General features: G+C 63.8%; 54 protein-coding genes and 1 pseudogene (1 of these 55 running past the window's edge). 27 read left to right on the forward strand and 28 right to left on the reverse strand.

The features are described 5' to 3' along the window. The first annotated feature begins 173 nt into the window (after nt 1-173). The 3 genes from P3T23_RS10480 to pqqE are packed head-to-tail and all read left to right on the forward strand — an operon-like array spanning nt 174 to nt 2,835. The gene (locus tag P3T23_RS10480; RefSeq protein WP_429316083.1) at nt 174-887 is read left to right on the forward strand and encodes an SDR family oxidoreductase; all 714 of its coding nucleotides are present in this window, start codon (nt 174-176) and stop codon (nt 885-887) included. A gap of 5 nt (nt 888-892) precedes the next feature. Continuing rightward, a complete protein-coding gene (pqqC, locus tag P3T23_RS10485) occupies nt 893-1,633 on the forward strand; it encodes a pyrroloquinoline-quinone synthase PqqC (protein ID WP_429316084.1) in 741 nt (246 codons plus the stop codon). Beyond that, a complete protein-coding gene (pqqE, locus tag P3T23_RS10490) occupies nt 1,630-2,835 on the forward strand; it encodes a pyrroloquinoline quinone biosynthesis protein PqqE (RefSeq protein WP_429316085.1) in 1,206 nt (401 codons plus the stop codon). The genes pqqC and pqqE overlap by 4 nt, the downstream gene beginning before the upstream one ends. Before the next feature lie 15 nt (nt 2,836-2,850). On the opposite strand, the gene P3T23_RS10495 is transcribed toward pqqE, so the two are convergent. After that, a complete protein-coding gene (locus P3T23_RS10495) occupies nt 2,851-3,969 on the reverse strand; it encodes an alkene reductase (protein ID WP_429316086.1) in 1,119 nt (372 codons plus the stop codon). 276 nt (nt 3,970-4,245) lie between these two features. Then, entirely contained in the window at nt 4,246-5,187 is a 942-nt protein-coding gene (locus P3T23_RS10500) for a LysR family transcriptional regulator (protein WP_429316087.1), read from the reverse strand. A 108-nt stretch (nt 5,188-5,295) separates the two neighbouring features. Here P3T23_RS10500 and P3T23_RS10505 point away from each other — a divergent pair, with 108 nt between their 5' ends. Together P3T23_RS10505 and P3T23_RS10510 are read left to right on the forward strand one after the other, a co-directional pair. Further along, nucleotides 5,296-6,444 carry an alkene reductase gene (locus P3T23_RS10505; protein ID WP_429316088.1) on the forward strand — a complete coding sequence of 383 codons (1,149 nt, stop codon included), beginning with the start codon at nt 5,296-5,298 and terminating at the stop codon, nt 6,442-6,444. 56 nt (nt 6,445-6,500) lie between these two features. Continuing rightward, nucleotides 6,501-7,295: an SDR family NAD(P)-dependent oxidoreductase gene (locus tag P3T23_RS10510; protein ID WP_429316089.1), complete on the forward strand. Its 795-nt coding sequence runs from the start codon at nt 6,501-6,503 to the stop codon at nt 7,293-7,295. Nucleotides 7,296-7,305: 10 nt separating this feature from the next. On the opposite strand, the gene P3T23_RS10515 is transcribed toward P3T23_RS10510, so the two are convergent. From P3T23_RS10515 to P3T23_RS10530, 4 genes are read right to left on the reverse strand one after another with little or no spacing between them, the layout of a single operon-like run. Next, nucleotides 7,306-8,052, reverse strand: a complete 747-nt coding sequence (locus P3T23_RS10515) for an ABC transporter ATP-binding protein (RefSeq protein WP_429316090.1) — start codon at nt 8,050-8,052, stop codon at nt 7,306-7,308. Next, entirely contained in the window at nt 8,040-9,854 is a 1,815-nt protein-coding gene (locus P3T23_RS10520) for an ABC transporter permease subunit (protein ID WP_429316091.1), read from the reverse strand. The genes P3T23_RS10515 and P3T23_RS10520 overlap by 13 nt, the downstream gene beginning before the upstream one ends. A 3-nt stretch (nt 9,855-9,857) precedes the next feature. Continuing rightward, nucleotides 9,858-10,757, reverse strand: coding sequence for a branched-chain amino acid ABC transporter permease (locus tag P3T23_RS10525; protein WP_133666479.1), 900 nt, complete (start codon nt 10,755-10,757; stop codon nt 9,858-9,860). A 25-nt stretch (nt 10,758-10,782) separates the two neighbouring features. Then, nucleotides 10,783-11,976, reverse strand: coding sequence for a branched-chain amino acid ABC transporter substrate-binding protein (locus P3T23_RS10530; protein ID WP_429316092.1), 1,194 nt, complete (start codon nt 11,974-11,976; stop codon nt 10,783-10,785). Nucleotides 11,977-12,235: 259 nt separating this feature from the next. Between P3T23_RS10530 and P3T23_RS10535 the strand changes: the two genes are divergently transcribed. Both P3T23_RS10535 and P3T23_RS10540 read left to right on the forward strand, forming a co-directional pair. Beyond that, nucleotides 12,236-13,480, forward strand: coding sequence for a D-amino acid dehydrogenase (locus P3T23_RS10535; RefSeq protein WP_429316093.1), 1,245 nt, complete (start codon nt 12,236-12,238; stop codon nt 13,478-13,480). Continuing rightward, entirely contained in the window at nt 13,477-14,253 is a 777-nt protein-coding gene (locus tag P3T23_RS10540; protein WP_429316094.1) for a maleate cis-trans isomerase family protein, read from the forward strand. Before P3T23_RS10535 ends, P3T23_RS10540 begins: the two co-directional genes overlap by 4 nt. A gap of 137 nt (nt 14,254-14,390) precedes the next feature. Here the strand turns inward: P3T23_RS10540 and P3T23_RS10545 are convergent. From P3T23_RS10545 to P3T23_RS10555, 3 genes and pseudogenes are all read right to left on the reverse strand, one after another. Next, nucleotides 14,391-14,497 (reverse strand): annotated as a pseudogene (locus P3T23_RS10545) (sigma factor); the annotation flags it as partial. Nucleotides 14,498-14,560: 63 nt separating this feature from the next. Beyond that, nucleotides 14,561-15,379 carry a class I SAM-dependent methyltransferase gene (locus tag P3T23_RS10550; RefSeq protein WP_429316095.1) on the reverse strand — a complete coding sequence of 273 codons (819 nt, stop codon included), beginning with the start codon at nt 15,377-15,379 and terminating at the stop codon, nt 14,561-14,563. A 314-nt stretch (nt 15,380-15,693) separates the two neighbouring features. Further along, entirely contained in the window at nt 15,694-15,951 is a 258-nt protein-coding gene (locus tag P3T23_RS10555; protein WP_429316096.1) for a hypothetical protein, read from the reverse strand. 542 nt (nt 15,952-16,493) lie between these two features. Here P3T23_RS10555 and P3T23_RS10560 point away from each other — a divergent pair. From P3T23_RS10560 to P3T23_RS10570, 3 genes are all read left to right on the forward strand, one after another. Next, complete coding sequence (locus P3T23_RS10560) at nt 16,494-16,943, forward strand: ester cyclase (protein WP_429316097.1); 450 nt, start codon at nt 16,494-16,496, stop codon at nt 16,941-16,943. 304 nt (nt 16,944-17,247) lie between these two features. Next, nucleotides 17,248-17,703 carry a hypothetical protein gene (locus P3T23_RS10565; RefSeq protein ID WP_429316098.1) on the forward strand — a complete coding sequence of 152 codons (456 nt, stop codon included), beginning with the start codon at nt 17,248-17,250 and terminating at the stop codon, nt 17,701-17,703. 149 nt (nt 17,704-17,852) lie between these two features. After that, the gene (locus P3T23_RS10570) at nt 17,853-18,200 is read left to right on the forward strand and encodes a c-type cytochrome (RefSeq protein ID WP_429316099.1); all 348 of its coding nucleotides are present in this window, start codon (nt 17,853-17,855) and stop codon (nt 18,198-18,200) included. Nucleotides 18,201-18,374: 174 nt separating this feature from the next. Here the strand turns inward: P3T23_RS10570 and lipA are convergent, their stop codons facing one another. The 5 genes from lipA to P3T23_RS10595 form a co-directional block, all read right to left on the reverse strand. Continuing rightward, nucleotides 18,375-19,340, reverse strand: coding sequence for a lipoyl synthase (lipA, locus tag P3T23_RS10575; RefSeq protein WP_429316100.1), 966 nt, complete (start codon nt 19,338-19,340; stop codon nt 18,375-18,377). Between the two features lie 2 nt (nt 19,341-19,342). Continuing rightward, the gene (locus tag P3T23_RS10580; protein ID WP_429316101.1) at nt 19,343-20,455 is read right to left on the reverse strand and encodes an acetoin dehydrogenase dihydrolipoyllysine-residue acetyltransferase subunit; all 1,113 of its coding nucleotides are present in this window, start codon (nt 20,453-20,455) and stop codon (nt 19,343-19,345) included. A gap of 3 nt (nt 20,456-20,458) precedes the next feature. Beyond that, complete coding sequence (locus tag P3T23_RS10585) at nt 20,459-21,463, reverse strand: alpha-ketoacid dehydrogenase subunit beta (RefSeq protein WP_429316102.1); 1,005 nt, start codon at nt 21,461-21,463, stop codon at nt 20,459-20,461. Nucleotides 21,464-21,500: 37 nt separating this feature from the next. After that, nucleotides 21,501-22,484, reverse strand: coding sequence for a thiamine pyrophosphate-dependent dehydrogenase E1 component subunit alpha (locus P3T23_RS10590; protein WP_429316103.1), 984 nt, complete (start codon nt 22,482-22,484; stop codon nt 21,501-21,503). Nucleotides 22,485-22,564: 80 nt separating this feature from the next. Continuing rightward, complete coding sequence (locus P3T23_RS10595; protein WP_429316104.1) at nt 22,565-23,623, reverse strand: ATP-NAD kinase family protein; 1,059 nt, start codon at nt 23,621-23,623, stop codon at nt 22,565-22,567. Nucleotides 23,624-24,052: 429 nt separating this feature from the next. Here P3T23_RS10595 and P3T23_RS10600 point away from each other — a divergent pair, with 429 nt between their 5' ends. Next, nucleotides 24,053-25,981 (forward strand): sigma-54-dependent Fis family transcriptional regulator, encoded by a 1,929-nt coding sequence (locus tag P3T23_RS10600; protein ID WP_429316105.1) that lies wholly within the window; start codon nt 24,053-24,055, stop codon nt 25,979-25,981. Between the two features lie 146 nt (nt 25,982-26,127). Here P3T23_RS10600 and pcaF read toward each other — a convergent pair whose 3' ends face one another. The 8 genes from pcaF to P3T23_RS10640 form a co-directional block, all read right to left on the reverse strand. Continuing rightward, complete coding sequence (gene pcaF / locus P3T23_RS10605; protein ID WP_429316106.1) at nt 26,128-27,330, reverse strand: 3-oxoadipyl-CoA thiolase; 1,203 nt, start codon at nt 27,328-27,330, stop codon at nt 26,128-26,130. 405 nt (nt 27,331-27,735) lie between these two features. Then, complete coding sequence (denD, locus tag P3T23_RS10610) at nt 27,736-28,722, reverse strand: D-erythronate dehydrogenase (RefSeq protein ID WP_429316107.1); 987 nt, start codon at nt 28,720-28,722, stop codon at nt 27,736-27,738. 19 nt (nt 28,723-28,741) lie between these two features. Next, a complete protein-coding gene (gene otnI, locus P3T23_RS10615; RefSeq protein WP_429316108.1) occupies nt 28,742-29,530 on the reverse strand; it encodes a 2-oxo-tetronate isomerase in 789 nt (262 codons plus the stop codon). A 97-nt stretch (nt 29,531-29,627) separates the two neighbouring features. Beyond that, entirely contained in the window at nt 29,628-30,959 is a 1,332-nt protein-coding gene (locus P3T23_RS10620; protein WP_429316109.1) for an MFS transporter, read from the reverse strand. 129 nt (nt 30,960-31,088) lie between these two features. Continuing rightward, on the reverse strand, nt 31,089-31,742 hold the full coding sequence (locus tag P3T23_RS10625) for an aldolase (RefSeq protein ID WP_429316110.1): 654 nt from the start codon (nt 31,740-31,742) through the stop codon (nt 31,089-31,091). Further along, nucleotides 31,742-33,061 carry a 3-oxo-tetronate kinase gene (otnK, locus tag P3T23_RS10630; protein WP_429316111.1) on the reverse strand — a complete coding sequence of 440 codons (1,320 nt, stop codon included), beginning with the start codon at nt 33,059-33,061 and terminating at the stop codon, nt 31,742-31,744. The genes P3T23_RS10625 and otnK overlap by 1 nt, the downstream gene beginning before the upstream one ends. 19 nt (nt 33,062-33,080) lie before the next feature. Further along, nucleotides 33,081-33,989 carry an L-threonate dehydrogenase gene (gene ltnD, locus P3T23_RS10635; RefSeq protein ID WP_429316236.1) on the reverse strand — a complete coding sequence of 303 codons (909 nt, stop codon included), beginning with the start codon at nt 33,987-33,989 and terminating at the stop codon, nt 33,081-33,083. Nucleotides 33,990-34,055: 66 nt separating this feature from the next. Continuing rightward, the gene (locus tag P3T23_RS10640; protein WP_429316112.1) at nt 34,056-34,760 is read right to left on the reverse strand and encodes a FadR/GntR family transcriptional regulator; all 705 of its coding nucleotides are present in this window, start codon (nt 34,758-34,760) and stop codon (nt 34,056-34,058) included. A gap of 254 nt (nt 34,761-35,014) precedes the next feature. On the opposite strand from P3T23_RS10640, the gene P3T23_RS10645 reads away from it, so the two are divergent. Continuing rightward, entirely contained in the window at nt 35,015-35,845 is an 831-nt protein-coding gene (locus P3T23_RS10645; RefSeq protein WP_429316237.1) for an IclR family transcriptional regulator, read from the forward strand. Between the two features lie 99 nt (nt 35,846-35,944). On the opposite strand, the gene P3T23_RS10650 is transcribed toward P3T23_RS10645, so the two are convergent. Continuing rightward, nucleotides 35,945-37,135 carry a M20 aminoacylase family protein gene (locus P3T23_RS10650; RefSeq protein WP_429316113.1) on the reverse strand — a complete coding sequence of 397 codons (1,191 nt, stop codon included), beginning with the start codon at nt 37,133-37,135 and terminating at the stop codon, nt 35,945-35,947. A 130-nt stretch (nt 37,136-37,265) separates the two neighbouring features. Between P3T23_RS10650 and P3T23_RS10655 the strand changes: the two genes are divergently transcribed. Then, entirely contained in the window at nt 37,266-38,180 is a 915-nt protein-coding gene (locus tag P3T23_RS10655; protein ID WP_429316114.1) for a LysR family transcriptional regulator, read from the forward strand. A gap of 77 nt (nt 38,181-38,257) precedes the next feature. On the opposite strand, the gene P3T23_RS10660 is transcribed toward P3T23_RS10655, so the two are convergent. Continuing rightward, a complete protein-coding gene (locus tag P3T23_RS10660) occupies nt 38,258-39,046 on the reverse strand; it encodes an alpha/beta fold hydrolase (RefSeq protein ID WP_429316115.1) in 789 nt (262 codons plus the stop codon). Nucleotides 39,047-39,195: 149 nt separating this feature from the next. Here P3T23_RS10660 and P3T23_RS10665 point away from each other — a divergent pair, with 149 nt between their 5' ends. Next, on the forward strand, nt 39,196-40,680 hold the full coding sequence (locus P3T23_RS10665) for an HD domain-containing phosphohydrolase (protein WP_429316116.1): 1,485 nt from the start codon (nt 39,196-39,198) through the stop codon (nt 40,678-40,680). Nucleotide 40,681: 1 nt separating this feature from the next. On the opposite strand, the gene phnN is transcribed toward P3T23_RS10665, so the two are convergent. The 3 genes from phnN to phnF are packed head-to-tail and all read right to left on the reverse strand — an operon-like array spanning nt 40,682 to nt 42,743. Continuing rightward, the gene (gene phnN, locus P3T23_RS10670) at nt 40,682-41,239 is read right to left on the reverse strand and encodes a phosphonate metabolism protein/1,5-bisphosphokinase (PRPP-forming) PhnN (RefSeq protein ID WP_429316117.1); all 558 of its coding nucleotides are present in this window, start codon (nt 41,237-41,239) and stop codon (nt 40,682-40,684) included. Further along, nucleotides 41,236-41,988 (reverse strand): DUF1045 domain-containing protein, encoded by a 753-nt coding sequence (locus tag P3T23_RS10675; RefSeq protein WP_429316118.1) that lies wholly within the window; start codon nt 41,986-41,988, stop codon nt 41,236-41,238. The genes phnN and P3T23_RS10675 overlap by 4 nt, the downstream gene beginning before the upstream one ends. After that, complete coding sequence (gene phnF / locus P3T23_RS10680) at nt 41,985-42,743, reverse strand: phosphonate metabolism transcriptional regulator PhnF (protein WP_429316119.1); 759 nt, start codon at nt 42,741-42,743, stop codon at nt 41,985-41,987. The genes P3T23_RS10675 and phnF overlap by 4 nt, the downstream gene beginning before the upstream one ends. Before the next feature lie 176 nt (nt 42,744-42,919). Between phnF and phnG the strand changes: the two genes are divergently transcribed. The 9 genes from phnG (at nt 42,920) to P3T23_RS10725 (ending at nt 51,505) form a co-directional block, all read left to right on the forward strand. Continuing rightward, complete coding sequence (phnG, locus tag P3T23_RS10685; RefSeq protein ID WP_429316120.1) at nt 42,920-43,402, forward strand: phosphonate C-P lyase system protein PhnG; 483 nt, start codon at nt 42,920-42,922, stop codon at nt 43,400-43,402. Beyond that, a complete protein-coding gene (gene phnH / locus P3T23_RS10690; protein ID WP_429316121.1) occupies nt 43,402-44,043 on the forward strand; it encodes a phosphonate C-P lyase system protein PhnH in 642 nt (213 codons plus the stop codon). Before phnG ends, phnH begins: the two co-directional genes overlap by 1 nt. Then, nucleotides 44,043-45,173, forward strand: a complete 1,131-nt coding sequence (locus P3T23_RS10695) for a carbon-phosphorus lyase complex subunit PhnI (RefSeq protein WP_429316122.1) — start codon at nt 44,043-44,045, stop codon at nt 45,171-45,173. Before phnH ends, P3T23_RS10695 begins: the two co-directional genes overlap by 1 nt. After that, a complete protein-coding gene (locus P3T23_RS10700) occupies nt 45,170-46,078 on the forward strand; it encodes an alpha-D-ribose 1-methylphosphonate 5-phosphate C-P-lyase PhnJ (protein ID WP_429316123.1) in 909 nt (302 codons plus the stop codon). Before P3T23_RS10695 ends, P3T23_RS10700 begins: the two co-directional genes overlap by 4 nt. Next, on the forward strand, nt 46,075-46,845 hold the full coding sequence (gene phnK, locus P3T23_RS10705) for a phosphonate C-P lyase system protein PhnK (protein WP_429316124.1): 771 nt from the start codon (nt 46,075-46,077) through the stop codon (nt 46,843-46,845). The genes P3T23_RS10700 and phnK overlap by 4 nt, the downstream gene beginning before the upstream one ends. Nucleotides 46,846-46,853: 8 nt before the next feature. Continuing rightward, complete coding sequence (phnL, locus tag P3T23_RS10710) at nt 46,854-47,645, forward strand: phosphonate C-P lyase system protein PhnL (RefSeq protein ID WP_429316125.1); 792 nt, start codon at nt 46,854-46,856, stop codon at nt 47,643-47,645. 3 nt (nt 47,646-47,648) lie between these two features. Beyond that, a complete protein-coding gene (locus P3T23_RS10715) occupies nt 47,649-48,806 on the forward strand; it encodes an alpha-D-ribose 1-methylphosphonate 5-triphosphate diphosphatase (RefSeq protein WP_429316238.1) in 1,158 nt (385 codons plus the stop codon). Between the two features lie 503 nt (nt 48,807-49,309). Further along, complete coding sequence (locus P3T23_RS10720; RefSeq protein WP_429316126.1) at nt 49,310-50,092, forward strand: ABC transporter substrate-binding protein; 783 nt, start codon at nt 49,310-49,312, stop codon at nt 50,090-50,092. A 291-nt stretch (nt 50,093-50,383) separates the two neighbouring features. After that, nucleotides 50,384-51,505 carry a M14 family metallopeptidase gene (locus tag P3T23_RS10725; RefSeq protein ID WP_429316127.1) on the forward strand — a complete coding sequence of 374 codons (1,122 nt, stop codon included), beginning with the start codon at nt 50,384-50,386 and terminating at the stop codon, nt 51,503-51,505. A gap of 94 nt (nt 51,506-51,599) precedes the next feature. Here P3T23_RS10725 and P3T23_RS10730 read toward each other — a convergent pair whose 3' ends face one another. Beyond that, nucleotides 51,600-52,457, reverse strand: a complete 858-nt coding sequence (locus P3T23_RS10730; RefSeq protein WP_429316128.1) for a MetQ/NlpA family ABC transporter substrate-binding protein — start codon at nt 52,455-52,457, stop codon at nt 51,600-51,602. A 245-nt stretch (nt 52,458-52,702) separates the two neighbouring features. On the opposite strand from P3T23_RS10730, the gene P3T23_RS10735 reads away from it, so the two are divergent. From P3T23_RS10735 to P3T23_RS10750, 4 genes are all read left to right on the forward strand, one after another. Next, nucleotides 52,703-53,866, forward strand: a complete 1,164-nt coding sequence (locus tag P3T23_RS10735; RefSeq protein WP_429316129.1) for a porin — start codon at nt 52,703-52,705, stop codon at nt 53,864-53,866. Between the two features lie 242 nt (nt 53,867-54,108). Further along, nucleotides 54,109-54,522, forward strand: coding sequence for a DUF6232 family protein (locus P3T23_RS10740; RefSeq protein ID WP_429316130.1), 414 nt, complete (start codon nt 54,109-54,111; stop codon nt 54,520-54,522). Between the two features lie 140 nt (nt 54,523-54,662). Further along, a complete protein-coding gene (locus P3T23_RS10745; RefSeq protein ID WP_429316131.1) occupies nt 54,663-55,028 on the forward strand; it encodes a hypothetical protein in 366 nt (121 codons plus the stop codon). A gap of 241 nt (nt 55,029-55,269) precedes the next feature. After that, on the forward strand, nt 55,270-56,267 hold the 5' portion of the coding sequence (locus P3T23_RS10750; protein ID WP_429316132.1) for a hypothetical protein. 73 nt of this gene lie beyond the right edge of the window; only the first 998 of its 1,071 coding nucleotides appear in the window; the start codon lies at nt 55,270-55,272; its stop codon lies off the right edge, out of view.

A 56,267-nucleotide genomic window follows, 5' to 3' on the forward strand; every position in this document is an offset into this window, starting at 1 on the left:
GCGAAACCCCCACGCTGGAATAACAGCTATTCCGGATCTTCAGATGCGTCGCCCGGCACGCACAAGTACGATTGGGCAGTGCGATAGCGTCGGCGTCGTTTCCGGGCTATGTCTCGCCGTCGGCCAAGCCCACAATGGTGTGATCAGAATCGGTCAATTACCAGGCAATGCATATGGATATGCTTACGTCAAAGAAGGTACTAGTCGTTGGTGGAAGTTCCGGGATTGGGTTGGCGGCCGCCAGGGCGTTGGCCAATATCGGGGCGAACGTCCTGATTGCGTCGCGCAACGCTCAAAGACTAAGCGAAGCCGCCGCACAGGTTGGTCATATGGCGCAGACGGCCGTGCTCGATACAACGAACGACGCTGAAGTCGAGGCGTTCCTTCACGACGCTGGGCAATTTGATCATGTAGTCATATCGGCAGCTCAGACGCCCGGCGGCCCGTCACGCAAACTCGAGTTGTCGGACGCCTACGCCGCGATGAACAGCAAGTTTTGGGGCGCGTATCGGGTAGCACGCGCCGTCAACATTGCCTCCGGCGGCTCACTCACTTTCGTGTCTGGCTTCCTCAGCGTGCGTCCGAGTCCGAACGCAGTCCTTCAGGGGGCCATTAATGCGGCTTTGGAGGCGCTCTCGCGAGGTCTCGCACTCGAGCTTGCGCCGGTGCGTGTGAACACAGTGTCGCCGGGTCTTGTGACAACACCCCTCTGGAACAAGCTGGGCACTGAGGCGCGTCAGAAGATGTATGACAGCGCCGAAGCCTCACTTCCCGCACGTCGCATCGGCCAGCCGGAAGATATCGCAAACGCCATCGTGTACCTCGTTACGACGCCATACGCGACGGGATCGACAGTTCTCGTTGACGGCGGCGGCGCTATTGCCTGATTTGCATGAACGCCACAGATACTTTCGGCACCGCACCGGTGCGCCTCACGGGCCCCGCGCAGCCAGCGTGGAGTCGCGAAGAATTCGAAGCGCAATTGCGCGCGAAAGGCACCTCGTATCACATTCATCATCCGTTCAACGTGAAGATGAACGTCGGTGGTTGCTCGCGCGAACAGATCCGCGGCTGGGTTGCGAACCGCTTCTACTATCAGCTCACGATACCGATCAAGGACGCCGCGATCCTGTCGAACTGTCCCGATCGCGCGACACGGCGCCTGTGGGTGCTACGAATCCTCGATCATGACGGCTATGGCGGCGAGGAAGGCGGCATCGAGACCTGGGCGCGCCTCGCCGACGCGGTTGGCCTCACGCGCGACGAACTTTGGTCGCTCGAACACGTGACGCCCGGCGTGCGCTTTGCAGTCGACGCGTATGTGAACTTCGCCCGCCGCGCACCATGGCAGGAAGCGGTGTGCTCGTCGCTGACTGAGATGTTTGCGCCGAAGATCCACAGCGACCGCCTCGCGACCTGGCCCGTGCACTACCCGTGGATCGACCCGGAAGGTCTCTCGTATTTCCGCTCGCGCATTACGCTCGCGCAACGGGACGTGCAGCATGGCCTCGCGGTGACGCTGAATTACTTCACGCGGCGCGAACAGCAGGAGCGTGCGCTCGAGATCCTGCAGTTCAAGCTCGACATTCTTTGGACCATGCTCGATTCAATCGAAAAGGCCTTTCCGCAATGAACGATCTTGCCCAGTCTGTCGCCAACGAAGCGCCTCAAGCTGCGCCCGCCGCGGTCGCATCGCCGCTCTGGCTGCTCGCAGAGCTCACGTACCGCTGCCCGCTGCATTGCGTATTCTGCTACAACCCGGTTGACTACACTGCGCACCGTCGCGAGCTCGACACCACGCAATGGCTCACCGCGTTGCGCGAAGCACGTGAGCTCGGCGCGGCACAACTCGGGTTTTCCGGTGGTGAGCCGCTTTTGCGCGACGATCTCGAGATTCTCGTGGCCGAAGCGCACAGGCTCGGTTTCTATACGAACCTGATCACGTCCGGGATTGGCCTCACCGACAGGCGCCTCGACGACCTGAAAGCTGCAGGACTCGATCATATCCAGCTGTCATTCCAGGACTCGACACAGCAACTGAACGACTTCCTGAGCAGCACGCGTACGTTCGACCTGAAACGGCGCGTCGCGGCATCGATCAAGGCACACGGTTTCCCGATGGTGCTCAACTGCGTGCTGCACCGCTTCAACTTGCCGCACGTCGACAAGATCATCGACATGGCCCTCGCGATGGACGCCGAGTATCTGGAGCTCGCAAACACACAGTACTACGGCTGGGCGCATACGAACCAGGCGCAACTGATGCCGACGCGCGAGCAGCTCGAAGAGGCGGAAGCTGTGGTGGAGCGTTATCGCCGGGAACATGGAGAACGCTGCAAGATCCTCTTTGTGGTGCCCGACTATTTCGAGCGCCGGCCGAAACGCTGCATGAACGGCTGGGGCGCGGTATTCCTCGGCATTGCGCCGGACGGTGCGGCGCTGCCCTGCCATAGCGCGCGCAGCCTGCCGGGGATGACCTTCCCAAATGTAACGCAGATGCCATTGCGCGAGATCTGGTACAACAGCGACGCGTTCAATCGCTTCCGCGGCTATGGATGGATGAGGGAGCCGTGCCGCAGTTGTGACGAGAAAGAGCGTGACCTCGGCGGCTGCCGCTGCCAGGCGTATTTGCTTACCGGCGACCCGGCGAATACCGACCCCGTCTGCGACATGTCGCCGTTGCACGAAACGGCGGTAATCAGCGTCGTGCGGCGCGCCGCGACGCATGTCGGAGCGCGCGAGCAACCAGTGCTGTTCCGCAACGACGCGAACTCGCTCAAGCTGGCGGCACGGGCAGCGGTAGCGTCGGAAGAGGCAAGCCATGACACCCCGTAATTTTGCCGTCTTGCATTACCCTGCGACCACTTCACCAATCAGCGACGGGTAGTCCGTATAGCCCCTGGCATCGCCACCGTAGAAGGTCGAACGATCGTAGCGAGCGAGCGGCGCGCCTGTGCGCAGACGCTCAGGCAGATCCGGATTCGAAACGAACAACCTGCCAAACGCGACAAGGTCCGCGTGACCATCGACGAGGATCTGCTCCGCGCTCTCCCGCGTAAACCCACCGGCCGCAACGATCGTACCTTTGAAGAGACGGCGTGCGTCCTTCGACGAGAAGTCTGACTCACTTGAATCAACGTCTTCGATTCCTCGAATACGCGGCTCAATCACGTGCAGGTATGCGAGGTTATAGTCGTTGAGTCGCTGCACCACGTAGCCGAACGTTGCATGTGGATTGCTATCGGACATCGTTCCATAGGTGCCACTCGGCGCGAGGCGAACCGCCACCCGACCCGGACCCCAAACGGCGGTCACCGCATCAAGCGTTTCAAAGAGCAGGCGGGCCCGGTTTTCGAGTGATCCGCCATAAGCGTCGGTGCGATGGTTCGTCCCGTCCTGCAGGAACTGATCGAAAATGTAGCCGTTGGCGGCATGAAGCTCGACGCCATCGAAGCCCGCTTCCTTCGCGAGGATCGCGCCGTAGCGGAACTGCTCGACGATGCCTCGAATTTCATGCAACTCGAGCACCCGGGGCACCTCGAGTTCCGCTTCAACGATGTTGCCGTTCTCATCGCGGATTGCCGCGTACTCGAGCGAGCGCAATGCAGAAGGAGCAACCGGCGTGATGCCACCTGTATTTGCCGAGTGTGCCTGGCGCCCTGCGTGCCACATCTGCAGGAAGATGCGCCCTCCCTTGGCGTGGACCGCGTCAACCACCCGCTTCCACCCTCTTGCCTGGGCCACGGTGTAGATACCCGGCGCATCAACGTATGCGATGCCAAGCGGCGAGACCGCAGTTGCGTCGGTGATCAGAAGACCACCGTCTGACGCCCGCTGCGTATAGTAGTCGATCATCAGATCGCCTGGCACGTTGCCGTCCTCGGTACGCATGCGTGTTAGCGGTGCCAGCACAACGCGGTGCTTGAGTTGAGAAGATCCAACCGTAGTCTGGGCGAAGAGCTTTTTCATTGCGATATCCTCGATGTGAGTGATGGAGTAGCGCAATGATGATCGCGGGCGACGCAGACCAGAAGACGCCGCAGAGCAATAGATCTCATTCCTTCGTGGAATACCGCTTGACTCAACCGGCTCATGTACTGCATGACGGAATTCGGCGAACGCCTTCTGCATCCCAGCTGCGCAAAAGATCCTTGCATCCTGTTCGGATCGCCAATCTCGTGTTCTTGAACAGCTTGAACCGGCCGGGTTTGGCGGAGGCTCCAACATCGGCTTCGCTGTCTTTTTTCAGCCTGCCGCAGTGTCGACGTTCAACCAGGCATCGAGGTCACCAGCTGCCGTGGAAAAGCGCTCTACCAGGAAGTCGAGAAGCGCCCGGACGCGCGGCGCCATGTACCGGCTACGCTGATACAAGGCATGCACGGGGACATCCGGAGACCGCCACTCCGGCATCAGGATAGTCAATCTCCCCGAGCGCAGATCGGACCCGATGTCCCATATCGATTTCATTGCGATGCCGTGACCTGCCACCGCCCACTCGCGAGCGAGCGCACCGTCGTTCGTCTCCCGAGAATTTGTCAGCGGCACGGTATAAGTCTCGACCTCGCCGCCGCGCGCGAACCGCCATTCGTTCGCAAGGCCGGAAGCCGTCCCCAGGACGATGCAATCGAAGCGATCCAGATCCTGCGGGCGCTCAGGCACTCCATGCGTCGCCACATACTCAGGCGACGCACACAGCACGCGTCGGTTGGGCGCGAGGCGTCGCGCGACAAACGAACTATCCGGGGGCACGCCAAACCGGATCGCAAGGTCAATGTCATCGTGCAACAGATTCAACAACGAATCCGATAACACCACCGCGAAACTGACCTCCGGATACTGCACGTTGAACTCATCGAGCCAACCCATGAGGACATGACGGCCAAAGTCCGATGTCGCCGAGATGCGGATCTTTCCGCGAACGATGCTGCGACCAGCCTGTAGCGCCGCATGAGCATCGTCGAGGGACTGAAGCGCCTGCTGACAATGGAGCAGATACATCCTGCCCTCCTCCGTCAGCCGCAACTGCCGCGTCGTGCGCTCGAAGAGCCGCGTATGCAGGGTCGTCTCAAGTTTGACAAGACGCGCACTCGCGGCCGCGGGCGAGAGTCCGAGCTTGCGCCCCGCCGCCGACAACCCACCAAGGTTTGCCGCTTCAACAAAAAGCCGGATGTCGCCGAGATTGTCCACGATACTTCCGCTTTTTTTGAAAATGATTCAAATGGTATCCCAATTCTCAAACAGCACCGGGCTCCGCACAATGCGTCACATCCTCAACGAAGTCCGGAGATCAGCATCATGTCGATTACCGCCTCGCCGCTTTTCACGCCTGCCGTCGTCGCCGGTCACACGCTCGCTCACCGTGTCGTTATGGCACCCATGACGCGCTCACGCAGCACCCAGCCCGGCGACGTGCCCAACGCGATAAACGCCCGCTACTATGCCCAGCGTGCCTCGGCCGCCCTGATCGTGACCGAGGCTACCCAGATCTCGCCGCAGGGCAAAGGTTATTCGTTCACGCCGGGCATCTACAGCCCCGATCAGGTCGCCGGATGGCGGCTGGTGACCGACGCGGTCCACTCGGCAGGCGGCCGGATCTTCCTGCAACTCTGGCATGTGGGCCGCATGTCCCACCCGGATTTCCACGACGGAGAGTTGCCGGTGGCACCCTCCGCCGTCCCCTTCGATGGACAGATCTGGAAGGTGGACCCCGCCACCGGCATAGGCGCCATGGTCGCCTCCCCGACGCCGCGTGCACTCAGCCGCGACGAGATCAAGGGCGTGGTGGCGGATTTCCGCCAGGCGGCTCGCCATGCAATCGATGCGGGCTTCGACGGGGTCGAGATCCACGGCGCCAATGGCTACCTCATCGACCAGTTCCTGCGCACCACGTCCAACGTGCGCACCGACGAATACGGTGGCTCGCGCGAGAATCGCCTGCGTTTTCTCAAGGAAGTCGTCAACGCCGTGGCGGACGAAGTGGGTGCGGAACGCACCGCCATTCGCCTCGCGCCGTTTCTGACTGCGCGTGGCATGGCGTGCCCTGACATCCTGCCGACCATCCTCGAAGTCGCCGGATTTTTGCAGGCACGCGGCATCGGCTATCTGCATCTGGTCGAAGCGGATTGGGACGATGCACCGCAATTCACTGAGGAATTCCGCCAGGCCATTCGCGCCAGGTTTGAGCGGCCCATCATCGTGGCCGGCAATTACGACAGGGCGCGCGCTGAGTGGGTTCTGTCCAGCGGCTACGCTGACCTGGTCGCCTTCGGCCGGCCATTCGTCGCCAACCCGGACTTTCCGCGCCGGCTCGCCAACGGTCTGCCGCTGGCCGGCTTCGACGGCAGCACGCTGTTCGGCGGTGGTGAGCGTGGTTACACCGACTATCCCGTTTCGCACGAAGCAGAGGCATCCGACAAGGCCCGTGACGCGGTCAGCCTTTCCTGAAGTCCGATGTCGTGCGCCACGCCAATGCCAGTTCATCCCGCAGCAAGGAGCAGAAAATGTTTGTTTATCGCGGTTCGACCGCCCTGATTACCGGAGCGTCCAAAGGGCTTGGAAAAGTCTTCGCAGAGACCCTTGCCGCACGCGGCATGAACCTCGTGTTAGTCGCCCGATCCGGCGACGCCTTGCAGGCCCTGGCCGCCGACCTGACTGCCAGGCACGGGGTGAAATCCATCGCGCTCAATGCGGACCTCGGCGAAACCAGCGCAGCCACCCAGATCGCTCGGGAACTCGAGCGCCGCGGCATTCAGGTAGATCTGCTGATCAACAATGCAGGGCTTGGCCTGACCGGCAGCTTCCTCTCGCACGACCTCAGGAAGGAGCAGTCCGAGATCCAGGTCAACGTTCAGGCGCTCGCCGCTCTCAGCCACCTGTTTGGCAGCGGCATGGCAAAACGTGGCAGGGGCGGCATCATCAACCTCGCGTCCAACGCGAGCTTTCAGCCGATCCCTTTCATGGCCACCTACGCCGCGACCAAGGCTTTCGTCCTTCACTTCAGCGAGGCGCTGCAATTTGAACTCGCCGGAACCGGTGTTCACGTGATGGCTGCTTGCCCAGGGCCTACGGCAACGAGCTTCTTTGATGGCGTATCGACTAATGTGTCGCCGAGGAGCATGGACCGCCCGGAATCGGTGGTGCAGAAAACGCTCGAGGCCTTTGACCGAAGGAAAGCCGTGGTCTACCCGGGGCGGGCAGGCGTGAGAGCCGCTACCTGGTTGTCACGGTTGCTGCCGCGGGCGCTCGTGGTTCGCATCGCTGCAATGGCAAGCGGCAAGATGGGGCTCCACGGCTGAACGCATTGAGCTACGCGCCTGGCGGGTCAACCGCAGTCGACGCACTCCCTCCAAGATAAGCGGTACGGACACGGCTGTCCTGTGCCAGATCCCGCGACGCACCCGACAGCGCCACGCTGCCGCTTTCCAGCACGTATGCCCGGTGCGCAATGCGAAGAGCCTGCCGGACATTCTGCTCGACAAGGAGCACTGAAGTGCCTTCGGTGCAGATGTCGGCAATCATGCCAAAGATCACGCGGACCAGTTTCGGTGCGAGCCCCATCGACGGTTCATCCAGCAACACGAGTCTCGGCTTGAGCATCAACGCGCGCGCAATCGCAAGCATCTGCTGTTCGCCGCCGCTGAGTGTTCCGGCCAATTGTCCGCGTCGCTCGCCAAGCCGCGGGAAGGTCTCGTAGAGGACGGCGACCCGACGCTCGAGCGCGGCGGCGTCACGTCGCAGCAGATAGCCGCCAAGCCGCAGGTTCTCTTCGACCGTCAACACGCCAAACATCCGTCGGCCCTCTGGCACGTGCCCAATGCCGAGGGCGACGATCTGATGGGCCTGCAGCCCGGTCAGCGGCCGTCCGGAAAGCGCGATCTGCCCGGCGCGCGGCCGGAGCAGACCCGAGATGGTTCTGAGCGTCGTGGTCTTGCCTGCGCCATTGGCGCCGAGCAGCGCAACGATCTCACCCGGACCGACGTCGAGAGAGATGCCGTGCAGCACTTCGATGTTGCCGTAACTCACGCGCAGATCACGGACTTCTAGGAGCTCCACAGCGACTTCTCCCCATCGGTGGCATCGTCGGCGGCGTCGTCTTCTTCGGCCGTGCCCAGATAAGCGTCGATGACGCGCGGATCGCTCTGGATCTGCGCCGGCGGCCCTTCCGCGATCATGACGCCATGATCCATCACGATGATCCGGTCCGACACGCCCATCACCAGCGTCATGTCGTGTTCGATCAGCAGCACCGTGACGCCCAGCGCGCGGATGCGCCGGATCAGGTCCATCAGGGCGTGCTTCTCAGTCGGATTCATCCCGGCGGCAGGTTCGTCCAGCAGCAGGAGGCGCGGATTGCTGGCCAGTGCGCGGGCGATTTCCAGCCGACGCTGATCGCCGTAGGGCAGGTCGGCCGCGTATTCGCTTGCGCGCGCGGCAAGGCCGACCATGTCGAGCCAGCGCATGCCTTGCGCCTCATGTTCAGCCGCTTCCGCGCGGGCAGACGGCGTGCCCGCCAGTTCGGCGACAAGCGGCGTCCGCAGCCGGTGATCCATGCCCGTCAGCACGTTCTCGAACGCGCTCATGTGCCCAAAGAGGCGAATCCCCTGAAACGTGCGGGCGATGCCGCGATGCACATTCTTGTGCGGCGCGCCGCCGCCCATCGGTGCGCCGCACCAGAACATGCGTCCGGCGCTCGCGCGGGTGACGCCCGTCAGGCAGTTGAAAACCGTGGTCTTGCCCGCCCCGTTCGGGCCGATCAGCGCAAGAATCTCGCCGCTGCGCACAACAAAGCTGATTCCACCGATTGCCAGCACGCCACCAAAGCGGCACGCGAGGTCGCGCACCTCGAGCAGCGTTTCGCCCGCCCCGGCTGTGACGGGCGGCGCGGGGGGAAGCGGCACGCCTGACAGATCCGCCTGCGGCATGGCGCGTTTTGCACGGACCGGCCACAAGCCCTGCGGGCGCAGCAGCATCAGGATCACGAGCGCGACGGCAAATCCGAAGATGCGCCAGAGGTTCAGAAAGCGCAGCAATTCCGGCACGCCAGCGACGATGATCGCGCCGAGAATCACGCCGGGAATGCTGCCGCGTCCGCCGAGCACGACGACGATGAGAATCGTCACGGACTGCAGATAAGTAAAGCCGGTGGGATCGATGGTGCCAAAGCGCGCGGCGAACAGGCTCCCCGCTATCCCGCCGATCAGCGCGCCCATCACGTAGGCAAGCAGCTTGACGCGCAGCGTCGGGACGCCGACTGCCTCGGCGGCCGATTCGTCCTCGCGGATGCTCGTCCACGCGCGCCCAAGCCGCGACCGGCCCAGGCGGACCGCGAACAACAGGACCACGACAAGGAACGCCATGCCCAGTTCGTAGACCGCGCGCGGCGAGCTGATCTCAACGCCGAACAGACTCGGGCTGGCAATGCCGTAAATCCCGTTCGGGCCGCCCGTAATCTCGAGATTGGTCGCGACGATACGCGTGATCTCACCGAAGCCCAGCGTGACGATCGCCAGATAGTCGCTGCGCAGACGCAGGGTCGGATAGCCGATCACAACCCCCGATGCGCCGGCAAACGCGAGGCTGAACGGCAGCGTTTCCCAGAACGAGAAGCCCAGCAGCGTTTCGAGTAACGCCGTCGTATAGGCGCCGATCGCGAAGAATGCCGCGTAGCCGAGGTCTAGCAGCCCCGCGTAGCCGACGACGATATTCAGCCCGAGGCCGAGGATCGAGTAAGTGACGATGGTCAGGGCAACATCGATCACGTAGTTGCTGGAGAACGCGGGCAGCGCGACGGCCAGGGCGATCAGCCCGGCGGCGGCGATCGTGGGCCAGGCTGGCATCGAAGCCGGTGCGCGCATGGGCTACATCCTCTCGACGACGCGCTCGCCGAACAGGCCCGTCGGCTTGACCACCAGCACGGCGATCAGGACACCGAACACGAACACATCCGTCCACTGCGACGACACATAGCCGGCGCCGAACGCCTCCAGCAGCCCGATCAGGAAGCCGCCCGCCATGGCGCCCGGAATGTTGCCGATGCCGCCAAGCACCGCAGCGGTGAACGCGCGCAGGCCGAGCACGAAGCCCATGAAAAAGTTGATCTGCGTGTAAAAAAGTCCCTCCATCACGCCTGCTACGGCAGCGAGAACCGATCCGATGAAGAAGGTGAGATGGATCATCCGTTCGACATCGATGCCCATCAGGCGCGCCGCGTCCTGATCAATGGCGAGCGCGCGCATCGCGGTGCCGATGAAGGTGTGATTCACGAAAAAGTAGAGAGCCAGCATCAGCGCGAAGCTGGCGGCGACGATGCCGAGCTGGGAAAACGTGATTTGCACGTTGTGCAGATTCAGTCCCGCCTGGGTGAGCAGGTGCGGATAGGTCCTGAAGCCGGCGCCATAGATCAGCAACACGGCGTTTTCGAGCACCAGCGAAATGCCCAGCGCGGTAATGAGAATCGACAGCCGCGGCGCGCGCAGCAACGGCTGATAGGCAACACGCGCGATGACGACGCCGAGTCCGCCCGTTGCCGCCATCGACGCCCCGAAGGCAGCCAGCAGCGCGAGCGCGAGCGGCAGGTGCGCGCTCGCGAGCGTCGCGAGGCTGGTCCATCCGATGAATGCGCCGACCATGAACAGGTCGCCATGCGCAAAGTTGATGAGACGGATAATGCCGTAGACCATCGTGTACCCGAGGGCCACGAGCGCATAGAACGAGCCGATCGTCAGTCCTTCGACGACGAACTGGAAAAAGGTGCTCATGGCCGCAACGGGAGCGCCGCAGCGCTCACTTCATGGCCACCCATTTACCCGCCGCGTCCTGTCGCTGGTAAGCCGCGAACTGGTCGTTGCGCACGATGATCGTGATATAGACCGCGAGGCTGCGGTCGCCTTTCGGATTGAACCCGATGCTCCCCGTCACGCCCGGATAGTCCTTGATCTTGTGCAGCGCGGCGATGATCGCCGCCGGACTCGTCGACTTCGCGTCGGCGATTGCCTTCGCGGTGACCCCAACGGCATCGTATTCATACACCGAATAGGGCCCAGGCCCCTGGCCATAGGCCTTCGTGTAGTCGTCGACGAAGCCGTGGCCACCCGAAAGGAATTGCGCCAGCGGAGAGGTGGTGATGATCATGCCGTCGGCCGCGGGGCCCGCCGTTTTCATCAGCGTCGGGTCGTTGGTGCCGTCACCGCCCATGAGGGTCATCTTGAGGCCCAGTTGCCGCGCCTCCTTCACGAGCAGTCCAGCTTCGGAGAAATAGCCGGTGTAGTAGATCACGTCAGGGTTCAGCGACGCGACCTTGGTGAGCGTCGGCGAGTAGTCCATCTGGCCTGGCGTAATCGAGTCGGCATACACGACGTCCACGCCGTCTTTCTTCAGCGACTCGACCGTGTTCTGCGCCAGGCCCTTCGCATAAGTTGTGTTGTCGTCGATCACGGCGGCGCGCTTCGCATGCAGCGAGTTCTTGATGAAGCTTGCGGCGAACGGGCCCTGTTCGTCATCGCGCCCAATGGTGCGGAAGACATTGTCGTAGCCCATTTCCGTGAGCTTCGGGTTCGTCGATGCGTCCAGCACGTAGGGCATGCCAACCCGATGAAACGTCGTCAGTTCGGGAAGCGCAGCGCTGGAGCAGTACCCGCCAGCCACTGCGACCACGCCCGCGTCGATCAGCTTCTGTGCGGCCTGAACAGCAGTTTGCGCGTCGCAGGCGTCGTCCTCCGGCACGAGTTCGATCTGCTTGCCGAGCACGCCGCCTGCCGCGTTGATCTTCGCGGCGGCCAGTTTGGCGCCGTTGACGATATCGGTGCCGGCGTTGGCGTTGCTGCCCGAAAGAGGCACCGGTACGCCGATCTTGAGGGTCTGGCTGTGCGCCGCTTCGGGAGCGAGCGCGGCGAGCGCCGCCAGTCCGAGGATCGCGGCGCCGAAGGTTTGCCGCAAAACGCGGGCGGCGTCGGGCAAGCCATTGTTCTGAGCATTCATGTTCGTGGCTCCTGGCAGGGAATCCGACCGGACGGTCCCGCGGGACGGGTAAGCCGGCGGTCAGTTGGCGAAACGTAATGGATCGTTACGTGCGGTCCGGCGCGAGCCTGGTGCGCAGATGTCGCGCGGTGCCGGCGCAAAGATGCCTTCTCCATGATAGATGCCGAAGACCGCCTGACCGGTATAGGGTATGCGCGTATAAATCTCCCGGAAAAGCGGCAGCGGACTTATATTTCGTGAATGACAGCAGGGGGCGCGCATGAAGAGCATCGTGCTGGGTGCAGGCATCGCCGGCGTCACGACGGCGTACTACCTTGCGATGGACGGTCGCGCCGTCACCGTGCTCGATCGCCGCCCAGGCGTCGCGCTCGAAACCAGCTTTGCGAACGCCGGGCTCGTCGCGCCGGGGCATTCATATACCTGGGCTTCGCCGCGTGCGCCCAAAATCCTGCTGAAATCGCTGTTCGTCGAGGGACAGGCGCTTCGCCTGCGCCTCAACGCGGATCCGCACATGTGGGCGTGGTGTGTGCTGTTCCTGCGCAACTGCACGGCGACGCGCTCGCGCGAAAACACCGCGCGCAAGGTACGGTTGTGCCGTTACGCGCAGGATCAGCTACAGCAGCTGACCGCCAGAGAGCAACTGCAGTACGACCGGATCAGCCGCGGCCTCCTGTATCTCTATCGTGACGCGGCGTCGTTCGAGCGCGGCCGCTCGAACATGTCGATTCTCACCGAAAATGGCTTGTCGCTCGAAACGCTGGACGCCGCGCAGGTGGTCAAGCGCGAGCCGGCGCTCGAACACGCGCGCGACCGGCTTGCCGGCGCCATCTATTGCCCCACCGACGAGAGCGGCGATGCGCATCAGTTCACCCGCGAGTTGCAGAAGGTCTGCGAGCGACTTGGCGTACGCTTCATGTTCGACGCCCCGATCAGCCGCATCGAAGCGGCCGGCGACCGGATAACGGGTGTCCGCACGCCGGCAGGGCTGATCGACGGGGACGATTTCGTACTCGCGCTCGGCTCGTATTCGCCGATTCTCGCGCGCCCGCTCGGTTACCGGCTGGCGGTCTATCCCGTCAAGGGCTACTCGGCGACATTTCCGGCAGGAAGGGAGCACAGCCCCCCTCAGATTGGGGGCGTGGACGAAAACCATCTCGTTGCATGGGCACGCTTCGGTGCGCGGCTGCGCTTTACCGCGACGGCCGAATTTGCAGGCTACGACACCAACCACGAGCCCGCGGACTTCGCCCCGATGCTGCGCGCGGCGCGCGAGCTGTTTCCCGACGGCGCCGACTACACGAAGCCGAGCTACTGGGCCGGCCTGCGTCCGATGACGCCCGAGGGTACCCCGCTGATCGGGCCGACGCGCCACCGCAATCTGTTTCTGAACACGGGTCATGGCCACATGGGATGGACGATGTCTTGCGGCACCGCAAAACTGCTCGCCGACATCATGGCAGGGCGCACACCCGAGCTGGACCTGACAGGGATGACGATGAAATGAGCACCACCCCACTACAGCACGACGCCTACACGAAGCTCGATTTCGCGCTCGACGCAGGAATTGCGGGCCGGGCGGCGATCGGCCTCATCGTGCTGGCGACCGACCACACGATCGAACACGAATGGCGCCAGCTGCTCCAGCAGAACGGAGTCGCCTTCTACGAAAGCCGCCTGGAGAACTCGCCGGACATCACGCCGGCGCGACTGGCCGAAATCGAGTCGCGCATCGCCCCGGCGGCCGGGTTGCTCCTGCCTGGCGAGCGGCTCGACGTGGTAGCGTTCGGCTGCACGTCGGCGGCCATGGTGATCGGCGAAGAGCGCGTGTTTGCACGCGTCCGCGAGGCGCGTCCCGGCATTGCCTGCACGACCCCGATCACGGCTGCCGTCGCAGCGCTCGCCACGCTACAGGTGCGGCGTGTCGCGTTGCTAACCCCGTATATCCGCTCCATCAACGACTTCATGCGCGACTACATTGAAGCACGCGGGATTGCCGTGACCCGCATTGCATCGTTCGAGCACGCAGACGACAACGAGGTCTCCCGCATCGATGCCCCTTCGCTTTGCATGGCGATCGAACAGCTTGCGCGACACGCCGACGCGGATGCGGTGTTCGTCTCCTGCACGAGCCTGCGTGTCGGTAGTCTGATCCCGCAGCTGGAGGTGGTGACAGGCAAGCCCGTGATATCGAGCAACTTCGCGATGGCGTGGCACGCGTTACGGCTTGCCGGCGTGCGCGATAGCGAGCCACGGCTCGGGCGGCTGTTTGCGCTTTAGCCATGTTTGTCGCGCAAGTGCAAACACATCAAGCAGTGAAAGTGATCGTGTTTTGCGTCGGCCGCTGGCGTTCATCAAGTAATCTGCCAGGGATCTGTTCCCTTGCGTCGAGCGCAGCGATGCGACGCAGTGAACTAGACGTCCTGCACGATATCTTCGCTTCGGCAACAGACCCCAGCATTCGAGAGGCAATCTTCTGCAATCGGGGGCGGAGCCGGTTAAAGGCATGTGCGTCGTCGTCCATGAACAGACTTCCTCCTGCGTTAAAGGCACAAGCTCCAGGCCTCTCCGCGAGTAGACATAAACTTCAAGCCTCCATCGTCACGATGTGCGCCTGAATCTTTCCGTCGACGGGACCAGGCCCGAACTTCCCGGCCGTTGCAGCAGTGCAAACGTCTATGGCTCGCGATAGTTCATTGCGTCCACGGGCTTCGATCTCATTGCGCAAAGGCGTTCCCTGGCAGTAAGCGATCGCTGGGATGCGAGCAGACGCTGCGCGACTACGTGATGCGACGGTTTGGAACGCGGGTTCCGCACGGAAGCCGCCAAGCCGCAGGTCTTGCTCGATAACCTGCCGCTCATGGTACCCATGTGGCGTTCGCGCCAGGAAGGTAGGGGGCGATGACGGAAAGAGCCTCGCCAAGGCGCTCGTGACTACATGCGCGAACTCGTTCTCTTCAATCCGATCCCAAACGTCGAAGACGAACGTGCCACCTGACGCAAGGACGCGACGGGCCTCGGCGAACGCCCCTGGTTTGTCGGGAAAGAACATAACGCCAAACTGGCAGACGACGACATCAAACTCGCCATCTGCAAACGGCAATTGCATCGCATCTGCTTGACGCCACTCTACCGGTCGGAATGCGCCGACTGCCTGAGCGCGATCGAGCATCGGCTGATTCAGGTCCGTCGCCACGATGACAGTGCTGTTGGGCAACGCCTTCGCCAATTCCCGCGTCACCACTCCCGTGCCGGCCGCAACTTCGAGCACTTTCCTGGGGCGCCTGGACGCGACTCGGCTCGCGAGGTCGACGGCGTACGGTTCGAAAATCAACGGCACCAGGTATGTGTCATACAGATCTGGAATTGAGCCGGCGAAGACATTGTCATTGCTATGCGTGCCCATCAGATTAACCTCCAGCTGGGAGACCGCAGGAGCAGATCGCTGATAGGTGTGATGCTAACCCGAATGGGCATCCGGGTCTCGCGGCGTGTCAATCTCAACACGCCCGACAATCGAGCTTGCCGTTGAGTAGTCGCATCCGCGCGTCGATGGATCGAATGTTGAGGAGACGTCGGCAAGCTCCGCCGAGCAGCAACGCTTCGGGCATTAACGGGGACTAGCGTATCGAAAGTGCGCCCAAAGGTCCCCTCCGGGCTGCACTCCGCATCGGCGGCTGTCCAATTCTGCCTGCCAATGATTGGCCGTACTCGACCTCGTTAGAGTCGCTCAGAACCGGTTTCCTGCTGTCCGCTCTCATGACAGCTCGCCGACGATTCATCGACCCCGCACTGTTTGACAGGGTATTGGGGCACCAGGTCTCCCATCTGGTAAAGGGGCTCGGTTTCAACAGGTTCGATGATGGCAGCGAGGCCAGTCCCTGATCTGGCATCGCGTTGGAACAAGGCTAGAAGTTCGGGGCGCAGTCCGTCGCCGCGTTTGGCTGCGAGAGCGTGAAGCGAGAGAAATGGCAACATGGTTGAACTCCAGTCAATAAAAGACGGGCGAGCGCGATGCCGATGAACGAATTGGCGCATCGGGGCGCCCGCAGGATAAGTGTGGTTCGAACGCGCGGTGCGTCGTCCGCCGACCTCGGCTACTGCGGGATCGTATGATCAGGTTATGGCAACAGGTCGGCGTAAGCACCCCGTTTCTTGCTGTCTAATCGCTGTGAATGCAAAGTCACGTTTAGCACACCGTTACGCGGCTTTTTTATCGCCCATCGTTGCACCCGCGTGCCGCGCCGCGCACGTGGCGTCAATGGCCAAACTTCGAACGTCAATCATTGCCATTCTGCCGTTGGTGACCACCGCAGACCGATCTTGCTTTGCTGCAGCCGCCTTACGCGGTCGGCTACGTACATCACGCCATCGTGACTTTCGTCACCACGCGCCTCGTAGCGCTGATTCGATATGACAGCAAGAAATGGGGGGCTGCTGACGGCTTGCGTCGATATTGTTCAAACTGAGAGAGGCGATCGTGCATCTCTCTTTCAAGCACAGTCAATGAGGAATTCAACATGTCTAAGGAAGATGACAACAAGGCCATCGTAGGGCGCTGGTTCACCGATTTCTGGGGCAAAACCTGCAACCTCGACATCGTCGACGAACTTGCTGCTCCCGACATGCTTCTACGCTACTCGTTGCACGAGCCGCGTCGTGGCCGCGAGGACATCAAGGCATTCATGGCCGGCTTCCGCGAAGCATTCCCGGACCTCAACTTCTGGGGCGCTGCTGATCTGATCGCCGAAGGGGACTATGTAGTCGGCCGCTGGGAAGGGGGCGGCACGCATACCGGTCCAGCATTCAACGATTTTCTGATCGGAGCCCTTCCGGCTGAGACCGGCCGGAAAATGCACTTCACCGGCACGACAGTGCTCCGGCTCAAAGACGGCAAGATCGCTGAAGAAATCGGCCTGGACGACGGCGTGACCGCTCTGCAGCAACTCGGACTTATCAGGGTAGCGTAAGAAGGCGCGGCGCTAAAGCGTCTGCCCCAGCGGTTTGCCGAACTGGAGGGCGGCAAGCTGCGCGTAAAGCGGCGAGGTCTGCAGAAGATCGGCGTGACGACCCTGCGCGACGATGCGGCCTCGTTCCAGCACGACAATGCCGAAAGCGGCCGTCGGGTAAGCTGCCGCTTTTCAAAATACTTTCACAGTTTCCGTCTTGTTTTCGGAAGGGCATCGCTCCGCAGGTTCAGCACTTTCCAGACGGTGCACGTGTCTTCGGCACGTCGGAGCCGTCGCCCACTGCCGCACGCAGGAGAGAACTGCAATGAAACGCTCAGATCGACGTGCCGGATTGATCACGGCTGCCTTGGCCGCGTTGACGTTCGGAACGTATGGCCAAATCACTTTCGCCGCCACCGACGGCGAGTCCACTCACGAAACAAGGAAAGAGACCACGACGGGACGCACGGCGGCGACGCCCTGTGAAGAGCAGGCGAGCAGTGCGAATTCTCCGCTTACCCTGCTCATCCAGCCTCCGGTCGGCAGCACGGTGCGGCTCACTTATGTTCCGGCTGATGGATGGAAGCTCGACACCCCCGATGCGGCACCCAAGGCAACCCAGGGCCGGGTCACGCCCGTAGGGACGTCGCGACATGAAGAAAGCCACGGCAAAAACGAGCCAATGACCGTGTTCATTGATGGTCCAACCGGCTACACCTACATCTGGATACAGGACAAGGGCTGGAAGTTTGCCGGGCGCATCACGGACCGGATTCAATGAATGCCGCGCGGGATGCAGCCGGCGCCCGTGCAGCGCAGGCACTAGCGGAGGCGCCTTATCGCATGCGATGTCATGAGCAGCCCCTGCGGCTGGTGATCCGCCCGGGAGGAAAGCGGACGCCTGCGTGCCTTGCGTTTGTAACTGCCGCCATGCTGGTTGTTGTCCAGTCCGCCCGGGCGGATGGCGCCGTCGGGGGCGCGGCGCCCCCGCTCACCGACCCTGGCATCATCAGCGCCTGGCGGACATTGCGGGCCGCCGACTGCGCTCGTTGCCACGGCAAGGATTACGAAGGGTTGGCAGCCCCCTCCATCGTCGACTACGCGCGAACCGAGAGCCGGGAGACATTTGCCCGAATGGTCCTTGATGGAAATGTGGCCCGCGGGATGCCGGCATATCGGCTCAATCCGCCGATTGCCGATCACCTCGACGACATCCACCGATACTTTATGGGCCGAGCCGATGGGACAATCCAGGCAGACTCGCGCCCTCAGCGGTAGCGGTAATGCCGTACGTCCTAACCGGCGTTACCTCTCCCGGAAAATAGCGCGCACAAGCAACGGATTGCGGATCCGAAAAATGGCCCACTGCCCTCTGCATCGGCGGGATCTGAGCTTCGTTACCGCAACACCCGCGCTTCCTTCTCCTTGACGAAGAAAGCACGGGCGGTTTTATCAGGCAAGACCCAAGACCTGATCCGCGTGATACGACGATCGCACTAACGGCCCCGCTACCACCTCACGAAATCCCAGCTTCATCCCTTCCTCACGCAACCCATCGAACGTCTCTGGCGGCATGTAACGCCGCACAGGCATATGAAACCGCGACGGTGCCAGATACTGCCCGATCGTCAGCACATCGACATCGTGTGCACGCAAGTCCCGCATCGTCTGCAGCAGTTCGTCATCGGTTTCGCCGAGGCCGACCATCAAACCGGATTTCGTCAGCACCGACCCGTTGGCCCGCTTCACGCGCGCAAGCAGCTCAAGAGACCCGCGATAGTCCGCCCCCGCCCGTGCCGCCCGATACAGCGACGGCACCGTTTCGATGTTGTGATTGAAGACGTCCGGCCACGCCTCGGAAAGCGCCGCCATGGCCCGCTCGATGCGTCCACGAAAATCCGGCGTCAGCACCTCGACGCGGATACCCGGCGCACGCTCGCGCACCGCCTCGACGCACCGTGCAAAGTGCGCGGCGCCCCCATCGCGCAGATCGTCGCGGTCCACCGACGTAATCACGACGTACCGAAGCCGGAGCGCCGCGGCGACGTCCGCGAGCCGCGACGGCTCCTGTTCGTCGAGCGCCTCGGGGCGCCCATGCGCCACGTCACAGAATGCACAGCGACGCGTACAGATCCCTCCCATGATCATGAACGTCGCGGTGCGCTGCGCGAAACATTCGCCGATGTTCGGGCACATCGCCTCCTCGCAGACGGAATGCAGGCGATGCTCGCGCAACACCGCCGCCATGCTGGCGACGGTCTCGCTCATCATCGGCCTCGCATGCAGCCACGGCGGCTTCGGCAACGCGCCGTCGGAGGCGGGCACGATCTTCACCGGAATGCGGGCCAGCTTGTCGCGGCTGCGCAATCCGTGCTGACCGAGCGCCGTCACACTGTCACCCTGTCGCGCGGCGCTCATCGTCATTGCCCGAGGAAGTCGTTGAGCAGGCGGTTCACCTCCGATGCGGCCTCCATCTGCACCATGTGGCCCTTGCCTTCGATCACGTGTACACGAATGTCGCCCTTCAGGCCCTCGGCATGCCGGGCGGGAATGATCTGATCCTCCGAGCCCCAGATGACAAGCGTGCGCGGCGCGAGATCCTTCAGCTTCTCCCGGTAGACGCGCTGCTGCGAACCGCCCTCGAACGCCGACGCAGCGATCTTGCGCAACGCCTCGTCAACACCTTCCAGCCGCTTGTACTTGACGATGTCCTCCACCAGTTGCCGCGTCACGAGCGAGCCGTCCGCGAACAGCTTCGTCAGATGCGGTTTCAGCGTGTTGCGGCTGTTGCCGGCCACGAACCCGTCGATATATTCGCGATTGATCTCTTCTCCGAGCCCCGCACCCGCAATCAGCGCAAGCGAAGCGACACGTTGCGGCGCGCGATCCGCCACGGTCATCGCGACAAGCGAACCCATCGAATGCCCGACGAGATGCGCACGTTCGATGCCGCGATCGTCGAGAAACGCGATTACGTTCGCAGCCAGTTCATCGACGCTTCCCGTCTCGACCGCCTTGCCGGATTCCCCGTGCCCCGGCAGATCAAGCGCCCACACCTCACGATGGGCCGCCAGGTCGGCGTGATTGAAGAGCCAGTTGTTCAGATCGCCGCCGAAGCCGTGAATCAGCACCGCCGGTATGCCGCCCTCGCCGATCTTCAGATAACGCACCGTGCGCCCGCCGATCTGCACCTTCTCCGGTTGCGGGCCGGCGTCGCCGTCCGCAGCGGTCGGCGGCACAAAATCGCGCTGGAACGCCTCGACGGCCGCGTCGATGTCGCCATCGGCCGTTTCGGCATCCGCGACCACGCCAAGCAGCGCGCCGATCGGCAGCGTGTCGCCCTCCTTGGCGATCTGCCTGCGCAACGTGCCGTCGAATGCGCACTCGACGCCCGACGAGATCTTGTCGGTCTCCACGTCGAGCACTTCGTCGCCCTTGCCGACCTTGTCGCCAACCGCCTTCAACCAGCCGTTGACCTGTCCCTGCTCCATCGACAGGCCCCACTTGGGCATCGTAATCATGTGAATCGGCATTGCTCAGCTCCTTACTTTCAGTACGGCGGCGGCGATCTTGTCCGGGGACGGGATGTACATGTCTTCGAGTACGCCTGAGAACGGCACCGGCGTATGCGGCGCGGTAACGAGTTCGATCGGCGCCTTCAGCGAATGAAATGCACGCTCTGCGATGAGCGCCGAGATGTCGGTCGCCATCGAGCAGCGCCGGTTGGCTTCGTCGACGACTACCACGCGCCCGGTGCGTTCGGCGCTTTCGAGGATCGTGTCCTCATCGAGCGGCGACGTCGTGCGCAGATCGATCACGTCCACCTGAACGCCGTCTTTGGCCAGCTTCTCCGCCGCTTCGGTCGCGTAGTGAACCATGCGCCCGTACGTCACGATGGTTGCGTCGTCGCCTTCGCGCACGACATTGGCCTCGCCGAACGGAATCGCGTACGACTCTTCCGGCACATCGCCCTCACGGCTGTACAGCAGCTTGTGCTCGCAAAAGATGACGGGGTCGTTATCGCGGATGGCCTGGATCAAGAGCCCTTTGGCGTCGTAGGGCGTCGACGGGCAGACCACTTTCAGCCCGGGAATATGCGTGAACAGCGACGTGAGCATCTGCGAATGCTGCGCGGCGGCCCGCAGACCTGCGCCCTGCATCGTGCGGATCACGACCGGCGTCACCGCCTTGCCGCCGAACATATAGCGGAATTTCGCGGCCTGGTTGAAGATCTGGTCGAAGCACACGCCCATGAAATCGATGAACATCAGCTCGGCGACCGGGCGCATCCCGCAGGCCGCCGCGCCCACCGCCGTACCGATAAAACCGCCCTCCGACAGCGGCGTGTCGAGCACGCGTCCCGGATACTTGTGAAATAGACCTTTCGTGACGCCGAGCACGCCGCCCCATGCGTCCTGCTCGCCGGGCGAGCCCGCGCCGCCCGCGTTGTCTTCGCCCATCACGATGACGCTTTCATCGCGCGCCATCTCCTGGCTCAGGGCTTCGTTGATCGCCTGAGAGAATGTGATCTTCCGTGCCATGTCTGTCTCCTGAATCGAATGGGTTTGCGTTTGCGCGTTACGGATAGGACACGTAGACGTCCGACAGCAGATCCTCAGCGGTCGGCAGCGGAGCGGCCTTCGCTTCGCTCACGGCGTTGTCGATCAGCTGCTTCACTTTGGCGTCGACACCGCGCAGTTCATCCGGCGTGAGCATCTCAGCGCGCACCACGCGTTCCTCGAAGCGTTTCAGGCAGTCCTTCTCGTCACGCAGTTTCTGCACTTCGCCGGGCGCACGATAGGTCTGCGCATCACCTTCGAAGTGGCCGAAATAGCGCGAGAACTTCACTTCGACGAGCGTCGGGCCACCGCCGTTGCGCGCGCGTTCGATCGCTTCGCCCAGCGCCTCATGCACCGCAAAGAAATCGAAGCCGTCGACGATCACGCCAGGCATGCCGAATCCGCTTGCACGGTCGGCGATGTTGTCCGTCGCCACTGACCACGTCGACGAGGTCGCTTCCGCATAGCCGTTGTTCTCCGCGACGAAGATCACCGGCAGACGCCATACGGACGCGAGATTCATCGATTCGAAGATCACGCCCTGGTTCGATGCGCCATCACCGAAGAAGCACACGCCAACGCCGCCGGTTTTCTTCTGCTTCGCGGCAAGCGCCGCGCCGCAGACAAGCGGCCCGCCCGCGCCGACGATGCCGTTTGCCCCCAGCATGCCTTTCGACAGGTCGGCGATATGCATCGAGCCGCCCTTGCCGTGACATACGCCGGTCCTGCGGCCATAGATCTCGGCCATCATGCCGCGCACGTCCACGCCTTTGGCGATGCAATGCCCGTGACCGCGGTGCGTGGTCGCGACGTAGTCCACATCACTCAGATGCAGCATCGTGCCCACCGCTGACGCTTCTTCGCCGGCATACAGGTGCACGAAACCAGGAATCTCGCCGGTCGCGAATTCGACGTGCAGACGTTCCTCGAACTCGCGAATCGTGCGCATCATCCGATACGCCTCCAGCAGTTTTTCCTTGCCCAACTGACTCGAAACAGACATGGTGCGTCTCCTTTTAGCGATTTCGCTGCTTGCAGAAATAAGCGTCGAACGAAGCCAGCTGCTTCGGCCGACGCGGGTTACTACAATCTGTCGTGCGGCGCGAGTTCGCGCATCAACTGCCGTGACGCCGAAAAGCGCAGCACGCGTTCGACATCCACGGTCAATGGCCCCGCCCAGTCGAGCGAGATTTCGTAGCGGTCGCCCCGCTCCAGTTCGATTTCGCGTTCGCCGTCGAACGCAAGCGTGCCGTGCTCAGCATGAAGCGGCATCCAGTAACCGGTTTCGAAGCGTTCGCAGGTGCGCATCGTCACCTGATCGACCCGTCCGGGCGCGATGGGCGCGATGATCGGCACACCCGTCTCTCCAGGACGTGCAAACGTCAGGTGCAGGCCATGCGAAGCGGCGCGATCGACAGGCGCCCACGCGCCGCCAATCGACGAAAGCCCGATGCCGTCCGGTGCGGCGAACGTGAGAAAGAGCGTCTCGATGTCCGCCGGCTCCGATATGGCGCGCGCGCCGACGAAACGCTGCCGGCTCACGCACACGTCGACGAGTGCGATTTCTTCGCGGCCCCGATTGGGCCCCTCGACGCAGCGGACCACGAGCCGCTTGTTGCGCGTGAGCGCAACATCCGCCGGCACCGCGCCCGAAGCCACCAGCGCGCCAGCCAGTCCTGCAACGGTTGCTTCGCGCAGGTCTGGAAAGGCATTGTTGGTGCCGGTGGAAAGCGTGAGCAGCGGCACGTCGCCACAATGCGCCGCCACCGCCCGATGCGTGCCGTCGCCGCCCAGCACGGCAATCAGGTTCACGCCGCAGCGGACCATCTGCGCGACGCCGGCATGGGTGTCGGCCACGCTGTCGGTAAAGGGCAACTGGAGGAATTCCACTTCGGGCCAGCGCCGATGTGCGCCCACCGCTGAATGGGTTTCGAGCGCCCGCAACAGCAAGGCGGCGATGCCGGTCTTGTCGCGCAGCGTCAGCACCCGTTCGACGCAGGTCGCGCCGAGACCGGCCAGCAAACGCACAACCATGTTGGCTTTTTCCGCTGTCGGAAACACGGATGCGTGCGTGGTCAGTCGCCGGATATCGCGACCCGATGCGGGGTTTGCAATCACGCCGACAGTGACGGGGAATGCCACGGGCTTGTCTCCTGCCTGCGAAATCGCGGGCCTTGTTTATGGAAGCGCGCTCGGCGCTTCGTGATAACGGAGACACTGCAAAGCATGTGCCAAAACGCCCTGATGTCTGCTGCCAGCGATTAAAGCCCCGTATTTAAAGGACTTTCTGAGAGCGACCAACGGTCGGGACCTCGCAACAATCTGTCGCGCGATCTCGTATGCTGCATCGCATTCGCGTGCCTGGCGATGAAGCACCTTGCAACACCTCGCCCGGAGAGACAGCGCGGATCCCCACGGGGCGAGCCTTCCCGCACCGTTGAGACTGTCTCGCTCATCCCTGAGACAAACGTCTCACGTGTCTCGCGTGCTGCATTGCAATGTGATCGCCCCTGCGAGTTGTGCTACAAGGACGTACCTGATCTCCTATGTGTCGCTCGACTGGAGTCGACCATGCCTTACGTCCCGCAAACCCAGCACGTCGATCGTGTACGCGGCGCCATCGAAGGGCGCTTGCCCGCCCCCGCCGGATCGCCGCGGCTCGTGTCGTCGTGGCAGCGTTCGTTCGAAACCTACCGGCTCGACCCGGGCTCGGTGATCGGCCCGCGCGTGCTGACGACGTCCGAGCTGCGCGAAATCCAGGGCAAGGAAGAAGCCTTTTTACGGGCGTCGGGGCAATGCCTGTCGCGCCTGCACGACATGATCCGCGTCGCAGACTACTGCGTGATGTTGACCGACGCCCACGGCGTCACGATCGATTACCGGATCGATCGCGACCGGCGCAGTCACTTCAAGCACGCGGGGCTCTATATCGGCTCGTGCTGGTCGGAGCGCGAGGAAGGCACCTGCGGCGTGGCGAACGTGCTGACGGACCTCGCGCCGATCACCGTGCACAAGACCGATCATTTTCGCGCCGCGTTTACGACGCTCACGTGCAGCGCGGCGCCCATTTTCGCGCCGACAGGCGAACTGATCGGCGTACTCGATGCGTCCGCGGTGCAGTCGCCCGACAATCGCGACAGTCAGCGTCTGGTGTTTCAACTGGTGCGACAAAGCGCCGGTTTGATAGAGGACGGCTACTTTCTCAACCAGACCACGCAGCACTGGATCCTCTTCGGCCATGCGAGCCGCAACTTCGTCGAGGCGCAGCCGGAAATCCTGATCGCGTTCGATGAATGCGGCAACATCGTCGCGACCAACCGCAAGGCGAACGAATCCATCCCGGGCCTGGGCGGCCCGCGCCATATCGAAGAGATCTTCGATACGTCCGACATGCATCTGCACGACATCGCGCGCACCGACACGATCGTCGGACTCCGACTGCGCGCCAACGGCGCAACGCTGTATGCGCGCATCCGCGCGCCGATGCGGCGCCCGGCCCGCACAGCGTCGAGCGCCCCGCCACGCGAAACACAGGCCGACAGCCATCTCGGCGCGATCGGCCGCTTTCTGCGCAGCGCCGATCCACGGATCGCGCACAACGCGGAGGTGGCGTTGCGCATCGCCGGAAAACGGCTGCCTGTCCTGATCCTCGGCGAGACGGGCGTCGGCAAGGAAGTGTTTGCGCGGGCGATTCACGACGCCGGAGTGCGGCGGGCCCGTCCCTTCATCGCGGTGAATTGCGGCGCGATTCCCGAGCCACTGATCGAAAGCGAACTGTTCGGCTATGCGCCCGGCGCATTCACAGGCGCACGCAGCCGCGGCGCACGCGGCAAGATCGTGCAGGCGCACGGCGGCACCCTGTTTCTCGATGAGATCGGCGATATGCCGCTCAGTTTGCAGACACGTCTGTTGCGCGTGCTGGCCGAAGGAGAAGTGGTTCCCCTTGGCGGCGACGCGCCGGTGCGGGTCGACATCGACGTGATCTGCGCCACGCACCGCAGTCTCACGCAGATGGTGGACGACGGCACGTTTCGCGAAGACCTGTATTACCGCCTGAGCGGCGCGACGCTCTCCATGCCGCCGCTGCGCGAACGCGCGGACATCCGCGATGTGATCGACATCGTGTTCGATGAAGAAGCGCAGGGTGCGGGGCACGTGCTGACGCTCGACGCGCGTCTCGCGGAACGGCTCTGCGCATTTGCGTGGCCGGGGAATATCCGCCAGTTGCGCAACGTGCTGCGATACGCGTGCGCGGTCTGCGATTCGACGCGAGTCGAGTTGCGGCATGTGTCGCCGGATGTGGCAGCGCAACTGGTGCCGGATGCCGCTCCCGAGTTGCCGTTGAAATCAGGCGAAACCGATGAGCGGGCGCGCATTGTCGAAGCGCTCACGCAAAACCATTGGCGACCCAATGCGGCCGCGCAGGCGCTGGGCATTTCGCGGGCGACGTTGTATCGACGGATCGCAAAGCTGGAGATCGTCGGTCCGCACCGGTGCTGACTTCTCCGGTCACGGTGCATTGAGCGCCACTACACGCTCGGCGAGTTGTCGCTATCGACTGAAATGCGAAAAAAGCCGGCCGCTCAAAACGGCGAAAAAAACGCCGCAAAAGCGGCGTTTCCGAAGCGTAGGTTACCGGGCGAAAATCAGACCCGCTCAATAGCGATCGCAATCCCCTGCCCGACACCGATGCACATCGTGCACAACGCGAAGCGGCCCTTCGTGCGCTGCAACTGATACATCGCGGTCGTCACGAGACGCGCGCCGCTCATCCCAAGCGGATGGCCGAGTGCAATCGCGCCGCCGTTCGGGTTCACACGTGCATCGTCGTCCGCCACGCCGAGCATGCGCAGCACGGCCAGCCCCTGCGATGCGAAGGCTTCATTCAGTTCGATCACGTCGAACTGGTCGATCGTCATGTTCAGACGCGCGAGCAGCTTTTGCGTTGCCGGCGCCGGTCCGATGCCCATCACACGCGGTGCAACACCTGCCGTGGCGATACCCAGCACACGTGCGCGCGGCGTGAGGCCGAAGCGCTTGGCGGTGTCTTCATTGGCGAGCAGCAACGCGGCGGCGCCGTCGTTCACGCCCGAGGCATTGCCAGCCGTCACCGAGCCGTCCGGGCGCACGACGCCCTTCAGCTTGGCCAGCGTTTCGAGGCTCGTTTCACGCGGATGCTCGTCCTGCGAAACGATCATGGGATCGCCCTTTTTCTGCGCCACCGACACCGATACGATTTCCTGCGCGAGCGTGCCGTCGCGCTGTGCACGCGCGGCTTTCTGCTGGCTGCGCAGCGCGAAGGCGTCCTGATCCGCGCGGCTGACCTCGTAGTCTTGCGCGACGTTTTCGCCGGTTTCCGGCATCGAATCGACACCGTATTGCTGCTTCATCAACTTGTTGACGAAGCGCCAGCCGATCGTGGTGTCATAGATTGCGGCTTCGCGCGAGAATGCGCTCGTGGCCTTGCCCATCACGAACGGCGCGCGGCTCATGCTTTCGACGCCCCCTGCCAGCATCAGTGCCGCTTCGCCCGACTTGATCGCGCGCGCGGCAATACCGACTGCGTCCATGCCCGAACCGCACAGGCGGTTGACCGTCGAGCCGGGCACGCCCTGCGGCAGGCCAGCCAGCAGCAGCGACATGCGCGCGACGTTACGGTTGTCTTCACCGGCCTGATTCGCGCAGCCGTAGATCACATCGTCGATCGCGGACCAGTCAACATCCTTGTTGCGCTCCATCAGCGCCTTGAGCGGCACCGCGCCCAGGTCATCGGCGCGCACGGACGACAGCGAACCCGCATAGCGGCCGATCGGGGTGCGAATTGCGTCGCACAGGAAAGCTTCAGTCATGTGATGTCTCCAGTTTGTGGGCTGCGCCGCCTCGTCTTGCCGGCCGCCAGCCTGAGCGCGAAATCTGCCCGCCGGGGCATCCTTCACGACGAGCGGACGAACATTCCGTCAAGCCCCGCCGCCCTGCGGCAGTGGCTCCCACGCCGCTCATCGCGGGATCGGAACGGTTAAAATCGACAGGTCCAATTTGTTCTATGGACGAACAATAGGTCATATATCGAACAATTAGCCACGATGATAGGCGTGGCCCGGAAAGTGTGTCAAGCAGCGCGGCTATGGAAACAGGGTATACGCCCGGTGGAAAACGTGGGGCACAAATGCAGCGGACGCAAACGCTTCTTTTGCGTCCGCGTCCGCAGGCAGGCCGCGGGCCGCGGCCCGGGCGAGAGAGAGAGCGATGAATCGTCAGCGGGATTCGAAACGGGGCTTTTCGTCTTCGATATAGCTTCGAATGACGTCTGCAAACGTGCGGTCGCCGGAGAGACCCAGTTGCACCGCACGCGACGTATCCCACCGTCCCGGCCAGCTGCCGACAATCTTCTCGACACGCGGATCGGCCTTCCACTCTATCCGCTTGACCGCTTCGTCGCCCGCCACCTCGCGCAACGCGTCGATCATCTCGTCGACGCTGACGGAAATGCCGGGCAGATTGAGCGTGCGGTGATTGCCGAGCGTTTCGGCGGCAATCTCGCAGCCCGCAATCAGCGACTCGATTGCCTTGCGCGGCGACAGCAGCCACAGACGCGTGCTGCCCGCGACCGGGCACACCGCCGTTTCGCCATTCAGCGGCTCGCGAATGATTCCGCTCGCGAACGACGATGCCGCCGCATTCGGTTTGCCCGGCCGCACGCTAATGGTGGGCAACCGCAGCACGCGGCCATCCACGAAACCGCGCCGTGCGTAGTCGTTCAGCAGTAGTTCGGCAATCGCTTTCTGCGCGCCGTAGGAGGATTGCGGATTCAGCGCCGTGTCGTCCTGCACGACGTCAGGCAGATCGCCGCCATAAACTGCCACGGAACTCGTAAACACGACGCGCGGCCGGTGCCCACGCATCCGGCACACATCGAGCAGCAGCCGCGACGCATCGAGATTGATCCGCATGCCCAGATCGAAATCCGCCTCCGCCTGACCGCTGACGATCGCCGCGAGGTGGAAGATTGCCGCCGTTTCCGTATCGATCAGCCGCTCCAGCACGGCGCGATCCGCGATATCGCCTACTTCGGCGCGCACGCGGCTGTCGCTGAAACCCTCGGCGCGCACAACATCGAGCAGCACCAGTTCATCGATGGGCCGCAGCGCTCCGTCCACGTTCTTGAGTCCGCCGCGCGCAAGCAGTTCGCGCGCAAGGCGCTGGCCGAGAAACCCCGCGCCGCCGGTAATCAGTACTTTCATGGTGTCAGTGATCCTTCAGTCAGACGTTTCTTTTCAGCCACGGCTTGAGCCAGCCCAGCCCCGCCGATGTCGCGGCTCGAGGCCGGTATTCGCAGCCAATCCAGCCGTCGTAGCCGAGCGAGTCGATCAGTTCGAACAGGTATGGGTAATTCAGTTCGCCGATATCCGGTTCGTGCCGCTCGGGAACGCCCGCGATCTGGATGTGACCGATCCGCGGCATGTCGCGCTTCAGCTTCACGGCGAGATCGCCTTCGACGATCTGGCAGTGATAGCAGTCGAACTGCACCTGCAGGTTCGGCGCACCGACTTCCGCGCAGATCGCCTGTGCATCGTCCTGGCGATTCAGGAAAAAGCCCGGGATGTCGCGCGTATTGATCGGCTCGATCACGATCGTGATGCCGTCGGCCTGCGCAGCCTTCGCTGCATAAGCGAGATTTTGCAGATAGATCTCGCGGTGACGTTCGCGCGACTCATCTGGCGCGATCAGCCCGGCCATCACGTGCAGCTTGCGATTGCCGAGCACGCGCGCGTAGCCGAGCGCGGTGTCGACACTGCGGCGGAACTCGTCTTCGCGGCCCGGCAACGAGGCAATGCCGCGCTCGCCCGCTGCCCAGTCGCCCGGCGGCGCATTGAAGAGCGCCTGCGTCAGTTGATGTTCGTCGAGCCGCGCCTTCAGGTCCGCAGCGGGAAAGTCGTAAGGGAACAGGAACTCGACGGCCTTGAAACCGTCTCGCGCCGCGGCGGCGAAGCGGTCGAGGAACGCGTGTTCGTTGTACATCATTGTCAGGTTGGCGGCGAAGCGCGGCATCGAAGTGACTCCTTGATCTGTTGTGACGCCGGAAGCGCTGCGCTTCCGGCGTGCCTGTCATCGCGTGACCCGTGCGACAGGCGTGTCTAACGGTTGTCTAACGGTCGACGAGTTTTGCCGGCGTCATGAACACGGCGATGGCGCCGATCACGAGCATGCCGGCCAGCACGTACATGCCGGTCTGCGTGCTGTGCGTGAGATCCTTCAGGTAACCGATCATATACGGGCTGGCAAACCCGGCAAGGTTGCCGATCGAATTGATGATCGCGATCCCTGCGGCTGCCGTTGCGCCCGACATGAACGCCGTCGGCAGCGACCAGAAGAGCGGCGCGCAGGTCAGCACGCCAGCCGCGGCGAGCGACAGGAACACGATCGACACCACTGTATTGCTTGCGAACGACGCCGCGATCGTAAAGCCGATCGCACCGAACAACGCGGGCACGATCAGATGCCAGCGACGCTCGCGCCGCTTGTCCGCGCTATGCCCCATCACGTTCATCACCACGATCGCAACCAGGAAAGGAATCGCGCTCAAGAGACCGATATTGAACGCCCCTGTCACGCCAGTCGACTTGACGAGCGTCGGCATCCAGAAGGTCAGCCCGTACTGGCCCGTCACGAAAGTGAAGTAGATCAGCGACATCCACCACGTGCGCGGATCGCGAAACACTGCGCCAAGCGAATGCGACTTCGCGTGCTCCTGCGGCTGCGCGGCGATCTCGTCGGCCAGCAGCTTCTTTTCGGGGGCGGTCAGCCACCTGGCACCGGCGATGCCGTTGTCGAGATAGAGGATCGTCGCGATACCGATGGCGATCGCCGGAATGGCCTCGATCAGGAACATCCATTGCCAGCCGGCAAATCCGTGGCCGCCGTGGAAAGTCTGCATGATCCAGCCCGACAGCGGATTGCCGAAGATGCCCGATACCGGGATCGCCGACATGAAGACCGCGATGATCTTCGCGCGCCGGTGCGACGGAAACCAGTACGTCAGGTAGAGAATCACGCCCGGGTAGAAGCCGGCTTCGGCAAGCCCGAGCAGGAATCGCAACGCATAGAACTGCCCCGGCGTCTTCACGAAGACGAAGAGCGCCGACAGGATGCCCCACGTGATCATGATCCGCGCAATCCAGATGCGCGCGCCGAGCTTGTGCATCAGGATGTTGCTCGGCAATTCGAACAGGAAGTACCCGAGGAAGAAAATCCCGGCGCCGAGACCGAACACCGTTTCACTGAACGAGAGATCCTGCGACATCTGCAGCTTCGCGAAACCGACGTTGACACGGTCGAGATAGGCGACGACATAGCACAGCATCAGGAACGGGACGATGCGCCAGAACACCTTGCTGTAGGTGCCCTCGACGTCGGTGGCTCCGGGTTGTCCGGCGGCCTGCGTGGCGGGGCGGACAGAAGCCGCCTGATACGAAGTCATGAATCGTCTCCTTCAGATAGGTCGCCGTCGACGATCCGCCCGCTGGCGGTCATCCGGCTTTGCTTGCAAGCGGTCGATGCGGTGAGTGGCGCCACGGGTGTCACCCTGATGCCGCCGTCCACTGGCGGATTACCATCGCGCGCCAAATACCGTGCGCAGTTCTTCGAGCGACGCCTCGTCGAGCGGTTCGGGACGCGGGCTCGACATCAGCCACAGCCGCGCGGTTTCCTCGAGTTCCTCGAGTGCATACGACGCCTGCGATACCGACCGCTCCCATACCACCGGACCGAGCCGCTCCAGCAGGACGCCGCGAACCTTGTCTGCGAGCGCTGCGATCTGTTCGGCGACCTGCGGGTCGCCGGGACGGCGGTAGCGGATCAGCGGAACGTGGCCCACCTTCATCACGTAGTACGGCGTAATCGGCGGCAGCACGTCGGTTTCGCTCCAGACACCGGCGAGCGTCAGCGCAACCAGATGGGTCGAATGGGTATGCACGATGCCGCGCGTATCGGCATTGCGCGCATAGATACCGCGATGCAGCGCCAGGGTCTTCGACGGCCGCCCACCAGAGACGGCGTTACCGTCCAGGTCGACCCTCGCGATGTCGGCGGGATCGAGACGGCCGAGGCACGCGTCGGTGGGCGTAATCAGCCAGCCGTCGTCGAGGCGCGCGCTGATGTTGCCCGCGCTGCCCACTGTATAGCCCCGCGCATACAGGCTCGCGCCCACGCTGCAGATCTCCTCGCGGATCTTCGCGTCGCTGCTCGTGTGGATCGCCACCATCACGCGGCTCCGTCAAGATGACGCAGCGCCTTCACAAAGAAGTCGGTCGCGCCGAAGTTGCCCGATTTGAGCGCGAGCGCGAGTGGCTCTGCATCGATGGTCGCAGTAGCGGGCACACCCGGATCGATCTGCGCGCCGATGCGCAGCGTTCGCACGCCGAGCGCCTGCACGACTGCGCCCGATGTCTCGCCACCCGCGACGACGAACTTGCGCACGCCGAGTTCGCGCAGTCCGCTGGCAATCGATGCCAGCGTGCGTTCGACGAGGTGCCCGGCTTCTGCGACGCCGAGTTCACGCTGCACGGCCTTGACCTCGTCGGGTGTCGCCGTTGCATAGATCAGCACGGGCTGCGGCGTAGCCGCGCCGAAGTGCTCGCGCGCGAAGGCCAGCGCCTGCTCGACCACGGTCTCGCCGCGCGCCGCGGCAAGCGGATCGACGCGAAACGCTGGCCGCGTTTCGCGCCACGCGGCGACCTGGGCGTTCGTTGCCCTGGACGCGCTGCCGGCGAGGACCACCGAGCGCCCCGCTACGCTGGGCAAATGGCTCGCGTCCGCCGTTCCGGCTAGCAGTTGCGCGCGACGGAAGTTCGCTGGCAAGCCAAGCGCGATGCCCGATCCGCCGGTCACAAGCGGCAGATCGGCGCAGGCTTCGCCCAGCGTGTAGAGATCAGCGTCCGACAACGCATCGGTGATCGCCACGCGCACGCCGTCACGCTGCAACGCGGCCATCGACTCGCGCGTGGCTGGCACGCCCTTCGCCACCGCGTCATAGCGCACGAGGCCGACTTTCGAGGCCGTCTGCCGCTGCAGCACGCGCACCAGGTTCGCATCCGTCATCGGCGTGAGCGGATGGTTCTCCATGCCGGATTCGTTCAGCAGCGTATCGCCGACGAACAGGTGACCTCGATAGATCGTGCGTCCGTTTTCCGGGAAGGCCGGACAGGCGATCGTAAAGCCGCTCTCGCCTTTCGCTGCGCCATCGGACAGCGCATCGAGCAACGCATCCGTCACGGGCCCGATGTTGCCGGCGTCGGTCGAATCGAAGGTCGAGCAATACTTGAAAAAGAACTGACGGCACCCTTGCGCGTGCAACCAGTCGAGCGCGGCAAGCGATTGCGCGACAGCGTCCGCGGCCGGGATCGTGCGCGACTTCAGCGCAACCACCAGGGCATCCGCATCGAGGCTCTCGTGTGAATCGGGCACGCCAATGGTCTGCACGGTGCGCATGCCGCCGCGCACCAGCATGTTCGCGAGATCGGTGGCGCCGGTGAAATCGTCGGCGATGCAGCCGAGCAAAGGCTTCTGTGTGGAACCTGTCATAGCGGTCGGACTCCAGCGGTCAAAGCGCTGCCGGCACGTCGATGCCCGGGAAAATCTTGATGACCGCGGAGTCGTCTTCGCCTCCGTGTCCGGCGGTCGACGCCATCATGAACATCTGGTGCGCCGCCGCCGACAGCGGCAACGGAAATTTCGTCGCGCGTGCGGTATCGAGGACAAGCCCGAGATCCTTGACGAAGATATCGACGGCGGACAGCGGCGTGTAGTCGCCCTTCAGGATATGCGGCACGCGGTTCTCGAACATCCACGAATTGCCGGCGCTGTGCGTAATGACGTCGTACAGCGCGTCCGGGTCGACGCCTTCGCGCAGGCCGAGCGCCATCGCTTCGGCGGCCGCGGCGATATGCACACCCGCGAGCAGCTGGTTGATGATCTTCACCTTCGAGCCGACACCGTGTGCCGGGCCCAGCCGGTACACCTTGCCCGCGATCGCCGCCAGAACGGCTTCAGCACCTTCGTAAGCGGCGGCCGGACCGGACGTCATCATCGTCATTTCACCCGATGCCGCGCGCGCCGCGCCACCCGATACCGGTGCGTCCAGCATCTGCAGCCCTGCCGCTTCGACGCGCCGGCCGAGTTCGATCGCGAATTCGGGAGACACCGTCGCGCTGGCGATCACCACACCGCCTGGCTTCATCGCCGCGACCGCGCCTGTTTCGCCGAACAGCACGGCTTCGGTCTGCGCGGCATTGACGACGAGCGTGATGACCACATCGCACTGCGCGCCTAGTTCCGCCGGGTTCGCACACGCGATGCCGCCTTCCGCCGCGAACGCCTGCAGCACATCGCTGCGCACATCGCAGGCGTGAACGCGCAGACCCGCACGCAACAGCGAGCGCGCGACGCCCAGCCCCATCGCGCCCAAACCAACGACTCCGACATTTCTCGACATGCTCTTCCTCTGAAAAATTGCGCTTCTCACGAACCGTGACGGCGTGTCCGGCTCAACATCCGGCTCATCAGGTCAGCGTCCCATTCAACAGATCCCGGCTTCCGCCAGACGACGGGCCGCGTTGTACATGTGGGTTCGCGCGGCGTTGCGTGCCGCCATCGGATCGCCAGCACGGATCGCGGCCGTAATCGCCGCATGCTCTTCGCGCACCTGCCGCGAGAAGTCCTCGCGCAGCGCCTCGTTGCGACGTGTCACGACCGTCCCCGCTTCCAGGTACTGGTTCAGAAAGGTCAGCGTCTTGAGGAAATAAGGATTGCCGGTGGCCACCGCAATCGCGCGATGAAAAGCCACGTCTTCGGCCACGCCGTCCTCGCCCTCGGCGACGGCCTCGTCGATTCTGGCAAGCGCGGCATCGATGGCTGCCATGTCGCTGTCGCTGCGGCGCATCGCCGCCTCAGAGGCGACTTCGGCCTCGATGGCGCGGCGCAGTGCGAGGATCTGCAGCACCGAGCCCGCCTCGACGGCTTCCGCGTAATCGATGCGCAACGGACGGATCGCGCCGTGTGCGGCGATGTACACCCCGCTACCCTGGCGCGGCTCGACCACCCCTTCGTTCTTCAGACGGGAGATCGCTTCGCGGATCACCGTGCGGCTGACGCCGAACTGCTCGGCCAGCACGGCTTCAGTGGGCAGCTTGCCGCCGCGGGCGAAGGTGCCCTTGTCGATCTGCTTGAGGAGTTGCTGCGCGACGGTGTCACTGAGCGCCCGCGCTGGAATTTTCTCGAACATCACGGTCTCGATTGATCATGTTATGTGGTCATCATACAAATTTTGCTTGACCAAGGCATCCGCAGTAACCCTGGGCGCTCAATGCGATTGCAAAATATGGGAGGCCCCCAACGAACTTTTCTGCAAGGTTGGCGAAATGCGAGGCATAAGCTATCGTCACGGCTTTCCGTGCAGTGGTCATGGCCCGCGCACAACGCTTCCCCCAGAGGTCTATGAGCAAAGCTCCCCAGGCGCCCGCTTCACGGCCCGCTTCAATGCCCACAAGGCAGCCCGACCAGCAGCCCGATCCGCAGTCCGCGGCATTGCCGGACGCACCGGACAAGCCGGGCGATTCGTACGTGCAGTCGTTCGCACGCGGTCTCGGCGTGATCCGCGCGTTCAATGCAGAGCGCCCCGAACAGACGCTCACCGACGTCGCCACCGCCACCGGCCTGACGCGCGCGGGGGCACGCCGGATCCTGCTCACGCTGCAGACGCTCGGCTACGTCGAAGCCGAAGGGCGGCTGTTCCGGCTCACGCCGAAGATTCTCGATCTCGGCTTCGCCTACCTGACCTCGATGCCGTTCTGGAATCTCGCCGAGCCGGTGATGGAAGAACTGTCGGCGCAGGTTCACGAAAGCTGCTCGGCAGCGGTGCTCGACCGCACGGAGATCGTCTATGTGCTGCGGATGCCCACGCACAAGATCATGACGATCAACCTTTCGATTGGCAGCCGTCTGCCGGCGTATTGCACGTCGATGGGCCGCGTGCTGCTCGCCGCCCTCGACGACGACACGCTCGAAGCCACCCTGAATTCGTCGCCGCTTTACGCGCACACGCCGCGCACGGTCACCGACAAGGAAGAGTTGAAGAAGGTCATTGCGCAGGTGCGTCGCCAGGGTTGGGCGATCGTCGATCAGGAACTGGAGGCCGGTCTGATTTCGCTGTCGGCGCCGATCCGCAATCGCCAGGGCCGCATCATCGCGGCGATGAACATCAGCGGAAACGCACAGCGCAATTCAGCGAAGCAGATGGTGAAGGCGTTTCTCGAACCGCTGCAGCATGCCGCGCAAACGGTCTCGGAGATGGTCGCGCGACGCGGCTGAGCGCCGGCCGCGCGTAGCTGGCGGTTCTGCCTGGTCTTTTCCGGTTGAGCACGCGTTATCCGCGGATTCGGGCCGCCCCGGCGGCCCGCCGCACGCGCGCTACCGCTCCAGGTAGCGCTCGACGAGCCGCGTCCAGTACGCAGCGCCAATCGGCAGGTTGCGATCGTTGAAGTCGTAGTGCGGGTTGTGCACCATGCAGCCATCTTCGCCCGCACCGTTGCCGATGCGCAGGAACGTGCCCGGCCGCTGTTGCAGCATGAACGCGAAGTCTTCGCTGCCCATCAGGATGTCGGTCTGCGCGACGACCTTGTCTGCGCCCACCAGCTCGCGCGCCACTTCGATCGCGAACTCGGTCTCCGCGTCCGAATTGACCACCACCGGATAGCCCTCGATGTACTCGACGCTCGCCTTGCCGCCGTAGCTCGCGGCCTGTCCTTCCGCCAGTTCGGTAATGCGCTTTTTCAGCAACGCGCGCACTTCCGGGCTGAACGAACGCACGCTCAACTCCAGTTGCGCCGTGCTCGCGATCACATTGCTGGCTGTGCCCGCATGCATCGATCCCACAGTGACGACAGCCGGCTGCGACGGATCGACATTGCGCGCGACGATCGTCTGCAACGACATCACGATGCTCGACGCGATGACGATCGGATCGACCGTCAAGTGCGGCCGCGCGGCATGACCGCCGACGCCTTCGATCAGGATGATCGCCTTGTCGCCCGCCGACATGAATGGGCCCTTGCGAAACAGCATCACACCCGGCTCTTCGCCCGGATGGTTGTGCAGCCCAAACACTGCGTCGCACGGGAAGCGCTCGAAAAGACCGTCTTCGATCATCTTCTTCGCGCCGCTGTCGATGCCGCTTTCTTCTGCCGGCTGGAAATACAGATGCACGGTGCCCGAAAAACGGCGCGTCGCGGCGAGGTGTTGCGCCGCGCCGAGCAGCATCGTCGTGTGGCCATCGTGGCCGCATGCGTGCATCTTGCCGTGCGTGCCGCTTGCGTAGGGCAGCCCCGTCTGTTCGATGATCGGCAATGCGTCCATGTCTGCACGGATGCCGATGCTGCGCTTGCCGTCACCGACCTTCAAGGTGCCGACCACCCCCGTTTTGCCGACGTCACGCGTGACCGTCCAGCCCCATTGCTCGAGCTTGTCGGCCACGAGGGCGGCTGTGGCCACCTCTTCGTAAGCCAGCTCGGGATGGCGATGGATGTGATGACGGATCTCGCGCAGGGTCTCGACAGCGGGATCAAGGTCTTCAACTTCAGCAAAACGCGGTGCTTCACTCATCAAGGACTCCAGGTATTTCGCGCCGCTATGGTCGCGGCGAATGGTCAGCACTATATCGACGCCACTGATTTCGAATAAGATGCGATTTTTTTCACCCCGATTAACAGGCTTTATCACCGGGATTACCCTAATGAAGCTGCAGCAGTTGCAGGCGTTCGTCGCCGCCGCGAAGCACCGGAGCCTGCGGGCCGCCGCACGCGAACTGGGCGTCACGCAGCCGGCCGTCACCCACACGATACGGGAACTGGAGAGCGCATTGAATGCGGAATTGATGGTGCGCAGCGTGCGCGGCATCGAACTCACCGCGTGCGGGCTTGCGCTATTGCCGCGCGCCGAGCAGTTGCTCGGCGACATGCGGCGCACGGTTGAAGCCGTCGAACAGGTCAAGGGCGAGATGGCGGGCCGGGTGAGCGTCGGCACGATGCCGTCGATTGCGCTGACGGCGCTGCCTCAGGCGGTGTCCCGTTTCAGGCAGACGATGCCGCAGGTCAACCTGCATCTGGAAGAAGTGACCGTACCCGATGCTGTCGCCCGGCTGCGCAACGGCGCGCTCGACATTGCTGCGATCCATCACGTGCAGGCGCTCGACAGCGATCTCGCCCAGGTGCCGCTCTACTCGACGCAGTTCGTCGTGGCGATGCGCGAAGGACATCCGCTCGCCCACGCGCGGCGTCTTCACGAACTGCTCGACGCGGAGTGGATCGTAACGGTCGGCGCCGATCACTTTCCGCACAGCGTGATGCGCGCCATGTTCGACGCGCATGGCCTGCCCGTGCCGAAGCGGTTGCTGCGCGCGCCGTCGTCGTTTGCGGTGACGCTCGGGCTTGTGTCGCAGACCGACATCATCGGCTGCTTTACGCGGCCGCTGGCCGCGAGGGTCGCACCGCTGGGCATTCGCGTGGCGCAGATCGAAGAAGCGCTGCCGGATTACGACATCAGCATCATTTCGCGCCGCGACCTGCTGCCGACACCGGCCGTCACTCAGTTCGTGACCTGTCTGCAGGATGCGACGCGGGAACGGATGGCGCTGGCCGAGCCGGATTGACCAGGCCCGGCGCGCACGCGCCGGGCCTTGCTCGACCAACCGTCACTCACGCGGTCATTAAACCATCGCTCAACCAGTCACTCAGCCTTGCTTGCCGCCGCGATGATCGCCTCCGCCACCGCTTTCGGCTGGCTCACCATCGCGACATGGCTCGCGTCCACGTGCGTCACCGTCGCGCCGATCTGGCTTGCCATCGCGTCCTGAAGGCGCGGATCGATCATGTGGTCGCGGCCTGCGACGACGAACCACGACGGCTTCGAGTGCCATGCGGCGGTCGTGACCTTGTCGTCGATGCAGCCGGCGAACCATGGGCCTTGCGTCGCGGCGACGATACGGGCCTGCGCAGGCGGCAGATCCTGTGCGAACTGGTGAACCACCGCATCGGTCGACAGCGTCATGAAGCCCGCCGAGTCCTTGCGCAGTTCGCTCGCCCATGCCGGCGCCGGCTTGTCCTTGATCATGTCGTTGATCGACTGGCCGCTGTCGGGCGCAAACGCAGCCACATAGACGAGCGCCTTGACCTTGTCGTCATTGCCGGCCTGGCTGATCACCACGCCGCCCCACGAGTGTCCAACCAGCACTACGGGTCCGTTCTGCTGATCGATCACACGCTTTGTCGCGGCGGCGTCGTCAGCCAGAGAACTGAGCGGATTCTGTACCGCCACCACGTGCAGGCCGCGCGCTTCCAGCAGCGGAATGACCTTGTCCCAGCTGGAGCCGTCCGCGAACGCGCCGTGCACGAGGACGACGTTCTTGCCTTTCAGGTCTTGCGGCGGGGCCGCATGGGCTGCATGCGCCGCTTGCAGCGCAAACAGGCTGCCAAGCAGCAACGCCGACGCCAGACACTTTTTCAACAGGGTATTCATGATGGGCTTCCTCGCCGCGGTTCAGGGTGAGCGAAGCATCGCAGGCGAGTGGCGCCTCCGGTATCGGTCAAATGACCGACCCGTCGTGAAACCCTTGTCGCGTATAGTAGGCAGCGGCACCTGGCCGATCTCGGGAGACAGCGAAAATCATGCAGGCAGACGGTTCTGCGATCCGCGCGTTCGACGCCGTCAAGGCGCTCGCCTTCATCGGCGACCTCAGCATGGGGCAACCGACCGACCACTCGCTGCGCACCGCGTGGCTCGCCTTGCAACTCGCGCACGCCGCCGGCTTCGGCGTATCGACCTGCGATACGGTGCGCGAAGCGTCCCTGCTGCGATGGTCCGGCTGCACGGCGAACGCCTCGGGATTCGCCGACGCGCTCGGCGACGATATCGCGGGCCGCGAGGCGATGCTCGCGATGCGCCCCGACTGGGCCGAGCCGCTGGACGCACAAGGCGGCCCGGCCGTCGCGATCACACCGCTCGCGCAGATCCATTGCGAAGTATCCGGCGAAGTCGCGCGGATGCTGGGCCTGTCAGGTGACACCGAAGCCGCCTTGCGGCACATTTTCGAAGCCTGGGATGGCAACGGCATGCCGGACCGCCTGACCGGCGGCCTCGTGCCGCCCGCGGTGTTCGTCGTGTCGATTGCGGGCGATCTGGAGATTTTCAGCCGCGTGTACGGACTCGAACGCGCGCTGACGTTGATCGCGAGCCGCGCCGATGCACGCTATCCGGCGCAACTCACGGCATTCGCCGCGACGCACGCCGCGCAGTGGCTGCGTACCCTCGACAATGAGCAAGCCGCCGGAATCGACGATGCACTACTCACGCCACGCATGCGCGAGGCCACGTCGCCCGAATTGATCGCCGATGTGATCGACCTGAAGCTGCCGTGGATGACAGGCTACTCACGCACGGTGGCCACCACGGCCGCCGCGTGCTGCGCGCGCCTCACCGCCGACCCGCAGACGCAGGCCCGCGTCTACCGCGCCGGGCTGATACACGGGATCGGACGCGCAGCCGTGCCGAATGCCATCTGGAATTCCCCGAACCGTCTTTCTGCATCGGCATGGGAGAAGGTGCGCCTCGTGCCGTACTGGACTTCGCGTGCGGGCAGGCAGACCGGTGCGCTCGAACAGGCGGCGGAACTCGCGTCATGCGCTTATGAGCGGCTCGACGGCTCAGGTTATTTTCGCGGCACGGCGGGCCAGGCGCTCACGCGGGAGGCGCGCGTCCTGGGGGCTTCGATTGCATGGGTGGCGCTGCGCTCGCCGCGTCCGTGGCGCGCTGCATTGACGGCCGGGGACGCCGCGCAGGCATTGCGCAAGGAGGCTGACGAGAGACGCTTCGACCGTGACGTCGTTGAAGCACTCCTTGCCTCGGGGCCCGCGCCGCAGACGGCACCGCGCTATCGCCCTCAGGCGGCTCGCCTGTCGGCGCGGGAGATCGACGTGCTGCGCTCGATCAGCCGCGGCGCCAGCAACAAGGAAGCGGCACGTGAACTGGGACTCAGCCCGAGTACGGTGCGCACACACGTCGAAAGTGTGTTCCGCAAGCTCGAATGCTCGACCCGCGCGGCCGCGACGCTGAAAGCGTCGTCGATGGGTTTCCTGCAGGAAGCCCTGATGTAGCTTACCGGCGGCGCGACGCCGCGCGCCGCACGACCTCGACGAAGGCATGGCCCGCGTCTTCGAGTGCGCCGGAGTTGTCGATCACGGTAAGCGATACCCCTTCGGGCACCGTAAACGCCGCGCGGCGGGCAAGACGCTCCGCCACCTGCTCCGCCGTCTCGCGCGCACGCGCGCCGAGCCGCGCTTCGAGAATATGCGGCGCCGCTTCGACGTGAACGACCAGCGCCTGCGGATAGCGCGTCAGCGCTTGATGCAGATGCGCCCGCGAGCCGTTGACGACGACGGTACAACCGCGCGCGAGCCACGCATCGAGTTCGATGCCAATACCGTAGCGCAGCGCATGACTCGACCATTCGAGCGCAAACAGGCCGTAAGAAGACCGCGCTTCGAATTCTTCGGGCGTCAACGCGATGTGGTTCTCGCCATTGCCGGTGGGACGCGTGATATAGCGATGCGCGAACACCACCGGTTCGCCCGGCACCTTTTCGCGCGCGAAGCCGAGCAGCGAATCCTTGCCCGCGCCGGACGGCCCCATGACATAGATTAGCTGGCCGCTCATCGCGCCTCCGTCAGACCGGCCTGGAACGGCAGGCGGTGCCACAACACAAACGGAGCGCCTGGCGTGCGTTCGACGAACAGCGCCGCGCCGTCGATCGACAGCGGTCCAAGCCGCGCTGCCTCTTCGCACCAGTACGTGGCCAACGCGTCGCGGTCGTCCGCTGAGTCGAGCGAGCTGGAAAGTGTCATATGGAAACGGTATTCGTCGAACACATAAGGGTATCCCCATTCGACGAGCAAGGCGCGCTGACGTTCCGTCAATGGCGCGTCGAGACGGCGCGCGAGATCGGCGGGCTCGGGCGCCGCGCGCAGTGCAGCGAGCCTCGTCAGCGCGTCGGACGCCAGCGCGCGCATCTGCCCGTCGCCCTCGGCGTCCGCGGGCCGCAGCGCGACGAAATCGCCAAGAGGCGCGGCTTCAACCTGCAATCTGAAGCTCCGCTGCGACTGCGCCCACGCCCGTGCCAAATCGAGTGCGTCGCGCGGGCTCACGCCGTCGGCAAGACGGAACGGTGCAACCAGCGTGCCATGCCAGCCGTAGCGTTGCGGCGCGCGCGTGAGATCCGCAACAGGACGTGACAGCGTTGCCGGCTGAGGCGGTATCAACAGGGTTCCGTTTTCCGGATCGCGGCCGAGCCAGCGGCACCCCGCCTGCCACCACAACGACTCACGCGAGGGCGCGTAATAGATGGCAAAGCGCGCCTCTGCGGGCCATTCGACGGCCCACGCGTTTTTCAGCGAAGCGGTGCTCATGTGTCGTGTTCCACCATCAGTTGCACGCGGTCTGCTGCAAAATGCGTGACGCCATACTTGATCGGCGTGCCTTCGAGATCGACATCGACATTCTCGACCCACAGCACCGGCTGCTGCCGGTTGATGTTCAGGCGCCGGGCGATTTCCGCATCGGGCAACACGCTGCCAATCCGGCTCCACTTGCGCAGATAGTCGGTGACACCGAATTCCGCCATCGCTTTGGTAATGCCGCCGGTGCGTTCAAGCACGCCGGGCAGTTCGCCGAAACGCGCGGCCGGATACCAGTTGCGCGCAAACGTGAGCGGCACACCATCCGCCTCGTGCAGCGATTCGATCCGGTAGACCAGCGCGCCCGCCCGCAGACCTAGCGCTTTTGCAACGTTCGGCTCGGCCTTCACGCGCGCCGCCGACAGCATGGTGCCCGCCGCCGCGTGATGTTGCTGACGCAGGTTCTCGGTAAAGCGCGTGCGACGGCCGATCGTATAGTCGATCGCGCCGGGCTGCACGAACGTGCCGCGTCCCTGCTCGACGCTCACGAGCCCGCGCGCCGCAAGCCCGAGCATCGCGCGCCGCACGGTGTGCCGGTTCACATCGAAGCGTTTTGCCAGTTCGCCTTCGCTCGGCAGACGGCCGTCTTCGCCAAATCCGCTCGCTGCAATTTCCGCGGCCAGGGTCTGTTCGATCTGCCGCCAGACGGCGACGCCCGCGCCGCGTTCGAGCTGGGTGCCCGGCGCCGCGTTGTCGTTCGATGTCATGGTGCTGTCATTCCCTTCAGTTTCAATTACGTTCTGTGCATTGTAGTGCGCAAGCCGTGATGAAAACATGAAACGGTCGTCCGGCTTCACCCCCGCCGTAATTCTACCTCTAAACGTCTAGACGTTTAGACAAATAGATGGTCAAATGACCAGACACCGGACTCACAGGAACCTCGATGAGCGTATCTCCCGCCTCGCCTTCCCCTGCCATGCGGCGCGCGTGGATGGCGGTGCTCGCACGCACCCCGCGCGCCGAGCTCGAAGCCGCATTCAACCGCGCGCTGGACGGTATTGCAGCGCCCGCGTTCGACTGGCTGCGTCCGCCGGAAACCGGCCTTGCGATGGTGCGCGGCCGGATCGGCGGCACGGGCGACGCTTTCAATCTCGGTGAAGCGACCGTCACGCGCGCCACGCTGCGGCTGCGCGAGCCGGGGGGCAATGCGCCTGTCGGCGTGGCGTGCCATCTTGGACGCGACCGTCGCCGGGCCGAACTGGCCGCGCTTGCCGACGCGCTGCTGCAAGTGCCTGAGCAGCACCCAGGCTTGCACGCGCAACTGATCGAGCCGCTCGCCGCGCGCATCGCGGCGCAACGGACGGCACGCCAGCAGGACGCGGCGGCGACGCGCGTCGAATTCTTCACCATGGTCCGGGGCAACTGATGAACGACTCGCAGATTGCACTCTCCGCATTGACGCCGGGCTTTACCGATCCAGTCCACGACACGCAGGCCGTGTTCCGCACACTGCTCGATGCGCTGTCGCGTCCGGGCACCGTGGGCGTGGTCGTTGCCGCGCTGCCTGCGGCCAGCGGAACAGCAACATCCGGGGCAGCGGGCACGCGCTCGAATGTCGATCTCGCGGCTTTCGCCTCGCTGCTCACGCTGTGCGACTACTCGACCCCTGTCTGGCTCGCGCAGCCTGACGCAGTGCTGGGCTCATCGCTGCGCTTTCACACGGGTGCGCCGCTCGTCGCCAATGCGCACGAAGCCGCCTTCGCCTACATCCACGATGCCGATACGTTGCCTCCGCTCGCGACCTTCGCGCTCGGTGAAGCCGAAGCGCCGGAGCATTCGGCGACCTTGCTGATCCGCGTCGACGCGCTCACGGGCGGCACGCCCGTCGCATTGCGCGGCCCAGGCATCGAGCGCACCACCACCATCGCCCCGCTCGGCCTGCCGAAACGCTTCTGGGCCGAGCGCGCGGAACTCGCGCCGCTCTTTCCGTGCGGCATCGATTGCTATCTCGTCAGCGGCGACGCTTTGATCGGCCTGCCGCGCACCACGCACGTGGAGGTGAACTGATGTACGTTGCCGTCAAAGGTGGAGAACGCGCGATCGAGGCATCGTGGCGCATGCTCGACAAGGCCCGCCGCGGCGACACGCGGCTCGCCGAACTGAGCGTCGGCCAGATCCGCGAACAGTTGCGTCTTGCCGTGGCCCGCGTGATGACCGAAGGCTCGGTCTATGACGAAGAACTCGCTGCGCTGGCGATCAAGCAGGCCGCGGGCGACCTGGTCGAAGCGATCTTTCTGCTGCGCGCCTACCGCACGACGTTGCCGCGTTTCGGCTATACGCGTGCGATCGAAACCGAAGCGATGCAGGTCGAGCGCCGCATTTCCGCTACCTTCAAGGATGTGCCCGGCGGCCAGGTGCTAGGCGCGACTTACGATTACACGCAGCGTCTGCTCGATTTCGCACTGCTGGCGGAAGGACATGACGTCGACGGAATGCCGGAACATCAGGCACGAGCAAGCGTCAGCGCACCGCGGGATGAACCGGTGCCGCGCGTCGTCACGCTGCTGAACCAGGAAGGCCTGATCGAACAGGAAACGCCTTCGCCCGACGCATCGGAACCCGGCGATCTCTCGCGCGAGCCGCTGTCGTTCCCCGCCAGCCGGGCGACGCGCCTGCAAAACCTTGCGCGCGGCGACGAAGGCTTTCTGCTCGCGATGGGCTACGCGACGCAGCGCGGCTACGCGCACACACACCCGTTCGCGGGCGAGATCCGTTTCGGCTCGGTCGCAGTCGAAATGGAACTCGACGAACTGGGCTTTGCGGTGGAGATCGGCGACATCGACATCACCGAATGCCAGATGATCAACCAGTTCACCGGCAACCATGAGGTGCCGCCGACCTTCACGCAAGGCTACGGCCTCGCGTTCGGTCATTCGGAACGCAAGGCGATGGCCATGTCGCTGGTGGACCGTGCGCTGCGCGCCGAGGAACTCGGAGAAACGCTGTCTTCGCCGACCCAGGACATCGAATTCATGCTGTCGCACAGCGACAACGTCGAGGCTTCCGGCTTCGTCCAGCATCTGAAACTGCCGCACTACGTCGACTTCCAGGCGGAACTCGAACTCGTGCGACGCCTGCGCGCGCAGCACGCCGCGCGCCCGATTGACGATCAGGCTCAGGAGGAGCAGGCCGCATGAACGCGCCCGACACCCAGCAAGCCCTCGCGACGCACGACGGCGCCGCCGAAGGCTACAACTTCGCCTACCTCGACGAACAGACCAAACGCATGATCCGTCGCGCGCTCCTGAAGGCGGTCGCGGTGCCCGGCTACCAGGTGCCGTTCGCGGCCCGCGAAATGCCCCTGCCCTTCGGCTGGGGCACCGGCGGCATTCAGGTGACGGCAGCCATCATCGGCCGCAGCGATACGCTGAAAGTGATCGACCAGGGTTCCGACGAAACGACGAACGCCGTCAACATCCGCCGCTTTTTCGCGCGCACGACAGGCGTCGCCACGACGCGCCGTACGTCGGAAGCGACGATCGTGCAGACCCGCCACCGTATACCCGAAACGCCGCTGACGGACAAACAGATCCTCGTCTACCAGGTGCCGATGCCCGAGCCGCTGTACCGGCTCGAACCGCGCGTCGCCGAGGCGAAAAAGCTGCACGCACTGGCGGACTATGGCCTCATCAGCGTGAAGCTGTATGAAGACATCGTGCACCACGGCAGTATTGCGACCACCTACGACTATCCGGTGATCGTCAACGGCCGCTATCTGAGCTCGCCCTCGCCGATTCCTAAGTTCGACAATCCGAAGATGCACATGAACCCCGCGCTGCAACTGTTCGGCGCGGGCCGTGAACGGCGCATTCACGCGATCCCGCCGTACACGCCGGTCCGCAGCCTCGATTTCGACGACCATCCGTTCGAAATCCAGCGCTGGGAACACGCGTGCGCATTGTGCGGTTCGCGCGAGAGCTTCCTCGACGAAATGATCGTCGACGACGCGGGCAAACGGATGTTCGTCTGCTCCGATAGCGACTATTGCCACGACCGCCGCGCTCAGCAGGCGAACGACACGACCGAAGGAGCTTCCGCATGACGCCGCTTTTGAGCGCCCGTGCGCTCACGAAACAATACGGTGGCCGCAACGGCTGCAGGAACGTCAGCTTCGATCTGTATCCTGGCGAGGTGCTGTGCATCGTCGGCGAATCGGGTTCCGGCAAAACGACGCTGCTCAATGCGCTCGCGTTGCGCACCGAAGCCGATAGCGGCTCGCTGCACTACACCGCTTCGCATGGCGACGTCATCGATCTGCGCGCGTTGTCCGAACCGCGCCGGCGTCTTCTGATGCGCACCGAATGGGGCTTCGTGCAGCAGAATCCGCGCGATGGCCTGCGCAGCGGCGTATCGGCCGGCGCGAATATCGGCGAGCCGTTGATGGCCGTCGGCGCGCGTCACTATGGGCGGATCCGCGATACGGCAACGCAATGGATGGAGCGCGTGGAGCTCGACCCCACCCGCATCGACGAGTTTCCCGACGCATTTTCCGGCGGCATGCAGCAACGCCTGCAGATTGCGCGCAATCTGGTGACGGGGCCACGGCTCGTCTTCATGGATGAACCCACTGCCGGTCTCGACGTGTCGGTGCAGGCGCGTCTGCTCGACCTGCTGCGCACGCTGACCGGCACGCTGCATCTGTCGGTGCTGATCGTCACGCATGACATCGGCGTGGCGCGGCTGCTCGCACACCGGCTGATGGTCATGCAAGGCGGCGAAGTCGTCGAAGCGGGGCTGACGGATCAGGTGCTCGACGATCCGCAGCATCCGTACACGCAAACGCTGGTTTCCTCCGTTCTGCCGGTTTGAGGTTCACGATGCCTTCTACGTTGTCCCCCACGCTGTTTTCCGTAGAACCCGGCGCGCCGTCGCGCGCCTTCATCGACAATGCCGCGCTGATGCTGCGCGCCGAGCATGTCGGCAAGACGTTCACGCTGCATGGCCAGGGTGGCGTGCGGATCGACGCGCTGGCCAATGTGTCGCTCGAAGTCGAGCGCGGCGAATGCGTCGTGCTGGTCGGGCCGTCCGGCGCCGGCAAGAGCACGCTGTTGCGTTGCCTGTACGGCAACTACCTCGCGAGCGCCGGCACGATCGCGATTCGCGACGACGCGAGCGACGCCCGGCACCTCGCCATCACGGGCGCCGAACCGCACGACGTGCTGCGCCTGCGGCGCAGCGTCGTCGGTTACGTGAGCCAGTTTCTGCGCGTGATTCCGCGCGTGTCTACCTTGGCGCTCGTTGCTGAACCTCTGCTGTCGCGCGGCGTCGCCGAAGACGAAGCACGCAAACGCGCGGCCACGCTGCTCGCCCGGCTGAACGTTCCCGAACGATTGTGGGCGCTTGCGCCCGCGACGTTCTCCGGCGGCGAACAGCAGCGCGTGAACATCGCGCGCGGCCTGATCGCGGAGCATCCCTTGCTGCTGCTCGATGAGCCGACCGCCTCGCTCGACGTCGGGAATCGCGACGTCGTGGCGGAACTGATCATCGACGCGCGCGAACGCGGTGCGGCAATCGTCGGCATCTTTCACGACGAGGACACGCGCGCGAAAGTCGCTACACGCCGTCTCGAACTCCAGCCGCCGCTGCGTCACAAAGCGGCACTACACTAGACCATTGAAGAATCACGGAGCCTACCGATGTTGATCAGGAACGCCCGCATCGTGACGCGGAACGAAACCTTTCTCGGTGTCGTGCGGATCGTGGATGGCAAGATCCAGGACCTCGCGCCCGGCACCACGTCGGCGCGCGAAGCCGAAGACTGGGACGGCGACTATCTGCTGCCGGGTTTGATCGAGCTGCACACTGACAACCTGGAGAAGCATCTCGTGCCGCGCCCCGGCGTGCAATGGAACACCGACGCCGCGTTCGTGATTCACGACGCCCAGGTCGCGGCATCCGGCATCACGACCGTGTTCGATGCGCTCGCGATCGGCTCGCGCTCGAACGTCGGCCTGCGCGGCCGCGACACGCAGACGCAATGCGCACAGGCGCTTGCACGCTTTTCGGAGCGCAGGTTGCTGCGCGCCGAGCATTTTCTGCATCTGCGCTGCGAAATCGCCACGTCCGATGTAGTCGAAGTGTTCGACGCATTGTGCGCGCATCCGTTGTTGCGGCTCGCCTCGGTGATGGATCACACGCCGGGCCAGCGGCAATGGCACGATCGCGAGCAGTGGCGACGCTTTCAGGAACGGCACGGCAAGTGGACCGATGAGCACGCAGCCGCCGCGCTCACCGAGCTTGCCGAAGAACAGCAGCGCTACGCCGACAGGCACCGGCGCGAGATCGTCGCGCGCTGCGCCACGCTCGGCGTGCCGGTGGCGAGCCATGACGACACCCTTGTCGAACACGTCGAACAGGCGGCAGCGGAAGGCATCGTGCTCGCGGAATTCCCGACCACGCGCATCGCAGCCGAAGCCGCGCACAAACATGGCATCTCGACGATCATGGGCGCACCGAACATCGTGCGCGGCGGCTCGCACTCGGGCAATGTGTCGGCGCTCGAACTGGCGCAGGCGAATCTGCTCGACATCCTGTCGTCCGACTACGTGCCTTCGAGCCTGCTGACTGCCGCCTTCGAACTGGTCGACAAGGCCGGCTGGTCGCTGCCGCGTGCGATGTCGACGGTGTCGTCGGAGCCGGCGCGCACGGCAGGACTGCACGACCGCGGCGCGATCGAGCCCGGCCTGCGCGCCGACTTCGTGCGTGTGACGATGCACGACGCCCTCCCGGTGCCACGCGCCACGTACCGCGAAGGCCAGCGCATCGTCTAGTCAAAAGGGCCGCTGGGAACAGCGGCCCTTGGCGGGGTCACCCACGACGCGCCGACAAACACAATAGAGGGTGGCCTCGAATAAAACCCGCCCGAACCTCGTGACAGGCACGTGGCAGCCAGAATCGACGCCGGCCACGCGCCTGTCACCCTCTCGCGAGGCGAACCACGACCTGACAAACCGGCCGCGCAACCCGGTGGGCCTTTGGCGCCGGGGGGTTTCACGCCGGCCCCCATTTACCGCGAAATACTATCAATCAGCTTTCATTTACCCTCTAAAAATCTGTCCAACAAAACGCAAGCCGCCCCAACAGGCGCATGCACGTTTGCTATCCGGTGTTTCACTAGCTTCCGGATTTTTTTGTTTTGGTAAGCTTGGCGCGCGCTGCTGGCCGCCGGCCGGCAGACGAAAACCACGCCCGGTCGTAAATCGCGCCGGGCAACGCTTCGCACAGGCAAAACCTGATGCGAAGCAATTCGAACCACTCCGAGGAGTAGAACACAGTGAAAAAACTGCTAGCGGCTTTGACGGTTGCCCTGCTTGCCACCGTATCGATCGGCGCACACGCTAAAGACTGGTCGACGATCCGTTTCGGCGTCGATGCCAGCTATCCCCCGTTTGAATCGAAAGGCTCCGACGGCAAACTGGTCGGCTTCGACATCGATCTCGGCAACGAAATCTGCAAGCGCGTCGGTGCGAAGTGCGTGTGGGTGGAAAACGACTTCGACGGCATGATCCCGGCACTGAAGGCGAAGAAGTTCGACGGCGTGCTGTCGTCGATGTCGATGACGCCGCAACGTGCTGAACAGATCGCCTTCTCGGACAAGCTGTTCAACACGCCGACGCGCCTCGTCGCCAAGAAGGGCTCGAACATCCTGCCGACGGCGGAATCGCTGGCTGGCAAGTCGGTTGGCGTCGAACAGGGCACGATCCAGGAAACGTACGCGAAGACCTACTGGGAGCCGAAGGGCGCCAAGGTCGTGCCGTACCAGAACCAGGACCAGGTCTATGCCGACCTGCTGTCGGGTCGTCTGGACGCCGCCCTGCAGGATGCAGTTCAGGCTGACATCGGCTTCCTGAAGACGCCGCGTGGCGCGGGCTTCCAGTTCGTGGGCAAGGATCTGAACGATCCGAAGATCCTCGGCAACGGCGCTGGCATCGGTATGCGCAAGGAAGACACGGATCTGAAGGCGAAGGTCGACAAGGCGATCGCTGACATCATCAAGGACGGCACCTACAAGAAGCTCGAGAAGAAGTACTTCGACTTCGACGTGTACGGCGGCTGATCCAGCATGGCGCGTCTTGCGACGCGCCAGCCGGAGTTGTACTGACGGGCCCCGCATGCGGGGCCCGTTTTGTTTTCACGCGCCCGGGCCCGCGGCGCGCTTTGCTTTCCGCGCCCCGCTCGACAAAACCTCTGCCGGCAGCCAGATCGGCTAAGATCGAATGATTCGCGGTACGCGAGCCTGTATCGCCCGAACGGCGGGACAGTGAGTTTCGCTCCGCCTTTCCGCCAGTTTCACCCTGCAACCAACCAGAAAAGGTCGCCAGCCCCGGCTTGCGGCCTCTGAAGAACCATGCAAACCCAGACCCATCCGCTGATTTCCCCGACGCTCGGCACCGCGCGCAACCTGACGAGTTTCCACTACGGTTCCGGCGGAGGACAGAAAATCTACATCCAGTCGTCGCTGCATGCTGACGAACTGCCCGGCATGCTGGTGTCGTTCGCGCTGCGCCGCAAGCTGGCCGCGCTCGAAGCCGCCGGCAAGGTGCGCGGCGAGATCGTCGTCGTGCCGGTGGCGAATCCGATCGGCCTGAACCAGCACATGCACAGCCATCTGGCGGGCCGCTTCGAATCGAACAGCGGACAGAACTTCAACCGCAACTTCTACGATCTGGCCGGACTCGTGCAGCCGGTCATCGAAGGCCGTCTTACCGGCGATATCGACCGGAACCGTCAGGCCATCCGCCAGGCGATGCGCGAAGGTCTGGACGCCCAGACGCCGAAGAACGAACTGGAATCGCAGCGCCTTGCGCTGCAGAAGCTGTCATACGATGCCGACGTCGTACTGGATCTGCATTGCGACTGGGAAGCCGCGATGCACATCTATACGAACCCGGACATCTGGCCCGAGGTCGAGCCGCTCGCGCGCTATCTGGATTCGAAGGCGTCGCTGCTTGCGGTGGATTCCGTCGGTAATCCGTTCGACGAGATCCACAGCTTCATCTGGTCGGATCTGCGCAGCCGTTACGGCCAACGCTTCCCGATTCCGAACGGCTCGGTTTCCGTGACAATCGAACTGCGTGGCCAGCGGGACGTATCGCACGAACTCGCGGAGCGCGACGCCCAGGCGATCGTCGAATATCTGACGCACCGTGGCGTGATCGAGGGCACGGCCGCCGAACAGCCGCCGCTCGAATTCGCGGCCACGCCGCTTGCCGGCAACGAGCCGCTCGTCGCGCCGGTCAGCGGAGTCGTGGTGTTCCGGCCCGAGGCGCAGGTTGGAGCGTGGGTCGATGCGGGCACCGAGATCGCCGATATCGTCGATCCACTGACCGATCAGGTGGTGACCGTGAAGAACACCGTGGCCGGCGTGCTGTATGCGCGGCACTCGGCACGCTTCGCGACAGCCGGACTGGAAGTGGCGCGCGTCGCCGGTGCGAAGGCGTATCGCACGGGGGCGTTGCTGTCGACGTAAGCGCTTTTCCGCTACCCTGGAGAAAGCCCTGTTTGCCTGGAGGCAAACAGGGCTTCAACGAGAGTCGAGAGCGCGTCTTTAGCAAGCCAGCGCTTCAGAACGCCGGAATAATCGCGCCCTTGAACTGCGTATCGATGAACTTGCGCACATCGTCCGATTCATACGCCGCGACGAGTTTCTTCACCCACGGCTTGTTGCGATCCTGTTCGCGCACGGCGATCAGATTGGCATACGGGCCCTTCAGGTCTTCGATGGCGATGGCGTCCCTCGTCGGCTGAAGGCCGGCTTTGACCGCATAGTCGGTATTGATCGAGGCCGCGTCGAGGTCATCCAGCGCACGGGGCAGTTGCGCGGCATCGAGTTCGACAAGCTTGATCTTCTTCGGATTCTCAGCCACGTCGAGCGGCGTCGCGTTGACGCCGTTCACGCCGACGCCCGGCTTCAGCTTGATCACGCCGTACTTCTGCAACAGCAGCAACGCGCGATTGCCGTTCGACGGATCGTTCTGAATGCCGACCTTCGCGCCTTCCGGCAAATCCTTGAGCGACTTCACCCTCTTCGAATAGAAGCCCATCGGCGACGTGTAGGTGAGGCCGACGTTCACGATCCTGTAGCCGCGCTGCCGGATCTGGCTGTCGAGAAACGGCTGATGCTGAAAGCCGTTGGCTTCGAGATCGCCGGCATCGAGCGCTGCGTTCGGCTGCACATAATCGTTGAATTCGATCACCTTGACGGTCAGCCCTTCGCGCGCCGCCACTTTCGTGACGACCGACCAGATCTGCGCATCGGGGCCGCTCATGGTGCCGACCTTGATGACGTTGTTATCGGCGTGCGCAAACGTTGTCGTGAGCATAGCGCCCGCCGCGGCAATGGCGAGGAAAGTCTTGATGAGTGTTCTGCGTTGCACGAGGTCTCCGCGAGTCAGGTCAGTGATGGACGCGAATCGTCGCATGCTGCGCACGCGGCAATAACCAATCATTTTTCATACGCATATTCGTGCGTGCGCGCACAGCATATGTGCAGGCGGTCCGCCGGATCACCACAACGAACACGCCGAGGTGTCGCATGAATGCGACACCTCGACAAAATAGCTTACCTGTCACATTCCTTTCGTATCGCTCCCTTAAATTTGCGGCCGTCGCGCGATCTGCCAGAGAGCTGGACGCGTCGATCGCTTCCTTTTAATCGGAGAATGTTTTGAACAAGAAAGTTTTGACCACCGCTCTTCTAGCCTCGTTTGCGGGCGCCGCCCACGCTCAAAGCAGCGTCACGTTGTATGGCCTCATCGATACAGGTCTCAGCTATGTGAACCACTCGAAGAATGCATCGGGCGGCAGCGACAACCTCTTCAAGTATGACGACGGCGTATCCCAGGGCAGCCGTTGGGGCCTGCGCGGCACGGAAGATCTCGGTGGTGGTCTGAAGGCCATCTTTTTGCTCGAAAGCGGCTTTAACAGCGGCACCGGCGCAATGGGCCAGAACAGCACGCTGTTCGGCCGCCAGGCATTCGTTGGCCTGACGAAGGACGGTATCGGTTCGTTCACGATGGGTCGTCAGTACTCGTTCAACACCGACTACCTCGGTTCGAACTACTCGACCGGTGGTCAGACGGTCGCGGGCAACTACGCCTACCACATCAACGACATCGACCAGCTGACGTCGAGCCGTATCAACAACTCGGTCAAGTTCAACAGCGCGAACTTCGCCGGCTTCACGTTCGGCGCCATGTACGGCTTCTCGAACCAGGCTGGCGCGTTCGCCGGCGCGCCGGCAGTGGGCACGACGGCAGGTTCGTCGCGCGCCTACAGCTTCGGCGCGAACTATGCGATGGGTCCGTTCGGCCTCGGCGCTGCCTACACCGACATCCGCTATCCGGGCCAATCGGGCGGCGGCACACAACCGTTCACCACCAACATTTCGAACATCAATCCGGGCACCATCCGTGACCTGCGTTCGTATGGTGTCGGCGGCCGTTATCTGGTTGGACCTGCCACGCTGTGGGCGCTGTGGACGAACACCCGTCTCGAGGCGATCACGGGCGCGTCGACGACGTTCGCTGCGTATGAAGCAGGCGGCAAGTACGCGTTCACGCCGGCGCTGACGGCTGGCCTCGGCTACACCTACATGCACCTGTCGAACGCGAAGACCGGCCACTGGAACCAGGTCAATGCAAGCGTCGACTACGCGCTCAGCAAGCGGACCGACCTGTATGCACTGGCGATCTATCAGGACGCTTCGGGCTCGAACGGCGGCGTCGCGAACCAGGCACAGATCGGCTCGAGCACGAGCTACTTCAGCACGTCGGGTACGGGCTCGCAGAACCAGCTCGCATTCCGTCTCGGTATGCGTCACAAGTTCTGATCGTGGTTTGATTTCAGCGCCCGGGCTGCAAGGCTCGGGAACTGGATGATGCAGAAAACGATAAACGCCCCTGCGGGGGCGTTTATCGTTTCTGGCCGCTACCGCATTTTCCTGCGTGTCGGAAATCGTCCCGGCGACGACGGTCGTTCGTTCATCACCGCGATGCTGCGTCCCCCCGCCTCTTCCTGCACGACGGGCCGTTCTGGTACCCTGCGATCTTTCCCAAGTTTGCAATCGAATCGATGGAACTCCCTTTCAACGAACGCGGCGTCTCGGTGACGCGCAACTCCCTCTCCGCGGCCGGCCAGGTCTTCGCGCTGCGCGAGATCCAGAACGTGCGCGTCGAAACCGTTCAGAAGAACCGGACCGTGCCGCTCGTCATCTCGCTCGCCGGTCTCGCCGGCGCGATCGTGGGCGGCGCCTTTGGCTCGGCCGCGGGACTCGTGTGCGGCGTGATGTTGATCGTGGTCGGCGCACTCTCATGGTTCACCCAGGACATCACGCACCGTCTGATCGTCGAAACCGCGAACGGCGATCGCGAAGCGCTGTCCAGTATCGAACGCGACTTCGTCGAGCGTGTGGAACAGATGGTGCTGCAGGCCAAAGCCGCGATGCAGACGCACGGCGTCAAGCCAGCGACGAAACCCGAAGCGTGACATCGTGGCCGCGCGTACCCAGTCGTTAACACAAAATTAACCTTCAACACGCGAGCTTTTGCACGGAGTTGAGATCCGCATCGCTACAGTGGTCACGTACCAACAGCGCGCACCGGCAAGCAACTGCCGGCGACCCAACGATGCTCCAGTCCACCGCTCCTGCTCCTGCCTCTGCCCTCGTCCCGCAAACGCCGCGCTCGCCGCGCAACGTCCGACCCGTCAACCCCTCACGCCGGACACATGAAGTCGTTTCGCTCGTCACGATCGATGTGACCGTTCCAGGCACTTCGTCCGCGGCAAGCCGGCGCGCGCTGCACGGCGCGCTCGGCGACGATCTGCGCCTCTACGTCGTCACCGTCGACCGCACGAATGAGCGCACCACCTTCCGCATCGAAGTCACGTCGCGCTCGCTCGACGACGTCATCTCCGCCCTCACCTCCTCGCTCCATCAGGCGACCATCGGACGCGCCGTTTCGACCGTGCTGCGTCGGCCTCGACAAGCCTGACCGTCTCTTTACACATATTTGCAACCTCGACTGACCGGGCACGTAGAGTGGGTGCCCCTGTCATCCCGCGTTCCGTCGAACGCGGCACCGACGGCTCCCGGTCATCGCGTCCGTATCCCGCCTGCGCTGCCACAGGCGAGCGCTACCACGGCTAGCCAGGGTCGTGGCTGCTTCGCGTACATCGTCACCGGGCGCCTCGCTGCTGCGTGCGCGCGCAACGCTTACCGCGGAGTAGGAATCCATGTTTGTGTCTTTTCTGCGCAGCCACCTCGTGGCTGTCTTCACGTTGGCATGCGTCGCCAGCCTTGCATTAGACGGCTGCTCGACGACGATTACCGCGCCCACTCCACCCGCGCCCGCGGCGACCCTGCTGAACGGCGGGAGTGACGGCGTGCTGGTTCCGTTACATGTCGAACGGACCGACGGCGGTCAATCGAGACTGGGCTTGCCCATTCAGATCGACGGCAAACCCGTCTACCTGATGCTCGATAGCGGCACGCAGGGCGTGCGCGTGCTGTCGTCGGTTTTGCCGCGCGCGGGCTATCCCGGTGCGGGTGGTAGAACCTCAATCGCGCTGGCAAATGGCGCGCAGGTTTCCGGGGCGCTCGTCACGCTGCCGGTTGGCTTTGTCGGAGGGAAACCCGTCGACGTCACGGCGCAAGCTGTGGACGACGTGCGCTGTCTGCCGTATGCAAGAGGCTGCGTCGCGATAGACGGCTACACCGGCGAGTTCGGCTGGGCATTCTCCGGCATGGCGGGCATCGGTGCGGAACTGCCCGGCGACGCTTGCTGCACGCAACCGCTACGCGCGTTGCCGGGCAACGTCGGCCAGCGCTATCTGGTGCATGCGAATCTCGCGCGTCCCTGGCTGCTGCTGAGTCCATCGAAAACCATCACCAGCGGTTTCACGATGACGCCGATGACATCGACGACGTCAGGCGGCAAGAGCACACGGCAATGGCCGGCCGGTTGCGTGCAGATCGGCGACAGGATGCGTTTCTGCGCGCCGGTGGTCTTCGCGACGGGCGGCGCGGCGATGATCCGCGTCGAGACGGACCAGGCGCCCAGCTGGACACCTGACGACAACGAAGGCAAGGTACTTGCACAGGGCAACTACAATGTGGCGCTGGGCGTCGGCTCATGGGCGCATCGCTTTGACGGCGCGCAGGTCACCATCGTGAAGGCGAAGTCCGGTCAGAACCGCATCGTGGTCGGACTGATGGCGCTGCAGAAAATCGA

Source organism: Paraburkholderia sp. GAS448 (genome assembly GCF_050435685.1).
GTDB lineage: Bacteria > Pseudomonadota > Gammaproteobacteria > Burkholderiales > Burkholderiaceae > Paraburkholderia.

Coding starts and splice junctions, on each gene's coding strand:
- P3T23_RS10480 (WP_429316083.1), top strand. CDS start 174: ATGGATATGCTTACGTCAAAGAAGGTACTAGTCGTTGGTGGAAGTTCC.
- pqqC (WP_429316084.1), top strand. CDS start 893: ATGAACGCCACAGATACTTTCGGCACCGCACCGGTGCGCCTCACGGGC.
- pqqE (WP_429316085.1), top strand. CDS start 1,630: ATGAACGATCTTGCCCAGTCTGTCGCCAACGAAGCGCCTCAAGCTGCG.
- P3T23_RS10495 (WP_429316086.1), bottom strand. CDS start 3,969: ATGAAAAAGCTCTTCGCCCAGACTACGGTTGGATCTTCTCAACTCAAG.
- P3T23_RS10505 (WP_429316088.1), top strand. CDS start 5,296: ATGTCGATTACCGCCTCGCCGCTTTTCACGCCTGCCGTCGTCGCCGGT.
- P3T23_RS10510 (WP_429316089.1), top strand. CDS start 6,501: ATGTTTGTTTATCGCGGTTCGACCGCCCTGATTACCGGAGCGTCCAAA.
- P3T23_RS10520 (WP_429316091.1), bottom strand. CDS start 9,854: ATGCGCGCACCGGCTTCGATGCCAGCCTGGCCCACGATCGCCGCCGCC.
- P3T23_RS10525 (WP_133666479.1), bottom strand. CDS start 10,757: ATGAGCACCTTTTTCCAGTTCGTCGTCGAAGGACTGACGATCGGCTCG.
- P3T23_RS10530 (WP_429316092.1), bottom strand. CDS start 11,976: ATGAATGCTCAGAACAATGGCTTGCCCGACGCCGCCCGCGTTTTGCGG.
- P3T23_RS10535 (WP_429316093.1), top strand. CDS start 12,236: ATGAAGAGCATCGTGCTGGGTGCAGGCATCGCCGGCGTCACGACGGCG.
- P3T23_RS10540 (WP_429316094.1), top strand. CDS start 13,477: ATGAGCACCACCCCACTACAGCACGACGCCTACACGAAGCTCGATTTC.
- P3T23_RS10550 (WP_429316095.1), bottom strand. CDS start 15,379: ATGGGCACGCATAGCAATGACAATGTCTTCGCCGGCTCAATTCCAGAT.
- P3T23_RS10555 (WP_429316096.1), bottom strand. CDS start 15,951: ATGTTGCCATTTCTCTCGCTTCACGCTCTCGCAGCCAAACGCGGCGAC.
- P3T23_RS10560 (WP_429316097.1), top strand. CDS start 16,494: ATGTCTAAGGAAGATGACAACAAGGCCATCGTAGGGCGCTGGTTCACC.
- P3T23_RS10565 (WP_429316098.1), top strand. CDS start 17,248: ATGAAACGCTCAGATCGACGTGCCGGATTGATCACGGCTGCCTTGGCC.
- P3T23_RS10570 (WP_429316099.1), top strand. CDS start 17,853: ATGCTGGTTGTTGTCCAGTCCGCCCGGGCGGATGGCGCCGTCGGGGGC.
- lipA (WP_429316100.1), bottom strand. CDS start 19,340: ATGAGCGCCGCGCGACAGGGTGACAGTGTGACGGCGCTCGGTCAGCAC.
- P3T23_RS10580 (WP_429316101.1), bottom strand. CDS start 20,455: ATGCCGATTCACATGATTACGATGCCCAAGTGGGGCCTGTCGATGGAG.
- P3T23_RS10585 (WP_429316102.1), bottom strand. CDS start 21,463: ATGGCACGGAAGATCACATTCTCTCAGGCGATCAACGAAGCCCTGAGC.
- P3T23_RS10590 (WP_429316103.1), bottom strand. CDS start 22,484: ATGTCTGTTTCGAGTCAGTTGGGCAAGGAAAAACTGCTGGAGGCGTAT.
- P3T23_RS10600 (WP_429316105.1), top strand. CDS start 24,053: ATGCCTTACGTCCCGCAAACCCAGCACGTCGATCGTGTACGCGGCGCC.
- pcaF (WP_429316106.1), bottom strand. CDS start 27,330: ATGACTGAAGCTTTCCTGTGCGACGCAATTCGCACCCCGATCGGCCGC.
- denD (WP_429316107.1), bottom strand. CDS start 28,722: ATGAAAGTACTGATTACCGGCGGCGCGGGGTTTCTCGGCCAGCGCCTT.
- otnI (WP_429316108.1), bottom strand. CDS start 29,530: ATGCCGCGCTTCGCCGCCAACCTGACAATGATGTACAACGAACACGCG.
- P3T23_RS10620 (WP_429316109.1), bottom strand. CDS start 30,959: ATGACTTCGTATCAGGCGGCTTCTGTCCGCCCCGCCACGCAGGCCGCC.
- P3T23_RS10625 (WP_429316110.1), bottom strand. CDS start 31,742: ATGGTGGCGATCCACACGAGCAGCGACGCGAAGATCCGCGAGGAGATC.
- otnK (WP_429316111.1), bottom strand. CDS start 33,061: ATGACAGGTTCCACACAGAAGCCTTTGCTCGGCTGCATCGCCGACGAT.
- P3T23_RS10640 (WP_429316112.1), bottom strand. CDS start 34,760: ATGTTCGAGAAAATTCCAGCGCGGGCGCTCAGTGACACCGTCGCGCAG.
- P3T23_RS10645 (WP_429316237.1), top strand. CDS start 35,015: ATGCCCACAAGGCAGCCCGACCAGCAGCCCGATCCGCAGTCCGCGGCA.
- P3T23_RS10650 (WP_429316113.1), bottom strand. CDS start 37,135: ATGAGTGAAGCACCGCGTTTTGCTGAAGTTGAAGACCTTGATCCCGCT.
- P3T23_RS10655 (WP_429316114.1), top strand. CDS start 37,266: ATGAAGCTGCAGCAGTTGCAGGCGTTCGTCGCCGCCGCGAAGCACCGG.
- P3T23_RS10660 (WP_429316115.1), bottom strand. CDS start 39,046: ATGAATACCCTGTTGAAAAAGTGTCTGGCGTCGGCGTTGCTGCTTGGC.
- P3T23_RS10665 (WP_429316116.1), top strand. CDS start 39,196: ATGCAGGCAGACGGTTCTGCGATCCGCGCGTTCGACGCCGTCAAGGCG.
- phnN (WP_429316117.1), bottom strand. CDS start 41,239: ATGAGCGGCCAGCTAATCTATGTCATGGGGCCGTCCGGCGCGGGCAAG.
- P3T23_RS10675 (WP_429316118.1), bottom strand. CDS start 41,988: ATGAGCACCGCTTCGCTGAAAAACGCGTGGGCCGTCGAATGGCCCGCA.
- phnF (WP_429316119.1), bottom strand. CDS start 42,743: ATGACATCGAACGACAACGCGGCGCCGGGCACCCAGCTCGAACGCGGC.
- phnG (WP_429316120.1), top strand. CDS start 42,920: ATGAGCGTATCTCCCGCCTCGCCTTCCCCTGCCATGCGGCGCGCGTGG.
- phnH (WP_429316121.1), top strand. CDS start 43,402: ATGAACGACTCGCAGATTGCACTCTCCGCATTGACGCCGGGCTTTACC.
- P3T23_RS10695 (WP_429316122.1), top strand. CDS start 44,043: ATGTACGTTGCCGTCAAAGGTGGAGAACGCGCGATCGAGGCATCGTGG.
- P3T23_RS10700 (WP_429316123.1), top strand. CDS start 45,170: ATGAACGCGCCCGACACCCAGCAAGCCCTCGCGACGCACGACGGCGCC.
- phnK (WP_429316124.1), top strand. CDS start 46,075: ATGACGCCGCTTTTGAGCGCCCGTGCGCTCACGAAACAATACGGTGGC.
- phnL (WP_429316125.1), top strand. CDS start 46,854: ATGCCTTCTACGTTGTCCCCCACGCTGTTTTCCGTAGAACCCGGCGCG.
- P3T23_RS10725 (WP_429316127.1), top strand. CDS start 50,384: ATGCAAACCCAGACCCATCCGCTGATTTCCCCGACGCTCGGCACCGCG.
- P3T23_RS10730 (WP_429316128.1), bottom strand. CDS start 52,457: ATGCGACGATTCGCGTCCATCACTGACCTGACTCGCGGAGACCTCGTG.
- P3T23_RS10740 (WP_429316130.1), top strand. CDS start 54,109: ATGGAACTCCCTTTCAACGAACGCGGCGTCTCGGTGACGCGCAACTCC.
- P3T23_RS10745 (WP_429316131.1), top strand. CDS start 54,663: ATGCTCCAGTCCACCGCTCCTGCTCCTGCCTCTGCCCTCGTCCCGCAA.